This is a genomic window from Curtobacterium sp. MMLR14_010 (assembly GCF_001865015.1).
Lineage (GTDB): Bacteria > Actinomycetota > Actinomycetes > Actinomycetales > Microbacteriaceae > Curtobacterium.
This window is the reverse complement of sequence record NZ_MJGV01000018.1, coordinates 63170-111748: the sequence shown is the minus strand read 5'-3', so window position 1 is coordinate 111748 and position 48579 is coordinate 63170. Positions and strand designations below refer to the sequence as shown.

The 48579-nt window shown below is 71.2% G+C and carries 42 protein-coding genes, 1 other RNA gene and 1 pseudogene; 37 read left to right on the top strand and 7 right to left on the bottom strand.

Annotated features, from left to right (window positions below; all coding sequences use genetic code 11):
* Nucleotides 1-25: 25 nt before the first annotated feature.
* Complete coding sequence (locus BIU98_RS03085; protein WP_071271317.1) at nucleotides 26-1156, bottom strand: glutamate--cysteine ligase; 1131 nt, start codon at nucleotides 1154-1156, stop codon at nucleotides 26-28.
* Between the two features lie 127 nt (nucleotides 1157-1283).
* On the opposite strand from BIU98_RS03085, the gene aroA reads away from it, so the two are divergent.
* From aroA to trmD, 8 genes are all read left to right on the top strand, one after another.
* Complete coding sequence (gene aroA, locus BIU98_RS03080; protein WP_071271263.1) at nucleotides 1284-4442, top strand: 3-phosphoshikimate 1-carboxyvinyltransferase; 3159 nt, start codon at nucleotides 1284-1286, stop codon at nucleotides 4440-4442.
* 4 nt (nucleotides 4443-4446) lie between these two features.
* Nucleotides 4447-5616 (top strand): acyl-CoA dehydrogenase family protein, encoded by a 1170-nt coding sequence (locus BIU98_RS03075; RefSeq protein ID WP_217635659.1) that lies wholly within the window; start codon nucleotides 4447-4449, stop codon nucleotides 5614-5616.
* An 88-nt stretch (nucleotides 5617-5704) separates the two neighbouring features.
* Nucleotides 5705-6583 carry an SDR family oxidoreductase gene (locus BIU98_RS03070; RefSeq protein WP_071271254.1) on the top strand — a complete coding sequence of 293 codons (879 nt, stop codon included), beginning with the start codon at nucleotides 5705-5707 and terminating at the stop codon, nucleotides 6581-6583.
* Between the two features lie 2 nt (nucleotides 6584-6585).
* Complete coding sequence (locus BIU98_RS03065) at nucleotides 6586-8718, top strand: FAD-dependent oxidoreductase (RefSeq protein WP_254787778.1); 2133 nt, start codon at nucleotides 6586-6588, stop codon at nucleotides 8716-8718.
* A gap of 168 nt (nucleotides 8719-8886) precedes the next feature.
* Complete coding sequence (gene rpsP, locus BIU98_RS03060) at nucleotides 8887-9297, top strand: 30S ribosomal protein S16 (protein ID WP_071271251.1); 411 nt, start codon at nucleotides 8887-8889, stop codon at nucleotides 9295-9297.
* A gap of 5 nt (nucleotides 9298-9302) precedes the next feature.
* A complete protein-coding gene (locus BIU98_RS03055; protein WP_071271248.1) occupies nucleotides 9303-9539 on the top strand; it encodes an RNA-binding protein in 237 nt (78 codons plus the stop codon).
* A 19-nt stretch (nucleotides 9540-9558) separates the two neighbouring features.
* Nucleotides 9559-10140: a ribosome maturation factor RimM gene (rimM, locus tag BIU98_RS03050; protein WP_071271245.1), complete on the top strand. Its 582-nt coding sequence runs from the start codon at nucleotides 9559-9561 to the stop codon at nucleotides 10138-10140.
* 4 nt (nucleotides 10141-10144) lie between these two features.
* Nucleotides 10145-10834: a tRNA (guanosine(37)-N1)-methyltransferase TrmD gene (trmD, locus tag BIU98_RS03045; RefSeq protein WP_071271242.1), complete on the top strand. Its 690-nt coding sequence runs from the start codon at nucleotides 10145-10147 to the stop codon at nucleotides 10832-10834.
* Between the two features lie 209 nt (nucleotides 10835-11043).
* Here the strand turns inward: trmD and map are convergent, their stop codons facing one another.
* Nucleotides 11044-11823 (bottom strand): type I methionyl aminopeptidase, encoded by a 780-nt coding sequence (map, locus tag BIU98_RS03040; protein WP_071271240.1) that lies wholly within the window; start codon nucleotides 11821-11823, stop codon nucleotides 11044-11046.
* A gap of 173 nt (nucleotides 11824-11996) precedes the next feature.
* On the opposite strand from map, the gene rplS reads away from it, so the two are divergent.
* The 9 genes from rplS (at nucleotide 11997) to BIU98_RS02995 (ending at nucleotide 18997) form a co-directional block, all read left to right on the top strand.
* Nucleotides 11997-12353 (top strand): 50S ribosomal protein L19, encoded by a 357-nt coding sequence (rplS, locus tag BIU98_RS03035; RefSeq protein ID WP_071271237.1) that lies wholly within the window; start codon nucleotides 11997-11999, stop codon nucleotides 12351-12353.
* 143 nt (nucleotides 12354-12496) lie between these two features.
* Nucleotides 12497-13243 carry a signal peptidase I gene (gene lepB / locus BIU98_RS03030; RefSeq protein WP_071271234.1) on the top strand — a complete coding sequence of 249 codons (747 nt, stop codon included), beginning with the start codon at nucleotides 12497-12499 and terminating at the stop codon, nucleotides 13241-13243.
* Entirely contained in the window at nucleotides 13240-13944 is a 705-nt protein-coding gene (locus tag BIU98_RS03025; RefSeq protein WP_071271231.1) for a ribonuclease HII, read from the top strand. The genes lepB and BIU98_RS03025 overlap by 4 nt, the downstream gene beginning before the upstream one ends.
* Before the next feature lie 53 nt (nucleotides 13945-13997).
* On the top strand, nucleotides 13998-14321 hold the full coding sequence (locus BIU98_RS03020; RefSeq protein ID WP_071271228.1) for a DUF2469 family protein: 324 nt from the start codon (nucleotides 13998-14000) through the stop codon (nucleotides 14319-14321).
* Between the two features lie 107 nt (nucleotides 14322-14428).
* Nucleotides 14429-14782 carry an Lsr2 family protein gene (locus tag BIU98_RS03015; protein ID WP_071271225.1) on the top strand — a complete coding sequence of 118 codons (354 nt, stop codon included), beginning with the start codon at nucleotides 14429-14431 and terminating at the stop codon, nucleotides 14780-14782.
* Between the two features lie 140 nt (nucleotides 14783-14922).
* Complete coding sequence (locus tag BIU98_RS03010) at nucleotides 14923-15276, top strand: YraN family protein (RefSeq protein ID WP_071271222.1); 354 nt, start codon at nucleotides 14923-14925, stop codon at nucleotides 15274-15276.
* The gene (locus tag BIU98_RS03005) at nucleotides 15273-16805 is read left to right on the top strand and encodes a YifB family Mg chelatase-like AAA ATPase (protein ID WP_071271219.1); all 1533 of its coding nucleotides are present in this window, start codon (nucleotides 15273-15275) and stop codon (nucleotides 16803-16805) included. The genes BIU98_RS03010 and BIU98_RS03005 overlap by 4 nt, the downstream gene beginning before the upstream one ends.
* Nucleotides 16802-18043: a DNA-processing protein DprA gene (gene dprA / locus BIU98_RS03000; protein WP_071271216.1), complete on the top strand. Its 1242-nt coding sequence runs from the start codon at nucleotides 16802-16804 to the stop codon at nucleotides 18041-18043. Before BIU98_RS03005 ends, dprA begins: the two co-directional genes overlap by 4 nt.
* A gap of 24 nt (nucleotides 18044-18067) precedes the next feature.
* Nucleotides 18068-18997, top strand: a complete 930-nt coding sequence (locus BIU98_RS02995) for a tyrosine recombinase XerC (protein ID WP_083392915.1) — start codon at nucleotides 18068-18070, stop codon at nucleotides 18995-18997.
* A 21-nt stretch (nucleotides 18998-19018) separates the two neighbouring features.
* Here the strand turns inward: BIU98_RS02995 and BIU98_RS02990 are convergent, their stop codons facing one another.
* Complete coding sequence (locus BIU98_RS02990) at nucleotides 19019-19582, bottom strand: murein hydrolase activator EnvC (RefSeq protein WP_083392914.1); 564 nt, start codon at nucleotides 19580-19582, stop codon at nucleotides 19019-19021.
* 332 nt (nucleotides 19583-19914) lie between these two features.
* Between BIU98_RS02990 and BIU98_RS02985 the strand changes: the two genes are divergently transcribed.
* The 10 genes from BIU98_RS02985 to BIU98_RS02940 all read left to right on the top strand — a co-directional run bounded on the left by BIU98_RS02985 (nucleotide 19915) and on the right by BIU98_RS02940 (nucleotide 28750).
* A complete protein-coding gene (locus tag BIU98_RS02985; RefSeq protein WP_071271213.1) occupies nucleotides 19915-21357 on the top strand; it encodes a sugar porter family MFS transporter in 1443 nt (480 codons plus the stop codon).
* A gap of 273 nt (nucleotides 21358-21630) precedes the next feature.
* Nucleotides 21631-22557 carry a 30S ribosomal protein S2 gene (gene rpsB / locus BIU98_RS02980; protein WP_071271210.1) on the top strand — a complete coding sequence of 309 codons (927 nt, stop codon included), beginning with the start codon at nucleotides 21631-21633 and terminating at the stop codon, nucleotides 22555-22557.
* A gap of 87 nt (nucleotides 22558-22644) precedes the next feature.
* The gene (gene tsf, locus BIU98_RS02975) at nucleotides 22645-23472 is read left to right on the top strand and encodes a translation elongation factor Ts (RefSeq protein ID WP_071271207.1); all 828 of its coding nucleotides are present in this window, start codon (nucleotides 22645-22647) and stop codon (nucleotides 23470-23472) included.
* 152 nt (nucleotides 23473-23624) lie between these two features.
* A complete protein-coding gene (gene pyrH, locus BIU98_RS02970) occupies nucleotides 23625-24344 on the top strand; it encodes a UMP kinase (RefSeq protein ID WP_071271204.1) in 720 nt (239 codons plus the stop codon).
* Between the two features lie 46 nt (nucleotides 24345-24390).
* Nucleotides 24391-24945, top strand: coding sequence for a ribosome recycling factor (gene frr, locus BIU98_RS02965; RefSeq protein WP_071271201.1), 555 nt, complete (start codon nucleotides 24391-24393; stop codon nucleotides 24943-24945).
* Nucleotides 24945-25964 carry a phosphatidate cytidylyltransferase gene (locus tag BIU98_RS02960; protein ID WP_083392913.1) on the top strand — a complete coding sequence of 340 codons (1020 nt, stop codon included), beginning with the start codon at nucleotides 24945-24947 and terminating at the stop codon, nucleotides 25962-25964. Before frr ends, BIU98_RS02960 begins: the two co-directional genes overlap by 1 nt.
* A gap of 66 nt (nucleotides 25965-26030) precedes the next feature.
* A complete protein-coding gene (locus BIU98_RS02955; protein WP_071271198.1) occupies nucleotides 26031-26579 on the top strand; it encodes a DivIVA domain-containing protein in 549 nt (182 codons plus the stop codon).
* A gap of 80 nt (nucleotides 26580-26659) precedes the next feature.
* Entirely contained in the window at nucleotides 26660-27664 is a 1005-nt protein-coding gene (locus tag BIU98_RS19760) for a lytic transglycosylase domain-containing protein (RefSeq protein WP_254787777.1), read from the top strand.
* Nucleotides 27665-27680: 16 nt separating this feature from the next.
* Nucleotides 27681-27998 carry a hypothetical protein gene (locus tag BIU98_RS02945; RefSeq protein ID WP_071271195.1) on the top strand — a complete coding sequence of 106 codons (318 nt, stop codon included), beginning with the start codon at nucleotides 27681-27683 and terminating at the stop codon, nucleotides 27996-27998.
* Nucleotides 27995-28750, top strand: coding sequence for an alpha/beta hydrolase (locus BIU98_RS02940; protein ID WP_071271192.1), 756 nt, complete (start codon nucleotides 27995-27997; stop codon nucleotides 28748-28750). The genes BIU98_RS02945 and BIU98_RS02940 overlap by 4 nt, the downstream gene beginning before the upstream one ends.
* A gap of 67 nt (nucleotides 28751-28817) precedes the next feature.
* On the opposite strand, the gene BIU98_RS02935 is transcribed toward BIU98_RS02940, so the two are convergent.
* Entirely contained in the window at nucleotides 28818-30632 is a 1815-nt protein-coding gene (locus BIU98_RS02935; RefSeq protein ID WP_071271189.1) for a hypothetical protein, read from the bottom strand.
* 185 nt (nucleotides 30633-30817) lie between these two features.
* On the opposite strand from BIU98_RS02935, the gene BIU98_RS02930 reads away from it, so the two are divergent.
* A complete protein-coding gene (locus tag BIU98_RS02930) occupies nucleotides 30818-32554 on the top strand; it encodes a hypothetical protein (RefSeq protein ID WP_071271186.1) in 1737 nt (578 codons plus the stop codon).
* Nucleotides 32551-33585: a tetratricopeptide repeat protein gene (locus BIU98_RS02925; protein ID WP_071271183.1), complete on the top strand. Its 1035-nt coding sequence runs from the start codon at nucleotides 32551-32553 to the stop codon at nucleotides 33583-33585. The genes BIU98_RS02930 and BIU98_RS02925 overlap by 4 nt, the downstream gene beginning before the upstream one ends.
* A gap of 383 nt (nucleotides 33586-33968) precedes the next feature.
* On the opposite strand, the gene glgB is transcribed toward BIU98_RS02925, so the two are convergent.
* The 3 genes from glgB to BIU98_RS02910 form a co-directional block, all read right to left on the bottom strand.
* Nucleotides 33969-36629, bottom strand: coding sequence for a 1,4-alpha-glucan branching protein GlgB (gene glgB / locus BIU98_RS02920; RefSeq protein ID WP_254787776.1), 2661 nt, complete (start codon nucleotides 36627-36629; stop codon nucleotides 33969-33971).
* Nucleotides 36626-38626: a maltotransferase domain-containing protein gene (locus BIU98_RS02915; RefSeq protein ID WP_175481278.1), complete on the bottom strand. Its 2001-nt coding sequence runs from the start codon at nucleotides 38624-38626 to the stop codon at nucleotides 36626-36628. Before BIU98_RS02915 ends, glgB begins: the two co-directional genes overlap by 4 nt.
* A gap of 95 nt (nucleotides 38627-38721) precedes the next feature.
* Nucleotides 38722-40773, bottom strand: a complete 2052-nt coding sequence (locus BIU98_RS02910; protein ID WP_071271180.1) for a glycogen-debranching protein — start codon at nucleotides 40771-40773, stop codon at nucleotides 38722-38724.
* Between the two features lie 57 nt (nucleotides 40774-40830).
* On the opposite strand from BIU98_RS02910, the gene BIU98_RS02905 reads away from it, so the two are divergent.
* The 8 genes and pseudogenes from BIU98_RS02905 to BIU98_RS19240 form a co-directional block, all read left to right on the top strand.
* Nucleotides 40831-41994, top strand: a complete 1164-nt coding sequence (locus BIU98_RS02905) for a cysteine desulfurase family protein (RefSeq protein ID WP_071271177.1) — start codon at nucleotides 40831-40833, stop codon at nucleotides 41992-41994.
* Nucleotides 41995-42172: 178 nt separating this feature from the next.
* Nucleotides 42173-43723: a glycoside hydrolase family 16 protein gene (locus BIU98_RS02900; protein WP_071271174.1), complete on the top strand. Its 1551-nt coding sequence runs from the start codon at nucleotides 42173-42175 to the stop codon at nucleotides 43721-43723.
* A gap of 112 nt (nucleotides 43724-43835) precedes the next feature.
* Nucleotides 43836-44945, top strand: a complete 1110-nt coding sequence (prfB, locus tag BIU98_RS02895; protein WP_071271171.1) for a peptide chain release factor 2 — start codon at nucleotides 43836-43838, stop codon at nucleotides 44943-44945.
* A 51-nt stretch (nucleotides 44946-44996) separates the two neighbouring features.
* Complete coding sequence (ftsE, locus tag BIU98_RS02890; protein ID WP_071271168.1) at nucleotides 44997-45755, top strand: cell division ATP-binding protein FtsE; 759 nt, start codon at nucleotides 44997-44999, stop codon at nucleotides 45753-45755.
* A complete protein-coding gene (gene ftsX / locus BIU98_RS02885; RefSeq protein WP_071271165.1) occupies nucleotides 45752-46666 on the top strand; it encodes a permease-like cell division protein FtsX in 915 nt (304 codons plus the stop codon). The genes ftsE and ftsX overlap by 4 nt, the downstream gene beginning before the upstream one ends.
* Nucleotides 46667-46723: 57 nt before the next feature.
* Nucleotides 46724-47200: an SsrA-binding protein SmpB gene (gene smpB / locus BIU98_RS02880; protein ID WP_071271162.1), complete on the top strand. Its 477-nt coding sequence runs from the start codon at nucleotides 46724-46726 to the stop codon at nucleotides 47198-47200.
* Nucleotides 47201-47295: 95 nt separating this feature from the next.
* Nucleotides 47296-47673: a transfer-messenger RNA gene (gene ssrA, locus BIU98_RS02875) on the top strand.
* A gap of 172 nt (nucleotides 47674-47845) precedes the next feature.
* Nucleotides 47846-48579 (top strand): annotated as a pseudogene (locus BIU98_RS19240) (hypothetical protein); the annotation flags it as partial.

Genomic DNA, 48579 nt, shown 5'->3' with positions numbered 1-48579 from the left:
GGCCTCCCGTCTGTCTGTGGTGCGTTCAGAGCGAGTCGCTCAGCTCGGCGACCAGGTGCCGGACGACCGCGCGCAGGTCGCCACCGTGCTGCTGCGCCACCGCGAGCTGCCGCTGGTACGACGCGCCGCGCTCGATCATCGTGTCGAGGTGGTGCAGCTCCTGCTGGCAGCCGAGGCGCTCAGCGATCGGGTCGAGCCGCGTCACCAGGTCGTGGACCTCGTCGGTGACCAGCCGCTCGTCGCCGGCGACGTTCGTGATGATCTCCGCGTCCATGCCGTAGCGGGCGGCGCGCCACTTGTTCTCGCGGACGAACCAGGGCTGCATGGTCGGCAGGGTCTCGCCGGCGTCGAGCCGGTCCGAGGACGCGGTCACCAGGCACTGGACGAGCGCGGTGACGGCGCCGACCTCCTGCAGTGTCGAGATGCCGTCGGAGACGCGGTTCTCGAGCGTGCCCCACCCCGGCGAGGGGCGGATGTCCCAGCGGAGGTCCTTGACGCCCTCGATCACACCGGTGTGGGTGAGGTCACCGACGACCTCCTCGAAGTTCGCCCACGCGCCGAGCTGCGGCGGGAGCCCGCCGGTGGGGAGCTGCTGGAACATCAGGGCGCGGTTCGACGCGTACCCGGTGTCGGTGCCGGCCCAGAACGGACTCGACGCGGTGAAGGCCTGCAGGTGCGGCACGTAGGCGAGCATCGCGTTCATGATCGGGACCGCCTTGTCGCGGTCGTCGATGCCGACGTGCACGTGGACGCCCCAGATGAGCATCTGGCGGCCCCACCACCGCGTCCGGTCGATGAGCTCCGTGTAGTGCTCGCTGTCCGGTGTGATCTCCTGCTGGTCCCACACCGCGAACGGATGCGTGCCGGAGCACATGACCTGCGCGCCGAGCGGGTCGGCGGCGTCGATGACCTCACCGATCGTGGCGGAGAGCTCAGAGGTGGCACCGCGGACGGTGTCGTGCACGCCGGTGACGACCTCGACCGTGTTGGTCAGCAGCTCCTCGGTGACCTTGTCGTGGTCACCGAGGCGCTCGTGCACGGCGGCGATGACGGCTGGCGCGCGGGGAGTCAGGTCGCCGGTGTCGCGGTCGACCAGCGGGAGCTCCCACTCGACGCCGAGGGTCGACGGGCGGGACTCGGTGAAGCGGATGTCCATGCTGTACATCCTGCCGGGCAGGTTGTCGGACACGCACAACGAACCGCTGTCCCGATCGTGCGGATCGGGTTCTCAGGACCTTCACACCGGGACTACCGTAGAAGCGCCGCACAGGGAAGAGGTACGCATGCAGCTGGTCGTCCGCGGTTCGTCCGCACCGCTCGTCGGAGAACTCGACATCCCGGTCTCGAAGTACCACGCGCACCGCGCGCTGGTGCTCGCGTCCCTGGCGAAGGGGACGAGCATCGTCTCCGGGATCAGTGCCACGCGACAGGTCGAGTGGACCGTCGGCACGCTCCGTGCCCTCGGCGTCGACGTCAAGCGCCGCGGTGACGAGTACCACGTCACCGGGCTCGGCGGCCGGTACGAGGCCACCGACGTCGTCGACCACGGCTCCCGCGGCGCCGACGGCCTGCTCAACATGGGGTCGTCCGGCACCACGCTGTACTTCATGACCGGCCTGGCGTCCCTGGCCGACAAGCCGATGACGCTCTCGGGGATGAAGTACTTCCAGCGTCGCCCGATCAAGGCCCTGCTGACCTCGCTGACGCAGATGGGCATCGAGCTCGACGCCCCGAACGACTGCCCGCCCGTCACCGTCCAGCCGAAGCGCCCCCGCGGCGGCGACGTCTCGATCGCCGGCACCCTGTCGCAGTGGGTGTCCGGACTGCTGCTCGTCGCGCCCTTCGCCGAGCAGGAGACCCGCATCCACATCACCGGCGGGCGGCTCAACGAGCAGCCCTACGTCGAGCTGACGGTCCGGATGATGCGGCAGTTCGGCCTGCGGGTCGAGGTCTCCGACGACTGGCTCGAGTACCGGATCCCCGCGGGCCAGCAGGCCACCCCGCACGACTACGTCATCCCGCCGGACATCGGCTCCGCCGCGTTCGGCATCGCCGCCGCCGGCATCCGCGAGTCGAACGTGCTCCTGCGCGGCCTGCGGTCCTTCACCACGGCGGAGACCGACCACCCGGAGAGCGAGTTCCTCGACCTCGCCACCGCGATGGGCGTGCCGATGCGCATCGACGAGGAGACCGGCTTCGTGCGGATCGAGCACGACGGCTCCCCACTGCGCCCGCTCGACATCGACTGCCGGCCGATCCCCGACCTGCTGCCCGTCCTGTCCACGATGGCGACCTTCGCCGAGGGCACGACCCGGCTCTGGAACGTGGCGCACATCCGCCTGAAGGAGTCCGACCGCGTCGCCGCGATGCTCCAGCTCAACCGGATGGGCGGCCGCGCCGAGCAGGGCGCCGACGAGCTCCGGGTCACGGGTGTGGGCGCCGGGGCGCTGCAGGGCGCGTCGATGTCGTCGTTCAACGACCACCGCGTGCTGATGTCCCTGGCCGTCGCCGCGACCCGGGCCGAGGGCGTCTCCGCGCTCACCTACCCCAGGGCCTACCGGATCTCGTACCCGACCTTCCTCGAGGCGATGAACTCCGTCGGCCTCGACATGGAGGTCGGCGACGCCGAAGCCGCGACCGCCGAGGCCGAGGTCCGCGCCGACCGTGCCGAGGTCGTCGACCAGCGCACCGACCTCGGCGAGGACCCCACCGCGGCCGCCCGCGCCGAGGACCTGCCGGCGCTCGCCGGGGTCGACGCCGAACCGCTCGTCCTCAGCGAGAAGGTGCGCTCGCTCGCCGAGACCGACCCCGACGGCCTCGCCGTGATCGAGGTCGGCGGTCCGGAGCCGGTCAACACGACGTGGCGCGAGCTGCAGGACGAGGCCGACCGGGTGTCTGCCCTGCTCCTCGAGCTCGGGGTGCGCCGCGGCGAGTCCGTCGCGATGCAGCTCCCGAACTGGCGCGAGTTCGTCTCGATCACCCTCGGGGCGATCCAGATCGGCGCCGTCGCCACGCCGATCATGCCGGTGTTCGGTCCACGCGAGACCACCATGACGCTCGCACGGTCCCGTGCCCGCGTGGTCTTCCTGCCGAACGTCTTCCGCAAGCGCCGCCCGGCCCTGGAGCTCCTCGACGTCATCGACGAGGCCGCCGCCCAGAAGCGCCGGCTCGCGGTCGAGCACGTGATCGTGCTGCGCTCCGAGGCCCGTGGCCCGGGGGAGACCCCGACGAACCAGCCGCCCGTGCCCGCCGACGCCTTCGAGCGGGTCGCCGCGAGCGAGTGGAACTGGCGCTACTGGGACACCGCGCTCGGCTCGGTGCAGGTCGACGTCGAGCAGATCCGCTCGCACGCCCCGACCCCGGACGACATCTGCCAGCTGCTCTTCACCTCCGGCACCACCGGCGAGCCGAAGGGCGTCCAGCACCCGCACCGCACGCTCGGCCTGGCCACCGCGATGCACGTGGCGCAGTCCGGGCTGACGAGCGAGGACCGGATCTACATCCCGTCGCCGCTCGCACACCAGACCGGGTTCCTCTACGGCATGCTGCTGGCGTTCCGGCTCGGCGCACCGCAGGTGATCCAGCCCGTGTGGGACGGCCGCGGGGCCCTCGAGCAGGCCTTCGGCGCGGCGGGAGCGACGTTCGTGCAGTGCGCGACGCCGTTCCTCACCGACCTGGTCGACCTGGTCGAGGCCGGCGCCCCGGCACCGGAGAGCCTGCGCATCTTCGTGCCGACCGGCGCCGCGGTGCCCCGTGCCCTCGCGCAGCGGGCCGCCACGGTGCTCGGCACGGCGATCCTCGGCGCGTTCGGCACCAGCGAGACCTGCCTCGGTGCGCTCTCCAGCCCGAGCGACGACCCCGCCGCGGCGTACGGCCACGACGGCCGGGCGCTCCCGGGCATCAGCATCCGCATCGTCGACGACGAGGGCACCGAGCTGCCGGCGGACACCGAGGGCAACTTCGAGCTGTCCTCGCCGACGATGTTCGACGGCTACCTCGACCGCCCCGACCTGACCGACGACGTCTTCACCCCCGACGGCTGGTACCGCACCGGCGACCTGGCGAAGGTGGACGCCAACGGCTTCCTCTCGATCACCGGTCGCGTCAAGGACGTCATCAACCGCGGCGGTGAGAAGATCCCCGTCGTGGAGATCGAGAACCTGCTCTACCAGCACCCGCTCGTGACGGACGTCGCGATCGTGGCGATGCCCGACGCGCGCCTCGGTGAGCGGGCCTGCGCCTACGTGGTGTCGGCACGGGCCGACGAGCCGCTCGACTTCGCCGGCATGCAGCAGTACCTGGAGAACGCCGGCGTCAGCAGGTACTACTGGCCCGAGCGGCTCGAGTACATCGACGAGCTGCCGCGCAACGCGGTCGGCAAGGTCCAGAAGAACGTCCTGCGCGAGCAGGTCGCCGCGCTCGTGAGCACGAAGGAGAACTGAGACGATGACGATGGTCATGGAACCCGCGACCGAGCAGGACCTCCAGGAGCTCAAGGCCGAGGTCACCGAGTGGGTCCGCACCCGCGGCGAGGACTGGGCGAACGAGATCGAGCGCACCGGCCAGGTCGCGCCCGAGCTGTTCCAGGAGCTCAAGGAACGCGGATGGCTGAGCCTCGCGGCACCCGTCGAGCTCGGCGGCCGGGACATCCCGTTCTCCCGCTACCTCGAGGTGATGGAGATCATCTCGCGCTCGCACGCGTCGATCCGGATGCTCGTGCACGTCATCAACGGCACCTGGCGGGCGATGGCCCCGTACGCCTCCCCGGAGCAGATCGAGCAGGTCGTCAAGCCCTCGGTCGCCGGTGACAAGCTCGTCGCCTTCACCCTGACCGAGGCGACGGCCGGCACCGGCGCCGACATCCGCACGACGGTCCGCCGCGAGGGCGACACGTACGTGATGAACGGCGAGAAGCACCTCATCACGTTCGGTGTGAAGTGCGACTACTGGCTCATCGCGGCCCGGCTCGAGGGCACCACGGGCCAGGACGGCACCGTCGCGTTCCTCATGCCGAACACGGGGCTGCCCGGCGCCGAGGTGATCGACGACTCCGACACCATGGGCATCCGCGGCACCGACCACGCGATCCTCCGCTTCACCGACACCCCGATCCCGGCCAGCGCCCGGCTCGGCGACGAGGGCCAGGGGCTCGAGGTCGCGCTCGGCGGCTTCCTGCTCCCGAGCCGCATCTCGGTCGCGATGAGCGCCGTCGGCCTGGCCGAGCGGGCCAACGAGCTCGCCGTCGAGTACGCGAACGAGCGCGAGACCTTCGGCAAGAAGCTCGCCACGCGCCAGGCGATCCAGTTCTACCTCGCCGAGAACTACGCCGACATCGCCGCCGCCCGGGCCCTCGTGCTCGAGGCCGCCCGCGCCTACGAGGAGGGCCGCCCGGACGCCGGCACGCTCTCCAGCGCCTCGAAGATGATCGCGGTCGACATGCTCGCCCGCGTGACCGACAAGGCGCTGCAGGTGCACGGTGGGCAGGGCTACTGGAAGCGCAACGCGATCGAGCGGGTCTACCGCGACGCCCGCGCACAGCGCTTCGAAGAGGGCACCAACGAGATCCAGAAGCTCATCGTCGGCCGCGCCGTCGTGACCGGCCAGGCCGGCTTCTAGGACGCAACCGACAACCGGGCAGGAGGCCCGTGGCGGGGCCCGCCACGAGCCTCCCGTCCGCCCCTGCACACGCACGAAGAGGACTCACGTGACCGACCCCAGCACCGCACCCATCGCCCTGATCACCGGCGCGTCGCGCGGCATCGGCCGCCTGCTCGCGCAGAAGCTCGGCGCGCGCGGCGTGACCGTCGTGATCAACTACAAGAAGAACGCGGACCTGGCCGAGGAGTCCCTCGCCGACGTCCGCGCCGCGGGCGGCGACGGCATCACGGTGCAGGCCGACATCGAGGACCCGGCGTCGCTCGACGCCATGTTCGACCTGGTGCGGGACACCTACGGCCGGCTCGACATGTTCGTCGCGAACGCCGCCGCCAGCGCGTTCAAGCCCGTCGCGGACCTGAAGCTGCACCACCTCGACCGCAGCTACGCCACGAACGCCCGGTCCTTCGTGCTCGGCGCCCAGCGTGCCGCCGAGCTGATGGACCGCGGCGGGCGGATCGTCGTCGTGACCTCGTACGGGTCGCTGCGCGCCTTCCCGACCTACGCAGCACTCGGTGCCGCCAAGGCCATGACCGAGTCGTACATGCAGTACATGGCGGTGGAGTTCGGCCCGCGCCAGATCACGGTGAACGCGGTCAACGGCGGGCTCATCGACACCGACTCGCTCGACTACTTCTACAACGCGGTGCCGGGCATGGCGCCGATGGAGTCCGTCCTGTCGAAGGTGCCGCTGCAGCGCCCGGGCACCGCGGACGACATGGCCGACGCGGTGGACTTCCTGCTCTCCGACAAGGCGTCCTACATCACGGGGCAGATCCTCTCCGTCGACGGCGGCATCACCGTCGTCGCGCCGCCGTTCTGGTCGGACACCACCTCGCCGCTGCGGGACGCCGTCCTGCCGGGTGACGGCGCCGAGGGCGCTGGCGGTCCCAAGGGGCCGTCCGTCATGGGCGACGTCGGGGAGTAGTCGTGACCCTCGCCGCTCCTGACACCGCCGTCACCGCCGTCACCGCCGTCGCGTCCGCGTGGACGCTCGGCCCGCTGCACCTGGGCAACCGGGTGGTCATGGGGTCGATGCACACCGGGCTCGAGGTCCACGACGACGGCGGAGCCGGCATGGCGGCGTTCTACCGTGAACGTGCCGCCGGGGGAGCGGCCTGCATCATCACCGGCGGCATCGCGGTCAGCGACGAGGCCCGCGGCGGTCCCGACTTCGCCGTGTTCGGCGCGGACGGCGCCGACGAGCGCTTCCGGGTCGCGGTCGACGCCGTGCACCAGGAGGGCGGCACGATCCTCGCGCAGCTCTTCCACGCCGGGCGGTACGCACTCGTGGGCGGCATGGTCGACCGGCACGGCGACCCCCAACGAGCGGTCGCACCGTCGGCGCTGCCCTGGGCGGCTGCACGGGGCGTGGTGCCGACCGAGCTCACGGCGGACGAGGTCGAGCGGACCATCGAGGACTTCGCCGCCGCGGCACGCTCGGCCCGTGCCATCGGCTTCGACGGCGTCGAGATCATGGCGTCCGAGGGCTACCTCATCAACCAGTTCCACTCGCCGCTGACGAACCTGCGCGACGACGCCTGGGGCGGCTCGCCCGAGCGCCGTCGACGGTTCCCGGTGGCCGTCGTCCGGGCCGTGCGGGACGCCGTGCCCGACCTCGCCGTGACGATCCGACTGTCCGGCGCCGACCTGATGCCCGGGTCCTCGACCCCGGACGACGTCGACGCCCTGGTGCACGACCTGCTGCCGCTCGGCCTCGACGGCATCTCGGTCGGCATCGGCTGGCACGAGTCCCGGACGCCCACCGTCCAGGCCGCCGTGCCGCACGGCGCGTGGCTGTCCTACGCGCGGCGCATCGCCCGGGTCGTCCGCGAGTCGCCGTACCCGGACGTGCGGGTCATCGCCTCGAACCGGATGACGGACCTGCGCGACGGTGAGGCCGTGCTCGCCGACGGGCTCATCGACGCCGTGGCCCTGGCGCGCCCGTTCCTCGCCGACCCCGCCATCGTGGCCCGTTCGCTCGAGGGCCGCTTCGCCCTGGTGAACACGTGCATCGGCTGCAACCAGGCCTGCCTGGACCGCTCGATCGTCGGCGCGCCCGTGTCGTGCCTCGTCAACCCCCGCGCCGGACGCGAGCTCGCCTTCCCGCTCCGCCCGACGACCGAACCGAAGCGCGTCGACGTCGTCGGCGGGGGACCGGCGGGGCTCGCTGCCGCGGTCGACGCCGCCCGTCGTGGCCACCGCGTGACCCTGTGGGAGGCCTCCGACCGGCTCGGCGGCCAGTTCGGGCTCGCCGCCGTCGTCCCGGGCAAGGAGGACTACGCCGCCACCGTCCGCGCGGCCCGTGCCGAGCTCGACGAGCGCGGTGCGACCGTGCAGCTCGGGCGCCCGGCGACCGCCGCGGACCTGCTCGACAGCGACGCCGTGGTGCTCGCCCCCGGGGTCCTGCCCCGCGTGGTCGACGTCCCCGGCGCTGACCTGCCGCACGTCGTGTCGTACGAGCGGGCGCTGACCGAGGGCGTCCCCGAGGGCACCGTCGCGGTCATCGGTGGCGGCGGCATCGGCGTCGACACCGCGGCCTTCCTCACCGAGTCGCCGGACGAGGCCGTGCGTGCGGGGGAGTTCGCCGCCCGCTGGGACCTCTCGGTGGCGCGGGACGTCGTCGGCGACCTGCCCCAGCGCGAGCCGGCAGCCACGCGGACGATCCGCCCCGGTGACCAGGTCACCGTGCTCCGACGCACGGGCAAGTTCGGCCAGGGCGTCGGCCTGACGTCCCGGTGGGTCGCACTCGGTCGGCTCCGTGACGCGGGTGTGAGCATGGTCGGCGGCGTGCAGGAGTACCTGCGCATCGAGCCGGGCACGCTCTGGATCCGTGACGAGGACGGCGAGGATCGGGCCGTCCCAGCGGACCACGTGGTGATCTGCGCCGGCCAGGAGAGCGCTCTCGGCGCGGACGGTGACGACCCCACCGGACTGGTGTCGAGCCTCCAGGACGCCGGCGTGCCGTTCGCCGTCGTGGGCGGCGCACGCGACGCCCGGAGCGTCGACGCCGTCCGCGCGACGAGCGAGGCGCTGGAGGCGGTGCGGACACTCGCACCGTGACGGCGCGTCCTGGCTCGCTTCTCGCTCGGAAACCTGCAAGAATGAACGGTCGAAACGTGTCCGCTCGACCCTCTATCCAGCGGATCACGTATCTCTCGAGCTTCCACCGTGTGTGCCCCCACGCCCGCGGTTCCGGTTCAACCACAACAACACGCAACAGGAGCATTTGTGGCTGTCAAGATCCGTCTCAAGCGTCTCGGTAAGATCCGGGCGCCGTACTACCGTGTCGTCGTCGCCGACTCGCGCACCAAGCGCGACGGTCGCGTCATCGAGGAGATCGGTCAGTACCACCCGACCGAGGAGCCCTCGGTCATCAAGATCGAGTCGGAGCGCGCACTGTACTGGCTCGGCGTCGGCGCACAGCCGACCGAGCAGGTCGCCGCACTCCTCAAGCTCACCGGTGACTGGGCCAAGTTCAAGGGCGAGGCCGACACCACCTCCAAGGTGAAGGTCGCCGAGCCGAAGCAGCCCTTCACGGTCGACTCGACCAAGAAGGCCGTCCTCAAGCCGAAGACGGAGAAGAAGGCCCCGGCCGCTCCCGCCGAGTCGGCCGACGACGCCGAGACGACCGAGGCGTAACGACCTTGCTCGAATCTGCGCTGACGCACCTCGTCAAGGGGATCGTCGATCACCCTGACGACGTGCGCGTCGCCAGTTCCACCTCCGCGCGGGGCGAGGTCCTCGAGGTGCACGTGCACCCCGAGGACCTCGGCCGCGTGATCGGACGCGCCGGTCGGACCGCCAAGGCGCTCCGCACCCTCGTCACGGCTCTGGCCGATGGCAAGCGGGTGCGGGTCGACGTGGTCGACTCCGATTCCTGACGAGGCGACCCAGGTCCGGGTGGGTCGCATCACCAAGGCGCACGGGCTCAAGGGCGGTCTCAAGCTCGAGCTCTACACCGACGACCCGGATCGTCGGTTCACGCACGGAGCGGTCTTCACGCTCCAGGTCCCCGAGGACTCTCCCTGGTCGGGCAAGACGCTCGCCATCGACGAGCTCCGCTGGTACAACGGCCACGCGGTCGCCTTCTTCGAGGGCATCACGGACCGTTCCGGCGCCGAGACCCTCGCACGGGCCATCCTCTGGGTCGACCAGGACCCCGACGAGGAGACGGGCGAGGACGACGCCTGGTACGACCACCAGCTGGTCGGCCTCCGCGTCCTCCGCGACGGCGTCCAGGTCGGCACGGTCGCCCGCGTCGACCACATGCCGGCGCAGGACCTGCTCGCCGTCGACACCGACGACCGTGGCGAGGTCCTGGTGCCCTTCGTCTCCGCGATCGTCCCGGCGGTCGACATCGCCGCCGGCACCGTCACGGTGACCCCGCCGACCGGCCTGTTCGAGGACCCGATCGCCGAGATGGCGACGCCCGAGCCGCCGTCCGCCGTCGCGTCGAGTCCCGCCCCCGACGACGAGTCCTAGCGCCGTGCGCATCGACATCGTCACGATCTTCCCGGAGTTCTTCGGCGTCCTCGACGTCTCGCTCCTCGGGAAGGCGCGGCAGGGCGGGCTCCTCGACCTGCACGTGCACGACCTGCGCAGCTGGACGACCGACCGGCACCGCACCGTCGACGACACCCCGTACGGCGGCGGTGCCGGCATGGTGATGAAGCCCGAGCCGTGGGCCCAGGCGCTGGACGCGATCCTGCGTCCCGACGGGTCGTCGACGCTCGTCGTCCCGACCCCGGCCGGCACGCCGTTCCGGCAGTCGATCGCCCGGTCGCTCGCGGACCACGACCACCTCGTCTTCGCCTGCGGGCGGTACGAGGGCATCGACGCCCGCGTCTTCGCGTGGGCGGCGTCGCGGTGCTCGGTCGTCGAGCTGTCCCTCGGCGACTACGTGCTCAACGGCGGCGAGGTCGCAGCCATGGCCATGATCGAGGCCGTCGGTCGCCTGGTGCCCGGCGTGGTCGGCAACCCCGAGTCACTCGTCGAGGAGTCCCACGAGGACGGCCTGCTCGAGTACCCCTCGTACACGAAGCCCGCCGCCTGGCGTGACCACGACGTGCCCGAGGTCCTGCTCTCCGGCCACCACGGGCGCATCGCCGCGTGGCGGCACGAGCAGCAGGTGGAGCGGACGCGGCGCGTCCGCCCGGACCTGCTGCCCGACGCGTAGCCAGCGCCCTTCCCTGTCGCGTTCCCCGCGGCAGGTCGAATCGCGCGTGGCAGGTCGAATCGCGCGTGGGTGGTCGGATCTTCCGACCACCCACGCGCGTTCTCGCTTGCCATCGCACGCGGTGTGGGTGGGACCGTGTGCCGGACTGGAGGCTCGGTGCCAGGTCGCGCCGAGCCTCCAGTCCGTCAGTCCGGCAGCCCGTCAGCCCGTCAGGTGCGCGCGTTCGCGCGCAGGGTGAGGATCTCGGGTCCGGTCTCGGTGACCGCGACGGTGTGCTCGACGTGCGCGGCGTGAGAGCCGTCGACGCTCCGGAGCGTCCAGCCGTCCGCGTCCTGCACGAGTTCGTCGGTCCCCTGCATGAGCCAGGGCTCGATCGCGACGACCAGGCCGGGGCGGAGCTTGAGGCCGCGACCGGGCCGACCGTCGTTCGGGACGTGCGGTTCGCCGTGCATCGTGCGCCCGACCCCGTGACCGCCGAACTGCAGGTTGACGTCGTAGCCGGCCCGGCGCTCGACCGCCCCGATCGCGGCCGAGACGTCACCGAGCCGGTTGCCGGGACGCGCCTGCGCGATGCCGGCAGCCAGGGCCCGCTCCACCGTGTCGATGAGGCGCTGGTCCTCCTCCCGAGGCGTGCCGACCTGCACGGTGACGGCGGAGTCGGCCACCCAGCCGTCGACGCTCGCGGCGAAGTCGAGGCTGACGAGGTCACCGTCGACGAGCACGCGGTGGTGGGGGAGTCCGTGGAGTGCGGCGTCGTTCACACTCGTGCAGAGGTTGTGCCCGAACGGCGAGTTGCCGAACGACGGGTGGTAGTCGACGTAGCAGCTGACGGCGCCGCGGTCGGCGATCATCTGTGCGGCCACCCGGTCGAGGTCGAGGAGGTCGACGCCCACGTCGACCGTGCGGAGCAGCTCGTCGAGGACGTCGGCCACGAACCGGCCGGCGACGCGGAGTCCGTCGAGTTCGGTCGGGGTGCGGAGTTCGATCATGGGACCATCCTCCCCGGTCCGGCGTTGTGCGGCGTACGGGAGCTGTGGCAGTATGGACAGCTGTGCCCTGGCTGGACTCTGCCACGGGGGAGTCGCCGACACCGGGCACACCACTTCGTTCCCACCACCGATCCGCGGCGACCCGTGTGCGTCCGCAGAGAGTGAACTGACTCATGAGCCAACTCCTCGACAACGTCGACGCAGCATCGCTGCGCACCGACGTCCCGGACTTCCGCGCGGGTGACACCGTCAAGGTCCACGTCAACATCATCGAAGGCACGCGCTCGCGTGTCCAGGTGTTCCAGGGCGTCGTCATCGGCCGCCAGGGCCACGGCATCGGTGAGACCTTCAAGGTCCGCAAGGTCAGCTTCCAGGTCGGCGTCGAGCGCTGGTTCCCGGTGCACTCGCCGATCATCGACCACATCGAGATCGTGACCCGCGGTGACGTCCGTCGCGCCAAGCTGTACTACCTCCGCGAACTGCGCGGCAAGGCGGCTCGTCGCAAGATCAAGGAGAAGCGCGACAACTGATCGCCTTCACAGTGAGCGTCGCGAGCCGACGCCACTGACGGCCCCTCGTCCATGTACGGTTGTGCATCGGACGGGGGGCTCTCCCGTTCCCCGGTCCCGCTCGAGCGCGGCGCCGGACGCTGGTTCCTGACGACGAGGATGGCATGACCGACACGACCGAGAACGACGGGCGTCGGCCTCGTGCCACCAAGCAGCGGAACGGTGTGCTCACCTTCCTGCGGGACCTGCTCATCATCTTCGTCGCGGCACTCCTGGTCTCGTTCCTGGTCAAGACCTTCCTGATCCGCTCGTTCTACATCCCGTCCGCGTCGATGCAGAACACGCTGCAGATCGACGACCGGGTCATCGTGAACGAGCTCGTCCCGGACACCGTCTCGCTCAAGCACGGCGACATCGTCGTGTTCAAGGACCCGGGCGGGTGGCTGACCGGCGCCGAGGTGCCGAGCGTCACGCCGACCTCGCAGCCGGCCCGCGCGATCGACTGGCTGCTGACCCAGGTCGGCCTCGGCACCGGCGACAGCGACGACCACCTGATCAAGCGCGTGATCGGTCTGCCGGGCGACAAGGTCGCGTGCTGCAACGACCTCGGGCAGATGACGGTCAACGGCGTGCCGCTCAAGGAGCCGTACCTCAAGCTCCCCGCCGGCGAGACCCGGGCCTCCGGCACCGACTTCTCGGTCACCGTCCCCAAGGGCACCATCTGGGTGATGGGCGACAACCGCTACGACTCCAAGGACTCCCGCTACAACGGCGACACCCCGTCGAAGGGCTTCGTGCCGCTGTCCGACGTGACCGGTCGGGCCTTCGTGATCTCCTGGCCGACCAGCCGGTGGACGTGGCTCGACGACTACCCGAACGTCTTCGCCGGCGTGGAGGAGAAGCACCAGTGACCCCGGTCCGTCCGTCCCTGCGCGTGGAGAAGTCGCTCTTCGCCGCCGGGAGCGTGACGGTCATCGGCGTCGACGAGGTCGGCCGTGGCGCCATCGCCGGGCCGGTCGCGGTCGGTGCGGCAGCGGTCACGATCGACGTCCGTCGTGTACCGCAGGGCCTGGCGGACTCGAAGCTGCTCTCGGCCGCCCGCCGCACCGAACTCGTGCCGGTGGTGACCAGGTGGGCCCGCACGGCCGTCGGCATGGCGTCCGCCGAGTACGTCGACGAGCAGGGGATCGTGCCGGCGCTCGGACTGGCCGGGGCGCGGGCGCTCTCGGCACTGGCGGACTCCGGTGTGTCCTTCGCGGGCGCCGTGGTCGTGCTCGACGGCTCCTTCGACTGGCTGTCCCGCGCCCTGCCGCCGACCCTGGTGGAGACCTCGCCGCTCGAGGTCACCGTGCGGGTCAAGGCGGACCGGGACTGCGCCTCGGTGGCAGCGGCCTCCGTGGTGGCGAAGGTCGAGCGGGACACGCTGATGGTCGCGGCGCACGACGACGCGCCGCACTACGCCTGGGCGTCGAACAAGGGCTACGGGTCGACGGCGCACTACGACGCCATCCGCGCGGTCGGACCGCACGCGCTGCACCGGAAGAGCTGGCTGCACGCGGCATCGAGCGTGGCGCTGGACGGCTTCGACGAGCTGGCGGCCCCCGTTGTGTGATCGGTCGATGGCGCGTCGTCTCGGTGCCATCTGCGCCGTAGACTGGTGCCGCAATGGATGATGACGAATTCGACGACTACGACCGCGAGGTCGAGCTCGCTCTCTACCGTGAGTACCGCGACGTCGTGGCGCAGTTCCGCTACGTGGTCGAGACCGAGCGCCGGTTCTACCTCGCCAACGAGGTGGAGCTCGCGCGCCGGGACACCGAGCACGACTTCTACTTCGAACTGACGATGACCGACGTGTGGGTCTGGGATGTCTACCGTTCCGACCGCTTCGTGAAGTCCGTCCGCGTGCTGACGTTCAAGGACGTCAATGTCGAGGAACTCACCACGCGTGAACTCGAACTGCCGAAGGAACTCGCACTCGACGAGTAGACGCAATTCCGACGTCGTCATCGTGAACCGCCGGGAGAATTGTGCGCATTTCCGGTCCGCCGGATACTGTGGAGGGGATTTCCACCCCCACGCGCAAGGAGCACGCAATGGCACAGAAGGTCACCGTCCAGCTCGTCGACGATCTCGATGACTCGCCCATCACCGCCGGAGATGGCCGTACCGTCGAATTCGCATTCGATGGCTCCACGTACGAGATCGACCTGTCGAACGACAATGTCGACAAGTTCCGCGACGCGATCTCCGACTACATCGCCGCTGCCCGGAAGGTGAGCGGTCGTCGTACCACTGGCGGGACCGCCGCTCCGAAGTCGGCCCCCAAGCGCGGCAACTCGGAAGAACTCGCGAAGGTCCGTGAATGGGCCAAGGAGAACGGCTACGAGGTCTCCAGCCGTGGGCGCATCTCCACGCAGGTGCAGGAAGCGTACGCCGCAGCGCACTGATCCTCACGTTCTTCGAGAACCCGGTCGACCGAATGGTCGGCCGGGTTCTTTCGTTCCACCACAGGTGCGAAATCGTTGTCGTTCTCCACAGATGACGGCGCATTGCAGATCCCCGATCGACGTTTCCCGACGATTACCGCATGGGAACAGTCACTTTGGGAGCCCGCGGCGAAGCGATCGCCGCCGATTGGCTCGAACGGCACGGGTACGTGATCGTCGATCGGAACTGGCGCTGCGCGCGGGGAGAGCTGGACATCGTCGCCCGCTCGGCCGAGGACCTGGTCTTCGTCGAGGTCAAGACCCGGGCTGGGGCGTCGACCGGTCATCCGCTCGAGGCCGTCACGCCGCAGAAGCTCCTGCGCCTCCGACGGCTCGTGCCCGCGTGGTTCGCCGCGCACCCGGACCACTCGGCGCGGGCGATCCGCATCGACGCCATCGCCGTGCACGTCATGGGTGACCGAACGGTGGTCGAGCACGTCGAGGCCGTCGCATGACCGACATCGGCCGGGCGTCCGCCGTCGCGCTCCTCGGCGTCAGCGGTCGGCTGGTGGAGGTCGAGGCCCACCTCACCAGCCAGCTGCCCGCCTTCAGCATCATCGGACTGCCCGACACGTCCCTCGGCGAAGCCCGCGAGCGGGTGCGGTCGGCAGCGGCGAACGCGGGGTGCCCACTGCCCGCCCGGCGGATCACGGTCAACCTGACGCCAGCCGCCATCCCGAAGCGCGGGTCGGGCTTCGACCTCGCGATCGCGATGGCGGTCCTCGCCGCTGCTGGCGGTGCACCTCGCGCCTCGGCGCGTGTCGCCTACGTCGGTGAGCTCGGTCTCGACGGACGGGTCCGTCCGGTGCCGGGGGTGATCCCGATGACGCTCGCGGCGCGTGACGCCGGCATCGAGCGGGTGGTCGTCCCCGTCGGCAACGTGGAGGAGGCACGGGTGGTGCCCGGCGTCACGGTGCACGGCGTCGACTCGCTCCGCGGCGCGGCCATCGACGCGGGCGCCCTCCTGCCACCGGTCGACGTCGAGCCCGTGCTCACGGACCTGCCACCGGAGCGGCCCCAGCGCGCCGTGGACCTCGCCGAGGTCGTGGGGAACGAGGTCGGGGTGCACGCGATGATCGTCGCCGCCGCCGGTGGACACCACGCGCTGCTGCTCGGGCCGCCCGGCGCCGGCAAGACGATGCTCGCCGAACGGCTGCCAGGACTGCTGCCCGACCTCGACTCCGACGCCGCGCTCGAGGTCGCTGCGGTCCGGTCGGTCGCCGGGCTCGGTGCCCGGTCGTGGACACCGAGGCCGCCATGGGAAGCCCCACACCACTCGGCGTCGGCGGTCGCGCTCATCGGCGGCGGCTCCGGGACGATCCGGCCGGGTGCCGTGTCCCGCGCCACCCGCGGGGTGCTGTTCCTCGACGAGGCACCGGAGTTCCCCCGGGTCGTGCTCGACGCGCTGCGGCAGCCGCTCGAGTCCGGACGGATCACGGTCCACCGTGCCGCTGGTGCTGCCGAGTTCCCGGCGCGGTGCCAGGTCGTCCTCGCCGCGAACCCGTGCCCGTGCGGGAACGCCGGTTCCCTGCCCGGATCCGGTGCACCGCCCTGCGACTGCACGGCGATGACGCTGCGTCGGTACATGGGACGGCTGTCCGGGCCGCTGCTCGACCGGATCGACATCCGGGTGCAGGTCCAACGCGTCACCACGGGCGCGATCCGACGAGCGGCGGGCACCACGCCGACGAGCGCCGAGGCCCGGGCGCTCGTGGTGGCCGCGCGTTCCCGGATGCGCTCCCGGCTCGAGGGCACGGGCTGGACCACGAACACCGAGGTCGCGGGGAGCTGGCTCCGAGGCGCTGGCCGCGCGGAACCCGGGTCGACGAAGGACCTGGACCGGGCGCTCGACCTCGGCACGCTCACCATGCGCGGGTGGGACCGGGTGATGCGACTCGCGTGGACGCTGGCCGACCTCGACGGGGTCGATCTCCCCGGTGAGCCGCAGGTCCGCGCCGCGATCGGGCTCCGGAGCGCGCTGTGAGCGGGTTCGGAGGCGAGGGACGACCGGTGGACCTCGGCGAGGTGCACGAGGGGACGGTCGACACCGAGGATGCCTTTGCCCGGGTCGCCTGGAGCTCGCTCGTGGAGCCGGGCGACTCGACCGCGGGGGTCCTCGTCGAGGCCCTCGGGGCAGCCCGTGCGCTCGCCCTCGTGCTCGAGTCCGTGCACCGCGACGTGGCCGTGCTCGTCCGTGCGTGTCTGGACGCGGGCGTCGTCGGCCCCGGTGAGGGCGCGGCGTTCGAGACGGCGCTCGTGGCGGCAGTCGCCCGGTGGCGTCCGCGGACCCACGCGCTCGACGTCGCGGCGGTGGTGGCGTCCGCACGCCGGGTGGGCAGCGCGTTGCTGCTGCCCGGGGACGCGGACTGGCCCGAGCGCCTGACCGACCTCGGTGCCCACGCCCCGCTCGTGCTCTGGGGGCGCGGTCGGCTCCGTGGTCCGGCGGGAGCACTGCGGCGCCCGTGCCTGTCGGTCGTCGGCAGTCGCGCGAACACGCTCGCCGGGGCCGAGGCCACGGCGGAGATCACCTCCGCGGCTGCCGATGCCGGCTGCTCGGTGATCAGCGGCGGGGCGTACGGCATCGACGCCGTGGCACACCGGGTGGCGATCGCCGCCGGCACGCCCACGGTGGCGGTGCTCGCCGGTGGGATCGACCAGCTCTACCCCGCCGGACACGTCGAGCTCCTCCGGACCGTCGGCCACCAGGGACTCATCCTCGCCGAGTCACCACCGGGGACCCGTCCCACGCGGTGGCGGTTCCTCGCACGCAACCGGTTGATCGCGGCGCTCGGGCACGCGACCGTGGTGGTCGAGGCCGGCGCGCGGTCCGGGGCGCTCAACACTGCCCACCACGCGGCGCAGCTCGGGCGACCGGTGCTGGCCGTACCGGGCGCGTTCTCGTCCCCGGCGTCCTTCGGGTGCCACCGGCTCGTCGCGCAGGGTCGGGCGCAGCTCGCGGTCCAGCCGGACGACCCGGTGCGCGCGGCACTCGAGGCTGCCGGGGGGCCATCAGCGCAGCCGGAGGACGCCGTGCCGCTGCGTTCGGCATCGGAGGACCCGGAGGTGGTCCGGGCCGTCGACGCCCTCGGACGACGTCCTACACCCGTGACCGAGGTCGCTCGGCGGTCCGGGCTCTCGGTCGCGGCTGCCACGGACGCGCTGGCGCTGGCGGAACTGCAGGGACTTGTCGTCCGACGCCCGGACGGGTGGGCAGCGCGATGACGGGCGGGTGCCTAGTCTTGGCGCATGGACGGTCGTGGCGGGTCACTCGGTGGCGCGGTCTCGGCGTTCCTCGCCGACGCGTTGCACGTGCGGGGGCTCAGCGAGCAGACGGTGCGGGCCTACCGGGGCGACCTCGAGGACCTCCTCTGCTTCACCGAGGCCCGCGGGCTCGACGCCGTGCAGGACCTGTCGCTCGAGGTGCTCCGCGACTGGCTCTGGGCGTCGAACGAGCGTGGTCTCGCCCGGTCGAGCATCGCGCGGCGGTCGTCCTCCGTCCGGGCCTTCACCCGGTGGGGGAGCGAGAACGGCGTCCTGCCGAACGACCCCGGTGTCCGCCTGCGGGCGCCGAAGGGCGCGTCGCACCTGCCGAGGGTCGTCTCCGTTGACCAGGTGCGGGAGCTGCTCGACGGGCTCGCCGGGCGTGCGAGCGGGGACGACCCCGTGGCCCTGCGCGACCTGGCGCTCGTCGAGCTCCTCTACGCCGCGGCGATCCGCGTCAGTGAGCTCGTGGGCATCGACGTCACGGCGGTGGACCGCGGACGCCTGACGGTGCGGGTGCTCGGGAAGGGCGGCAAGGAGCGCGTCGTGCCGTTCGGCGTGCCGGCGCAGGACGCGATCGAGGCCTGGCTCGCGCGAGGGCGTCCCGTGCTGGCTGCCCGGGCAGCGGGGACGGCGTTGCCGGCGCTGTTCCTCGGTGACCGCGGTGGGCGCCTCGGGGTCCGGAGTGCCTACCGCGTGGTCGCGCGGCTGCTGCAGGACCTGCCGGGCGAGGGGCCGAGCGGCCCGCACACCTTCCGGCACACCGCGGCGACGCACCTGTTGGACGGGGGAGCGGACCTCCGCGCCGTGCAGGACCTCCTCGGCCACGCGAGCCTCGGCACGACGCAGATCTACACGCACGTGTCCTCGGCACGGCTCCGCGAGGTCTACCGAACGGCGCACCCCCGCGCCTGAGCCGCCGTGCCCGGCGTACCGTCACCGCGGCCAGGCGGATTCGGGGAGCAACACCGGCCACGCGGCGGCGGACAGGTAGGGCGTCGGGTCGACGTACTGGCCGTCGAGCCTCGCGCCGAGGTGGAGGCACGGGTCCTCGGCAGGGCAGTGTCCGACGGCCACGAGCCCCACGGCCTCACCCTGCCCGACGGTGTCACCCCGCGCGACCGAGGGCTGCACCGAGTCGAGCGTGCTCACGAGCCCTCCGCCGTGGTCGATCGTCACGACGGGCCGGCCGCCGACGGCACCGGCGAACGTCACGACGCCGTCGTCGACCGCGACCGCCGTGGTGCCGAGCGCCGCAGCGACGTCGATGCCGCGATGCCCGGCCGCGTAGTCGTCCGCGGGCGGTTCCCACGGGCGCTCGACCACGCGCGACCCGGTCGGCCACACCCACGGGGGAGCCGCTCCACCGGGACCCGCACCACCGGGACTCGCACCACCGAGATCGGTCCCGGCGGCGCCAGGAGCGCGGGGCGGAGTCGGAGCGAGTGCCGTCGTGCAGACGAGCCCGAGCAGCGCGAGCACCAGGGTGAGGCGGTCCATGGGACCAGCGTGGCGATCGGGCGGCGACCGGTGGCGGGCGCAGGCGGATCTGTGGAGGGTGGGGCGAGCCTCCCGGCTGTGGTGGGACGGCGGAGGCGAGCCGAGCCATCGCGCGACACCGTCGACGTCGTACGACAGCGACGTTGTCGTTCCGAGTCGGCAACGGAGACAACGGGGATCAAGAAGGCCCCGCGAACCTGGTTATGACCACCAGCCGCTCGGGGAGTATCGTCGAGGCCGCTCCGGACCACGCAACGCCGCCCGGCCGGCGAACCAGTCGACCGCCGGGGCACCGTGCACGATCCCGCACGGCGGCAGAACCCAGGAGCATCGTGTCGAACACAGCAACCGGGCACGGAGAAGACCGTGCGTTCAAGGGGAAGGTGACCCTCTTCGCCATCGCGGCGGCCGTGGGTGGCTTCCTCTTCGGATTCGACTCGTCGGTCATCAACGGCGCCGTCGAGGCCATCAAGGGCGAGTTCGACCTGTCCGAGGGCGCCAGCGGCTTCGCGGTCGCCTCGGCCCTCATCGGGTGTGCGTTCGGCGCCTACTTCGCCGGCCGTCTCGCTGACCGCTGGGGCCGCACCCGGGTGATGTTCTGGGCAGCCGTGCTGTTCTTCGTCTCCTCGATCGGGTCGGGCTTCGCGTTCGCCACGTGGGACTTCGTCCTGTGGCGCCTCATCGGCGGTCTCGGCATCGGCACCGCGTCGGTCATCGCCCCCGCGTACATCTCCGAGGTCTCCCCGAAGGCGATCCGTGGGCGGCTGGCCTCGTTCCAGCAGCTCGCGATCACGCTCGGCATCTTCGCCGCCCTGCTCTCCGACCAGTTCTTCGCGGTCACGGCTGGCAGCGCCTCGGCCGAGGTCGCCGGTCTGCCGGCCTGGCGCTGGATGTTCCTGGTCGGCGTGATCCCGTCGATCGTCTACGGCATCCTGGCGATCACGCTGCCGGAGTCGCCGCGCTACCTGCTCACGAAGGGCCGGAAGGACGACGCCCGCGAGGTCATGACGAAGATCGTGCCCCGCGACACGGTGAACACGAGCCTGGAGGAGATCCAGGACGGCATCGAGAAGGAAGCCAACGAGAAGAAGGGCTCCATCCGCGGCAACCGCTTCGGCCTGCAGCCCATCGTCTGGGTCGGCATCATCCTGGCCGTGCTGCAGCAGTTCGTCGGCATCAACGTGATCTTCTACTACTCGACCACCCTCTGGCAGGCCGTCGGGTTCAAGGAGAGCGACTCGTTCCTCATCTCGACGATCACCTCGGTGGTGAATGTCGCGGTGACCTTCATCGCGATCTTCCTGGTGGACAAGGTCGGTCGCAAGCCGCTCCTGGTCGCCGGATCCGCGGGCATGTTCGTCTCGCTCGCCATGGTCGCCATCGCCTTCTCGCAGTCCGTGATGGTCGACGGCGAGCCGAGCCTGCCGGGTGCCTGGGGCATCATCGCGCTCATCTTCGCGAACCTCTTCGTCGTCTCGTTCGGCGCCACCTGGGGTCCGCTCATGTGGGTGCTCCTCGGCGAGATGTTCCCGAACCGGATCCGTGCGACCGCGCTCGGCATCGGGTCGGCCGCCAACTGGGTCGCGAACTTCATCGTCACGATCTCGTTCCCGGTCCTGTCGGGCTTCAACCTCACCGTCACGTACGGCATCTACGCGCTGTTCGCCCTCATCTCGTTCTTCTTCGTGATCGCGAAGATCCCCGAGACGAAGGGCCGCTCGCTCGAGGAGATGGGCATCTCCGCCGAGGGGGAGACGAGCGCCGCCAAGGCCTAGTCACCACCGCAGTGCCGGACGGGAGGCCCGGATCACCATCGCCGATCGGCGCACGTGATCCGGGCCTCCCTTCTGCTAACATCGACCCCAGCAGCGCGCCGTGGCGCGCTGACTTCGCGTGTCCACGCAACGCACCCGATCATCGGTCCCGCTCTCACGAGCGGGCGGTCGCGTGTCAGGGCACCAGGGACCACGACCTCCGGTCGTGGTCGACACAACCGCACCAGGTGCACGGTCATGCCGTGCGCCGAGAACACAGAAGGAGGACGGCACATGGCCGTCGTCACCATCCGCCAGCTGCTCGACAGCGGCGTCCACTTCGGACACCAGACCCGTCGGTGGAACCCGAAGGTGAAGCGCTTCATCCTCGCCGAGCGCTCGGGCATCCACATCATCGACCTCCAGCAGTCGCTGGCGTTCATCGACCGCGCGTACGACTTCGTCAAGGAGACGGTCTCGCACGGTGGCACGATCCTCTTCGTGGGCACCAAGAAGCAGGCGCAGGGCTCCATCGCCGAGCAGGCGACCCGCGTCGGCCAGCCGTACGTCAACCAGCGTTGGCTCGGCGGTCTGCTCACGAACTTCCAGACGGTGTCCAAGCGCCTCGCGCGCATGAAGGAGCTCGAGGAGCTCGACTTCGACGACACGACGAAGGGCTTCACCAAGAAGGAGCTCCTCATCAAGAAGCGCGAGCTGGACAAGCTCCACAAGACCCTCGGCGGCATCCGCAACCTCACGCGGACCCCGAGCGCGCTCTGGATCGTCGACACCAAGAAGGAGCACCTCGCCGTCGACGAGGCGCAGAAGCTCGGGATCCCGGTCATCGGCATCCTCGACACCAACTGCGACCCCGACGAGATCACGTACCCGATCCCGGGCAACGACGACGCGATCCGCTCCGTCGGCCTGCTGACCCGCATCATCGCGGACGCCGCAGCCGAGGGCCTCAAGACCCGCCACAACGGTGGCGACGACGACGAGGCCACCGAGCCGCTCGCCGAGTGGGAGCAGGAGCTCCTCGGTGGCGACAGCGCGACGCCGGCCGCCGACGCCGCCCCCGAGGGCAGCACGGTCGAGGAGAACAACGCGGACGCGCAGGTCGCGGACAAGGAGATCGGCGAGCCGATCCCCGACGCCGCGAAGAACGCCGAGCCGACCGCCGAGGCCGCTGCCGCTGCGGAGACCACCCCCGCCGAGTGAGTGTCCGAGGGCGCCGGGCCACACGGCTCGGCGCCCTCGACTCCGCTCGATCCCCACACACGCACAGTCCAGAAAGGACGCCAGCCAATGGCAAACTTCACCGCACAGGACGTGAAGAAGCTCCGCGAGGACCTCGGGGCCGGCATGATGGACGCGAAGAACGCGCTCGTCGAGGCCGACGGCGACTACGACAAGGCCGTCGAGCTGCTCCGCATCAAGGGTGCCAAGGCCGTCGCCAAGCGCGATGACCGCGCCACCTCCGAGGGCGTCGTCGTCGCGACCGCCGACAACGGTGCCGCCACCGTCGTCGAGCTGGCCAGCGAGACCGACTTCGTCGCGAAGAACGAGAAGTTCACCACCCTCGCCGACAAGGTCCTCGCCGCGGTCGCCGCTGCGGGCGCCACCGACGTCGCGTCGGCCAACCAGGCCCCGCTCGACGGCAAGACCGTCCTCGACGTCGTCAACGAGAACGCCGCAGCGCTCGGCGAGAAGCTCGAGGTCCGCACGGTCCGCCGTGTCGAGGGCTCCTCCTTCGAGATCTACCTGCACAAGACGAGCCAGGACCTGCCCCCGCAGATCGCCGTCGTCGTCGCCTACGAGGGCGACAACGCGGCCGAGGCCCGTTCGATCGCGCAGCACGTCGCGTTCGCGAACCCGACGTACCTGACGCGCGACGAGGTCCCGGCCGACGAGATCGCCAAGGAGCGCGCCACCGTCGAGGCGATCACGCGTGAGGAGGGCAAGCCCGAGGCCGCCCTCCCGAAGATCGTCGAGGGTCGGGTGAACGCCTACATCAAGCAGGTGTCGCTCCTCGACCAGGACTACGCGAAGGACAACAAGATCTCCGTCGCGAAGGCCGCCGCCAACGCCGGCATCACGATCCAGGGCTTCGCCCGCGTCAAGGTCGGCGCGTAACGAACCCGTGACGGGGCCAGGAACCACATCGGTTCCTGGCCCCGTTTCTGCGCGCTGCGGCGCGTGCGACGGTCTGGAGGCTCCACCTGCCTCCGCCGCACCGGCTCCGGCCGGGTAGATTCCCACGAGACATTCGACGAAGGGTGCGACACATGACCGACGAGACGACCGGACGCCGACGGGTCCTGCTGAAGCTCTCCGGAGAGGCGTTCGGCGCCGGCTCCCTGGGGGTCAACCCCGACGTCATCGCCACCATCGCCAAGCAGATCGCCGAGGCCGCGCGCGAGGTCGAGGTCGCGATCGTCGTCGGTGGTGGCAACTTCTTCCGCGGCGCCGAGCTCTCGCAGCGCGGCATGGACCGCGGGCGTGCCGACTACATGGGCATGCTCGGCACGGTCATGAACGCCCTGGCGCTCCAGGACTTCCTCGAGCAGGCCGGTGCGGCCACCCGGGTGCAGTCCGCGATCAGCATGACCCAGGTCGCCGAGCCGTACATCCCGCGGCGCGCCGAGCGGCACCTCGAGAAGGGCCGGGTCGTCATCTTCGGTGCCGGCGCCGGGCTGCCCTACTTCTCCACCGACACGGTCGCCGCGCAGCGTGCGCTCGAGATCGGCGCGACCGAGGTCCTCGTCGCCAAGAACGGCGTCGACGGCGTGTACTCCGCGGACCCGAAGAAGGACCCGACCGCCGAGAAGCTGCGCCACGTGACGTACCAGGACGCCCTGCTGCAGGGACTCAAGGTCGTGGACGCCACCGCGTTCTCGCTCTGCATGGACAACGGCATGCCGATGCACGTCTTCGGCATGGAGGGCGAGGGCAACGTCGCTGCCGCCATCCGGGGCGAGCGCATCGGCACCGTGGTCAGCAACTGACCCGAGCGCCTGACTAGACTCGACGACGTACCGAAGGAGACCCACCGTGATCAGTGATGTCATGACCGACGCGACCGCGAAGATGGCGAAGGCCGTCGAGGTCGCCAAGGACGACTTCGCCACCGTCCGAACCGGGCGCATCAACGCCGCGCTCTTCCAGAAGATCCCGGTCGACTACTACGGCTCGCCGACGCCGCTGGCGCAGCTGGCGTCCCTGCAGACGCCAGAGGCACGGACGCTCATCGTGACGCCGTACGACAAGACGGCGCTGAAGGAGATCGAGCGGTCCATCGCGACCTTCCCGAACCTCGGCGCCAGCCCGACGAACGACGGCGAGATCGTCCGCGTGACGATCCCGGAGCTCACCCAGGACCGCCGCAAGGAGTTCGTGAAGCTCGTGCGTGGCAAGGGCGAGGACCACAAGGTCGTCATCCGCAACATCCGTCGCAAGGCCAAGGACGACCTCGAGGCCCTGAAGGGCGAGGTCTCCGACGACGACATCGCTCGTGGCGACAAGGACCTCGACGCCCTGACGAAGAAGCACGTCGACCTGATCGACGAGTCGCTGAAGAAGAAGGAAGCCGAACTCCTCGAGGTCTGATGCGGCGTCACGACGAGGGCGCCGACCGCCCGACAGCAGATGACCCCCGCCCGTCGGCGAAGGGCCTCCGGCAGGACTTCGATGCCAGGGCCCGCGCCGCACGGACGGACTTCGAGGCCCAGCTCCGCCAGCGCCGGGCGTCGTTCGACGCGCGCCGTGCGTCCTTCGACGCCCGCAACGAGGCCCTGACCGCGCGCACCGGGCGCAACCTGCCCGCAGCGATCGCGATCGCGCTGGCGTTCGCCGTCGTGATGCTCGGGTCACTGCTGCTCTGGACCCCGTCGTTCATGGTCGTCGCCGCGTTCCTGCTCGGCTTCGGCGTGTGGGAGCTCGCGGGCGCGATGCGCTTCGCCGGCCGTGACGTCCCGCGCATCCCGAGCGTCGCCACGGCGGTCGCGATGGTGCCGGCGGCGTTCCTCGGCGGACAGGTCCAGGCGCTCTTCACGATCCTCGGCGGGATCGTCCTCATCTCGGTCTGGCGGCTGGTCGAGGTCGCCGTCGCACGGCCGCGCCCGTCCAGGGGCAACGTGGTCCGCGACCTGACGAACGGGCTGTTCGTGCAGGCCTACGTCACGCTCCTCGGCGCGTGCGTGGTGCTCCTGTCGGCACTCGACCGCGGCAACTTCTGGGTGGTCGGCTTCATCCTCGTCGTCGTCGCGGTCGACACCGGGGCGTACGCCACCGGGCTCAACCTCGGCAAGCACCCGATGGCGCCGCGGATCAGCCCGAAGAAGACGTGGGAGGGCTTCGCCGGCTCCGTCGCGGCCAGCATCGTCATGGGCATCCTGGTGTCGTGGCTCATGCTCGAGATGCCGTGGTGGTTCGGCATCATCCTCGGCGTGCTCATCTCCGGCTCGGCGACGCTCGGTGACCTGACCGAGTCGATGATCAAGCGCGACCTCGGCATCAAGGACATCTCGTCGTTCCTGCCGGGCCACGGCGGCCTGCTCGACCGGATCGACAGCATCCTGCCGTCGGCGGCCGTCGGCTACGTGCTCTACCTGATCGTCAACCACTGACCCGAGCGGTTCGGTGGCCCCGCGCGTCCAGCGGGTCCCAGGGTGGTGTGCTGGCAGAATGACGCCGTGCCCACGACGTTCCCGACAACTCCCCGCTCGGTCCTCGGCTACGACGTCGACGAGGTCGACCGTTTCCTCGAGGACGCCCGCCGCGCCTACACCGCGAACGACAGCGCCCCGGGACTCGAGGCCGCGAAGATCCGCGCGACCGCCTTCTCGATGAAGAAGGGCGGGTACTCGACCCAGCACGTCGACGCCGCGCTCGAGCGCCTCGAGGACGCCTTCGCCGCTCGGGAGCGCGAGCGCGAGATCGCCGACGTCGGGCAGAAGACCTGGTACGCCGACGCCCGCACGAAGGCGTCCGACGTGGTCGAGCGCCTGGACCGCCCCGACGGTCAGCGCTTCCACCGCGTGAACGTCCTGGCGACCGGGTACCACCCGAAGGACGTCGACGCCTTCGCGCAGCGGCTGGGTGGCTACTTCCGCGAGGGCAAGCCGCTGAGCCTGACCGAGGTCCGCTCCATCGTGTTCCGCCCCAAGCACGGCGGGTACCGCGAGGCCCAGGTCGACGCACTCCTCGACGCCGTCGTCGAGGTCATGCTCGCCGTCCGCTGACCCGTCGACGGACCCCGGCGCGACGCGCTGGTGCCAGGTGCTTCGCTTTCCGTGATCGTTCCGTTATCCTGGTCAGACTCATGGGCAGGCACACGGCAGACCTCAGCTCCGACCGCGCATCCCGGCAGCAGCTCGACCACCAGGTCAGCGAGCGCCGCGCGGCACTGAACCGAACCCGCACGGCGGAGACCCCGGTGCAGTCGGTGGACCCGACCGCACCGACTTCCACGCAGCAGGGCCTGGCTCCCGCGCCGGTCGCGCCGAAGTCGGTGGCGGCCAACCGCGTCAGCCCGGCCACGCCGTCGGACCCCCGCGTCGTCAAGCAGCGCCGCGGCGCCGTGTCCCGCACCAGCCCGAAGAACCGCATCGCCCCGCAGGCACGTCGTCCCTCGTCGGACGCCACGCTCAACGGCTTCATGCGCCGCCGCTCGAACGTGCCGGCGCTCTCCTTCTTCGCGGTCGCCCTGCTGGCCTGTGGCTCGCTGTTCAACCCGCTGCAGGCCGACGTCGCCCAGGCCGCCGTCGACACCCCGGTGCTCACGAAGGCCCCCGCGGCGCCGCAGCAGTTCAGCGCGCACGGCACCTACGCCGCCTTCGACGTGACCCGCGACAGCTACGACATCACCAAGCCGGTGCCGAAGAAGGTCGTCAAGCCCGCTCCGGCCGTGACGGCGACGGACGACACGACGACCGACGACGCAGCGACCCCGACCGCATCTGCGTCCCCGACCGCCGCCGCAGTCACCCCGTCCAACAGCATCGCCGCCGTCGCCGCGACGCCCGACCCGGGCAGCGCACAGGCGATCGCACTCGAGCTCGTCACCGCCCGTGGCTGGGGCAACGACCAGTACAGCTGCCTCGTCTCCCTGTGGAACAAGGAGTCCGGCTGGCGCGTCAACGCCTACAACCCGAGTGGCGCCTACGGCATCCCGCAGGCCCTGCCCGGCAGCAAGATGGCGACCGCCGGTGCCGACTGGCAGACGAACCCCGCCACGCAGATCACCTGGGGCCTGAACTACATCTCCGGCGTCTACGGCACCCCGTGTGGCGCCTGGGGCCACAGCCAGTCCTTCAACTGGTACTGATCGGCAGCCCCCACCAGTGCCGCGCAGCAACCGGCCGCGGCGACCACGGGGTCGAGCCGACGGCGCTCGGGTCGAGGACGTCGAGGAGCCCTTCGGCCTCGACCGACTCATGAGCGGTTGGAAGCGGACCGAGGTCCGTCGCGGCCGTGAGTACGCCGTCCAGCCGATCTCGACGGCGTCCGCGCAGAAGGAGTACCTCTGCCCGGGCTGCGGTCTGACGATCGAGCCGGGCGTCGCGCACGTGGTGGTCTGGCGTGCCGACGGCGTCCTCGGCGACGCAGCCGACCTCGCGTCCCGCCGGCACTGGCACAACCACTGCTGGAGGACGGCATGACGGATGCGCACAGCCAGGTCGGTGCGGACACCGAGATCCGCTCGGCCACGGTGCTGCCCGCCGTCCGCACCGAGGTGGAGCTCGTGACCGACGACCACTTCACCCTGGTGGGGGAGCTCGCCGAGCCGCAGGGACGCCCCGCCCGCGGCACGATCGTCACGCTGCACCCGTTGCCCACCGCGCAGGGCTTCATGGACTCGCACGTCCTGAAGAAGGCGGCAGCCCGGCTGCCGGAGCTCGCCGACATCGCGGTGCTCCGCTTCAACTTCCGCTCGGTGACCTCCCCGCGCGGCACGTCCGAGGGCACCTTCGGCGACGGCGTCTCCGAGGGCTTCGACCTGCGCGCGGCCGTCGCCGACGTCACTGCCCGCGGGCTGCCGACACCGTGGCTCGTCGGGTGGTCCTTCGGGACCGAGGTGATCCTCAAGCACGCGCTCGAACACGTCGAGGCCGGCGCCGTCGCCGGGGTCGTCCTGCTCTCGCCGCCGTTGCACCGCACGAGCGACGAGGAACTCGCCCGCTGGGCCGCCGTCGACGTGCCGGTGGTCGCACTCGTGCCGGAGCACGACGACTTCCTGCAGCCCGACGCCGCCGCCCGGCGGTTCGCAGTCGCGCCGAACGTCCGCGTCGTGCCGGTGCCGGGTGCGAAGCACCTCTGGGTGGGGGAGCGGTACGTCCGCGTCGTCCTCGACGCCGTCGCGGACCTCGTCGTGCCGGGGTCGGCACCACTGCCGACCCACTGGCCGCGCTGAGGACCGCACCACGCCACCAGGGTGAGCCGACCTGGAGGACCGGGTCGGGCCTCCAGGTCGGGTCGCCTCAGGAGTCGGTCGCGTCCACCCGCGTCGGTGCGCCCTCGACGACGCCGGCGGCGTGCGTCAGGACGCCGCGGAGGTTCTCCAGGTAGCCGGCGACCGCTTCGCGCTCGGTCCGGATGGCGGCGAGCCGGTCCTCGGCCTCGGCGACCTGGGCGGCGGTGCGTTCCTCGGCCTCGGCGACGATCGCGTGCGCGCGTTCCTGCGCCTCGGACAGGAGCCGGCGGGCGTGTTCCTCGGCGTCGGAGGTGCTGGTGCGCTCGAGGTCGTTGGCCTCTTGCCGGAGTCGCTCGGCACGCTCGCGGGCCTCGGTCGCCCGGCGGGTGGCCTCGGCGAGCTGGAGGTTCGCCTCGTCGAGGTAGCGCTGGGTCTCGGTGACGGTCTCGTGGTGCTTCTGCAGGTAGTCCTGCTCGGCGTCGTCCCGCCGCGCGGCGAGCTCGGACTCGAGCGTGGTGCGGGCCTCGTCGCGCTCGCGGGCGATCTCGGCGAGGACCTCGTCGCGCTCCTTTGCCAGACCGGCCCGGGCGGTGTCGATCTCCTGTCGGAGCGCGGTCCGCTCGGCTTCGAGCGTGCCGAGTTCAGCGCTGCGACGTTCGGCGATCTCGGAGTCGACCTCGGCGTGCTCGCGCTCGCGTCGGGCGGCCAGCTCGGCGTCGTGGTCCTGGGCGGCACGTTCGGCGACGGCGAGGGCCTCGGCGCGCTCGCGGTCGATGCGCTCGCGGTGCTCCTCGGTCTCGCGGGCGATGCGGGCGGCGGTCTCCTGCAGCAGGCGGTCGTTCTCGGCGGCGGTCTGCTCCTGGTCGACCTGCAGCTGTGCGCGGACGGCGTCGGCTTCCTGCGCCAGCGCTGCGCGGGCCGAGGCGAGCTCGCGGTCCCAACCGGCGCGGGCGGCGGCGAGGTCCTCGTCGTGCTCCCGGCGGCGGTCGGCGAGTTCGGCGGTGAGTTCAGCGCGGCGCGACTCGACCTCGGACGCCAGGTCGGCCCGGCCGGTCTCCAGCTCGAGCTCGAAGGCGCGGCGGCGCTCGGTGTGCTCGTGCTCCCAGGCGGCGCGGCCGTCGGTGACCTCGCGCTCGAGGGCCTCCCGGCGGGTGCGCTCGTCGCGGTCGAGGTCCTCCACGCGGCGGGCCTGGTCGGCCTCGAACACGCTGCGGCGGTGCTCGGTCTCGCGGTCGAGGTCCGTGGCGGCGCCCCGGGCGGCGGCGGCCTCGCGCTGGGCGAGTTCGCGCAGTTCGGCGACCTCGTGCTCGGCGCGGGCGCGGAGGGCGTTCGTCTCGCGGATGGCGACGGACCGGGTCTCGGCGGCCTCGGTGACGGCGGCTCCACGCATCGCGGCGGCCTCGTTGCGGGCGTCCTGCGTGAGCATGCCGGCTTCGGCGCGGGCACGTTCGACGGTGTCGCCGGACTCGGCACGGGCACGGGCGAGCTCGTTCGTGGCCCGGGTCCTGGCGTCCTCGAGGGTCTCGCGGGCTTCTTCCTGGGCTTCGCGGACGGTGCGGTCGGCTTCGGCGCGGCTCGAGGCGCGGAGGCGCTGGGCGTCGATGTCGGCCTGGGCGATGAGCCGCGTGGACTGTTCCTCGGCGACGCGGAGGGTCGACTCGAGGCGGGTGCCGAGCCCGCTGTAGGTGGGGGTGCCGGCCTCGTCGAGCTCGCTCTGCATGTCCGAGACGCGGGACTGCAGGAGACGGATCTCCTTGGCGGCTTCGGCGCGGTCGGTGTTCGACTTGATGAGTCCACGACGGAGGTCGTTCAGCGCCCGGTCGACCTCGTCCTTGCGGTAGCCCCGCAGCTCGGTCCCGAACTCTGCCTCGTCGTTCGCCACGTGTCGCTCCCACTGGTCCACTCGGGCGGCCCGGTGCCGCCCGCGCCCCGATTGTAGTGGTGCCCCGATGACCAGGGCTGAGCCTGGGGACAGGGTGACGGGATGCGCCTCCCAGTGGTTCTCGCGTAACCTGGGCCGTTGATTCGCGCCGATCCCCCCACCCCGGCGCGGAGGGAGAGAGTTCCGTGCGATTCGTCCTGGCGATCGTCAGTTTCGTGATCGGGCTGCTGCTCGTCGGCCTGGGGGTCGCCGAGCGGACGGTCTTCGCTCCGCCGTCCTCGATCGTCGCGCAGACGTCCACCTCCACCGAGGCCCCTGTGACCGTGATCCCCGGCTCCGTGCTCAACGCGAACCCCGGGTACCAGCGGATCAACGTCTCCGGACCCGGCAAGGTCTTCGCGGCCTACGGCAAGACCTCCGACGTCGACGCCTGGGTGGGTGACGCCCGCCACCGCACGCTCCGTTACGACGCCGACCGGTCCCGACTGGTCGCGAGGACCGCCGGCAGCGAGACCACCGTGCCGGACCCGAAGGGCAGCGACCTCTGGTACCAGGAGTACGACGGGGCCGGGCAGTTCACCGTCCGTCTGCCCGACGACGTCTCCGTGCTCATCGTCGGCGAGGGCTCGTCGGCAGCGCCGGCAGACGTCTCGGTCACCTGGCCGCGTGACACCGCCACCCCCTCCGTCGGACCGCTCATGACCGCCGGCGGCGTCTTCGTCATCGGCGGCATCGTCCTGTTGGTCTGGGCGTTCCTGCACCAGCGTCGTTCCCGCGGCCCGCGTCGTCGCAGTGGCGGGACCCGGCCGCCCCGCGTCCGGGCCTCGCGCCGCGCCGCTGCCGCCGGCGCCCAGGTCCCCGCGCGGTCACGTCGCGGCCGTCGGTCGCTCGTCGCGGTGCCGGTCGTCCTGCTCGGCGCACTGTCGCTCGCCGGGTGTTCGTCCGAGTACTGGCCCCAGGGCGGTGTCGCAGCGACGCCGACCCCGAGCGCGTCCGCGACGGGAGCCGCCGAGCAGGCCGAGCCGACCGCCGCCACCCGGCAGCAGATCACCCGGGTCGTCCAGCGCGTCGCGGACGTCGCGACGAAGGCGGACACGGACAAGGACGCCGACCTCGCGGCCACCCGCTTCGTCGGGCCCGCGCTCGATCTCCGCAAGGCCAACTACACGATCCGCGACGCCGACCAGGACGTGCAGGCACCGCCGACGATCTCGGCTGCCGACGTCTCGGTCGCGCTCCCGCAGCAGACCGACAGCTGGCCGCGCACAGTGTTCGTCGTGACCTCGGACCCCTCCGACCAGAAGACGGCACCGCAGGCGCTCACCCTCGTGCAGGAGTCGGCCCGCGACGACTACAAGGTGATGTACGACGTCTCGCTCGAGGCCGACGCCACCCTGCCCTCCGTCGCACCCGCGTCGATCGGCACCGCGCAGCTCGCCTCGGACTCCCCGCTCCTGGCGATCGCCCCGGACGAAGTCGGCACGGCCTACGGCGACGTCCTGTCGAAGGACGCAGAGAGCGAGTACGCCGACCTCTTCCATAGCGACGGCGACGACCTCCGGCCGAAGATCGGCAAGGACTACAAGGACAAGAAGTCCGAGGCCCTGCCCGACACCGCCAAGATCGAGTACTCGTCCCAGTCGCCGGAGGGCACCGCCATCGCCCTGGCGACGAACGGCGCCGGCGCACTGGTGTCGGTCAGCCTCGACGAGATCGAGAAGGTCACGCCCACGGCTTCCGGGGCGTCCGTCAACACCGAGGGTGCCGTGAAGGCCCTGTCCGGTGTCGACTCCAGCAAGAAGGGCGTGAGCGCCACCTACGGCGTCCAACTGCTCTTCTCCGTGCCGGCCGTCGGGTCGGACGACAAGATGGTCCTGCTCGGGTTCACCCAGGGCCTGATCGCAGCGAGTGAGGTGCAATGACGAACGTCCCCCCGACCCCGTCCGGACTCCGCGGAGCCGTCGACCTGTCATCCCTGGTCGAACGAGCGCAGCGACCGGCAGGACAGCAGCCGACCGGTCCCGGTGCCGCGGGCCCCGGTGCCGCTGGCGCCGGAGCTCCCGGTGCTGGTGCGCCCGGCGTCCCGGGCGGTGCCGGCGCCGGTGACCTGACCGTCCCGTCGCTCGTCCTCGACGTCACCGACGAGACCTTCCAGGACGTCCTGCAGCTCTCGACCATCGTCCCCGTCATCGTGGACATCTGGGCCGAGTGGTGCGGGCCGTGCAAGCAGCTCTCGCCGATCCTCGAACGGCTGACCGCGGAGTACGACGGCCGGGTGCTGCTCGCCAAGGTCGACGCCGACACGAACCCGCAGCTCGTGCAGGCCTTCCAGGCGCAGTCGATCCCGACCGTGGCCGCCGTCATCGCCGGACGCCCGCTGGGGCTGTTCGTCGGGGCGCTGCCCGAGGCCGAGGTCCGCGACGTCTTCGAGCAGGTGCTCCAGGCGGCCGAGCAGAACGGTGTCTCGGGACGCGTGACCGTCGACGGCGCCGGGGTCGAACCCGAGGCCGTCGAGCAGGGCGAACCCGAACCCGAGCCGCTGCCGCCGCACCACCAGGCCGCGTACGACGCGATCGAGCAGGGCGACTACGCCACCGCGATCCAGGAGTACAAGACCGCGATCCTGCAGGACCCGCACGACCAGATGGCCGTCGCGGGACTGGCCCAGGTGTCGCTCCTCGACCGGCTCGCCGGGCACACCGCGGACGACATCCGTGCCGCCGCGGGTGCCGGCCCGCACGACGTCGAGGCACAGCTCGCCGTGGCCGACCTCGACATCAGCGGTGGCCACGTCGAGGACGCCTTCGGGCGCCTGCTCGACCTGGTGCCGACGGTGTTCGGCGACGAGCGTGAGGCACTCCGCGTCCGGCTCGTCGAGTACTTCGAGCTGATCGGTGCGGAGGACCCGCGCGTCGTGGCGGCACGCCGCCGCCTGGCGAACGCGCTGTACTGACCCCGCGGGGGCGTCGCGAGACGCCCCCGTCTGCACGAGACGCCCCCGAGCGCTCGAGACACCGCCGGATCTGGCGGCGTCTCGAGTCGCCGGGGGCGTCTCGCGTTGTTCGCCGGGGACTGACGGACAGGAGGCTCGGTGCCAGCCGGCACCGAGCCTCCCGTCCGTCGTGGTGGACGGTTGGACCCATGACGGGTGCGATGGGATGTCGGATCGCGCGGAGGAGGTCGGGTGTCCGAACTGGCCACGCGCGATTCGACGTGCCGCGCGCGACGCAACCTGCTGCGCGTGACCTCTGCAGGGCGTACTGCGCCACACAGACGGAAGCGCGGAGGGGGTCGGGGTGGCCGACCTCCTCCGCGCGTTCGCGTCGCGCCCGTGGGCTACGGGGCGAGCTTCAGCCAGACCGCACCGAGCGGGGGAACCACGAGGTTCGCCGAGGCCGGGCGACCGGCCCACGGTGTGTCCTCAGCCGTGACGACGCCGAGGTTCCCCACGCCGGACCCGCCGTACTCGGCCGCGTCGGTGTTGAGGACCTCGTGCCACTCGCCGGCCGTCGGCAGGCCGAAGCGCCGCTCGACGGGCACGCCGGAGAAGTTCACGAACACCGCGAGGCGCTCGTCGCCGGCCTTCCGCAGGAACCCGATGGTGGCGTGGGGTGCGTCGCCGCCCTCGAGCCACTCGAAGCCCTCGGCGGTGCTGTCGTGCGTCCACAGCGCCGGGGTGTCCTTGTACACGCTGTTGAGCTCGGCGACGAGGTCCTGCACGCCCCGGTGACCCGGGTCGTCGAGGTGCCACCAGTCGAGCCCGCGGGCCTCGGACCACTCGCCGATCTGGGCGAACTCCTGGCCCATGAACAGCAGCTGCTTACCGGGGTGCGACCACATGAACGCGAGGTAGGCGCGCACGTTCGCGAGCTTCTGCCACTCGTCGCCGGGCATCTTGCCGTAGAGCGAGCCCTTGCCGTGCACGACCTCGTCATGGCTGATCGGCAGCGTGAACTGCTCGCTGAACGCGTACACGAACGAGAAGGTCAGCTCGTCGTGGTGGTAGGAGCGGTACGCCGGGTCGCGCTGCACGTACTCGAGCGAGTCGTGCATCCAGCCCATGTTCCACTTCTGCCCGAAGCCGAGGCCCCCGACACTGGTGGGCTGCGTGACGCCGGGCCACGAGGTGCTCTCCTCGGCGATCATCACGATGCCCGGGTAGCGCTTGTACGCGGTGGCGTTCGTCTCCTGCAGGAACGAGATCGCCTCGAGGTTCTCGCGTCCGCCGTGGATGTTCGGCAGCCACTCGGTGCGGGAGTAGTCGAGGTAGAGGATCGAGGCGACGGCGTCCACCCGGAGGCCGTCGATGTGGAACTCCTCCATCCAGTACAGCGCGTTCGCGACGAGGAAGTTCTTCACCTGCGGCTGCCCGAAGTCGAACACCAGGGTGCCCCAGTCGAGCTGCTCACCACGGCGGGGGTCCGGGTGCTCGAACAACGCGTGGCCGTCGAACTTCGCCAGGGCCCACTCGTCCTTCGGGAAGTGCCCGGGGACCCAGTCCATGATCACGCCGATGCCGGCCGAGTGCAGCCGGTCGATCAGGTAGCGGAGGTCGTCAGGGGTGCCGTACCGGGAGGTCGGGGCGTAGTAGCCGGTGACCTGGTAGCCCCACGACCCGCCGAACGGGTGCTCGGACAGCGGGAGGAACTCGATGTGGGTGAACCCGAGGTGCTGCACGTGCCCGATGAGCTCGTCGGCGACGTCGCGGTACGACAGGCCGGGACGCCACGAGCCGAGGTGGACCTCGTAGACGCTCATGGGCCGGTCGTGCGTGGTGGCGGTCGCCCGGTCCTCCATCCACTGGCGGTCCCCGTCGGACCACGTGTAGGAGGAGCTCGTGATGATCGACGCCGTCAGCGGCGGGACCTCGGCGCGGCGCGCGAACGGGTCAGCGCGCTCGACCCAGCCGCCGTCGGTGAGAATCTGGAACTTGTACCGCTGCCCGTCGAGGGCTCCCGGCCAGAACAGCTCCCAGACGCCGAGGTCGTTCAGGCGGCGCATCGCGGTGGTGCGGCCCTCCCAGCCCTCGAAGTCGCCGATGACGCGGACAGCGGTGGCTCGGGGAGCCCAGACGGCGAACGCGACACCGTCGACGCCGTCGACGGTCGTGACGTGGGCGCCGAGGTGGTTCCAGAGCTGCTCGTCGCGGCCCTCACCGAACAGGTGCAGGTCGAGCTCGCCGAGCGTGGGCGGGAACCGGTAGGCGTCGTCGCTGGTCCAGGTGGTGTCGTCCTCGACGTACTCGGACTCGACCCGGTAGCGGCCGAGCTCGCCGGTCGTGGCGCCGGACCAGAGGCCGTCGCCCTCGTGTGCGAGCTCGATGTCGTTGCCGTCGGGTCGGACGATGCGGACGGACTCGGCGAGGTGGCGGACGACGCGCACGCTCGTGCCGCCGTCGACCGGGTGCGGGCCGAGCACGTCGTGCGGCTGGGACCACCGGCCCTCGGCGACCTGCTGGCGCAGCCACTCCTCGAGTGGAGCGGGCCGCGGCTCGACGGTCGCAGCGGCGGTGTCCGTCGTGGCGTCAGACGCACGGGGTTCTCTGGACGCAGCCGACTCGGCCACGTCCTGCGCGGTGGTGGCCGGGGTCGTGTCGACGGCCTCGGCGTGACGGGGGTGCGTGGCGTCCAGGCCACCGGCGAGCGTCGCCGACTCCGGCACGTCGCGGTCGGGGGCCTCGCGGCGCGGCAGACGAGCACCGGGGAGGTCCTCGCCGGGAGCCGACGTCCGCGGCTCGGTGCGCGGCGCTGCCTGCGGAGCGCGGGACGGCAGCGGCGCGGGGACCGGACGGCTCGGGACCGGGGCGCCGGCGCTCAGGCCAGCGGCGTCCGCTGCGTCGACCGGGTCGAGGTCGTCAGCGGGGTCCGCCGCGGGGTCGACGTGCTTCGCCGGGTGCTGTGAGCGCGCGGGCGGGGGCGGCGGCTGGACCGGCGGGACGCTCGGCCCCTGGCCGCGGTCGCGGGGTTCGATCCGCTCGGGGTTGTGGGGGTCGGTCATCGGTGGGGTCCTTCCACGACGAGCAGGTGCACGGGCTCCTGGAATGCGTCCAGGCGGACGTAGTTCGACGATCCCCAGACCCAGCGCGCGCCCGTGACGACGTCACGGACGTCGAACGACTGCTCGGGGTCGAGTCCGAGTGCGGCGAGGTCGAGGTGCACCGTGGTCTCACGGGCGGAGTGGGGGTCGACGTTCGCGACGACGATCACGGTGTCGGCGCGGCCCGAGCGGATGAACTGCCCGGGGAGGTGCTTGGAGTACACGACGATGGCGTCGTCCTCGCTGTCGTGCACGTGCAGGTTCCGGAGCTGGCGGAGCGCGGGGTGCGCCTGCCGGAAGCGGTTCAGCATCGTGACGTACGGCGCCAGGCTCGCGCCCTCGGCCTCGGCGAGGGCGAAGTCGCGCGGCTTGTACTCGTACTTCTCGTTGTCGATGTTCTCCTCGGAGCCCGGGCGTGCGACGTCCTCGAAGAGCTCGTAGCCGGCGTACATGCCCCACGTCGGCGCGCCCGTCGCGGCGAGGGCCGCGCGGATCTTGTACCCGGCGCGGCCGCCGAACTGCAGGAACTCGGTGAGGATGTCCGGCGTGTTCACGAACAGGTTCGGGCGGAGGTAGTCCGAGGTCTCGTGGGAGAGCTCGTCGAAGTAGTCCGCGATCTCGTCCTTCGTGTTGCGCCACGTGAAGTACGAGTACGACTGCTGGAAGCCGGCCTCGGCCAGGGCCCGCATCATCGCCGGGCGGGTGAAGGCCTCGGCGAGGAACACCGTGTCCGGGTGCTCGTCGCGGATCTCGCGGATGACGCGCTCCCAGAACCAGAGCGGCTTGGTGTGCGGGTTGTCGACGCGGAAGATCCGGATGCCGAACGCGATCCAGTGCCGCAACACCCGCTCGACCTCGACGACCAGGCCCTCGGGGTCGGAGTCGAACTGGATCGGGTAGATGTCCTGGTACCGCTTCGGCGGGTTCTCCGCGGTCGCGATGGAGCCGTCGGCGCGGGTGGTGAACCACTCCGGGTGCTCCGTGACCCACGGGTGGTCGGGGGAGCACTGCAGCGCGAAGTCGAGCGCCACCTCCATCCCCGTGTTCTTCGCCGTCTCGACGAAGTCGCGGAAGTCGTCCTCGGTGCCGAGGTCCGGGTGGATGGCGTCGTGGCCGCCCTCGGCCGAACCGATCGCCCAGGGGCTGCCGGGGTCGTCCGGACCGGCGTCGAGCGTGTTGTTCGGGCCCTTGCGTGCGGTGACACCGATCGGGTGGATCGGCGGGAGGTAGATGACGTCGAAGCCCATGCGGGCGACGGCGGGCAGACGGCGGGCGGCGGTGCGGAAGTCGCCGCTCTTCCAGGATCCGTCGGCGTTGCGCTTGGCGCCTTCGCTGCGGGGGAAGAACTCGTACCAGGCCCCGACACCGGCGCGGGTGCGCTCGACGTCGAGCAGCTGCACGGGCGAGTGGGTGCGGAGCGAGGTGACGGGCGACTCCTCGACCTCGGAGAGGATCCGCGGGTCGTCGGCCGCGGCGAGGCGGTCGGCGGGGTCGAGCTCCTCGTCGCGCATGCGGGCGGCGGCGCGGGTCGCGGCGGGGGAGTCGGTCTCCTCCGCCAGGCGGTCGAGCAGCACGGCGCCGTCGAGCAGCGTGGCCTCGGTGTCGACACCGGCGGCGATCTTCAGCCGGGCACCGTGGAGCCAGGAGGCCCAGTCGTCGGAGTAGGCCTCGACGTGCCAGGTCCAGACGCCGACGTGGTCGACCTGAACGGAGGCCTCGTAGCGGTCGGTGCCGGCAGCGGCGAGCCGCAACGGGACGGTCCTCGTCCCGCCGTCGGGTCGTTCGAGGACGACGTCGGCGCCGATCACGCCGTGGCCCTCCCGGAAGACGGTCGCGCCGAACGTGATCACCTCGCCGTCGAAGGCCTTGCCGGGGAAGCCGTTGGGCGTCCTCGGGGTGAGTTCGGTGATCGGGATGCGCCCGATCTTCGGACGCCGGGGTCGGTCTGCGGTGGCCACGGAGCAGACGCTACCCGGCGCGGCCCTCCGTGTTCCCCGGAACGCGTGTCCTGTGGACGGATCGGCGCGTCGCGCGACCGGTGGAGGAGCGTCCCTCAGACGACCTCGAACACGTGGATGCCCGGCCCGTACGCCGTGAACACCGTGCCGGCGGGGCGGTGCCGGTCGTGGTCGCGGTGCTTCTCGCTCGACCAGGCCAGCCGGTAGGCCAGCACGTCCTCCCGCACGGGGAGCGTCAGGTCACGGGTCCGCCCGCTGCCGTGCACCACGACGAGCACCCGGTCGTACGGCTCGTGCTCCGGCGTGGACTCGATGAACGACTGCAGCGCCCGGTGGATCGGCTGGTCCCACCACTCGCCGGTCATCGGACCGCCGTCCGGCCCGTACCAGGTCATCCGCGACGCCGAGGGCGTCACCTGCCCCTCGACGCCGAAGCGCGACGGGCGGAGCGCCGGGTGCGCGGCACGCAGCCGCGTCAGCGTGGCCACGGCCTCGGTCATGGACTCGGCGTCCTCGTCGTCCGACCAGTCCACCGGCGTGAGGTCCCCGGAGACGACGTACGCGTTGTTGTTGCCGTGCTGGGTGCGGCTGCGCTCGTCCCCGGCGGTGAGCAGCGGGACCCCGGCGGACAGGAACAACGTGCCGAGCAGGTTGCGCATCGACCGGCCCCGGGCCGCCCGGACACCGCGGTCCTCGGTCGCGCCCTCGTGCCCGTGGTTGAACGACCGGTTGTCGTCCGAGCCGTCGCGGTTCTCCTCGCCGTTGGCCTCGTTGTGCTTGCCGTCGTACGACACCAGGTCGTGCACCGTGAAGCCGTCGTGGGCCGTGACGAAGTTGACGCCGGCGAGCGGCCCACGCGTGACGTCGAAGACGCTCCGCGACCCCGTCAGCGAGTTCGCCAGCGCGCCGATGCCAGCCCCCGGCACGCCGCTGCGACGCTCCTGGCCGACGTCGGCCAGCCAGAACTGCCGGACGGTGTTGCGGAAGCCGTCGTTCCACTCGAGCGTCCCCGCGCCGAAGGCCCCGGTGCGCCAGCCGTCCGGGCCGACGTCCCACGGTTCGGCGATGACCAGGACGTCCTGCAGGTCCGGGTGCTGCCGGATGCGCTCGAGCAGCGGGTGCGCCGGGTCGAAGACGTGGTCGGCGTCGCGGGCGAGCGCGGCCATCAGGTCGAAGCGGAAGCCGTCGACCTGCATCTCGCGCGCCCAGTACCGCAGGCTGTCCACGACCAGGTCCGCGGTGGCCTCCACCGAGGTGTCGAGCGTGTTCCCACAGCCCGTCGTGTCGTAGTAGGAGTCGTCCTCGGCGAAGCGGTACCGGTTCGCCCCGTCGATCCCGCGGAGCGACGAGGTCGGGCCCCCGAGCCCCTCCTCGGCCGTGTGGTTGTAGACGACGTCGAGCACGACCTGGATGCCGGCCTCGTGGAGCAGCCGCACCATGCCCTTGAACTCGCGGAGCACCCCGTCCGCACCCGCTTCCCGCGCCGACGCCGAGGCGTACCCGGCGTGCGGGGCGAAGAACCCGAGCGTGTTGTAGCCCCAGGCGTTCTCCCGCTCGGCCTGCTGCAGCCAGTGCTCGGAGTCGAACGCCTGCACGGGCAGCAGCTCGAGCGTCGTCACACCGATCCGCTGCAGGTGCGCGATGGTGCTCTCGTGCGCGACCCCGGCGAAGGTGCCGCGGAGGTGCTCCGGCACGGCGGGGTTCGCGCTCGTGAGCGTCCGGACGTTGGCCTCGTACAGGACGACCCGGTCGAGCGGCACCGTCGGCTTGGGCACGTCCCCCCAGTCGAAGACGTCGTCCACCACCACGCTCGTCCACCGGGCCGCTGCACCCTCGGGAGCGCGGACGACCCCGCGGGCGTACGGGTCGAGCAAGGGGCGCTCGCCGTCGAAGTCGTGCCGACCGCCGGTCGGGCCGTCGACGAGCAGGTGGTACGTGTCCCCGACGCGGACGTCCGGGACCTCAGCGTGCCACCGGTCGGAGTCCGGCTCGTGCGTCAGCGCGACCCGTCGCTCCGGCGCCGAGTCGTCCGGCCGAGCGTCGAGCACCAGGGTGGCGGCGGTCGCCGTCGCGGAGCGCATCGCGAAACGCGCGACGTCCTGACCCAGGTGGAGCCCCTGGACGGTGTCGATCGCGATCTGCTGCACCCGACAAGGGTACGAGGACACGCGCGTATCCTGAAAACGCTCGAACAGGGGGTTCCCATGCAGGTCTACCTCGACCACGCAGCGACGACGCCGATCCTGCCCGAGGCGCTCGCCGCCTTCACCGACGCCCTCGCCACGGTCGGCAACCCGTCGTCGATCCACAGCGCCGGCCAGCGCGCCAAGATGCTGCTCGAGGACGGTCGCGCCCGCGTCGCCGCCTCCCTCGACGCCGAACCCGTCGAGGTCGTCTTCACCTCCGGAGGCACCGAGAGCGTCAACCTCGCCGTCAAGGGCCTCTTCTGGGCACGACAGGTCGACCACCCGCGGCCCCGCATCGTCGTCGCGGCGGGGGAGCACCACGCCACCGTCGACACGGTCGACTGGCTCGAGCGCCACGACGGCGCGGTCGTCGACGTGGTCCCGCTGGACGCGCAGGGTCACCTCGACCTCGTCGGCCTGGAGGCCCGGCTCGCCTCCGCCACGGACGTCGCCCTGGTCACGTTCCTGTGGGCGAACAACGAGGTCGGCACGATGCAGCCGGTCGAGCGGATCGTCGAGCTCGCGCACGCAGTCGGCGTCCCGGTGCACGCCGATGCGGTGGCCGCCTACGGCCAGGTGCCGGTGTCGTTCCATGACTCGGGCCTCGACGCCATGAGCGTGTCCGCGCATAAGATCGGGGGACCGGTCGGCATCGGCGCGCTCGTGCTCGGCCGCCGCGCCACGGTCGAACCGCTCATCCACGGTGGCGGCCAGCAGCGGCAGGTGCGCAGCGGTACGCAGGACGCCCCTGCCGCGATCGCGTTCGGCGTCGCGGCCTCCACGCCGCACGCCGACGTCCGGGCCCTGCGCGACCGACTGGTCGCCGGTGTCCTCGAGGCCGTCCCCACCGCCGTGCTCCGCGGCGACCCGGTGGACCGCCTGCCGGGCAACGCGCACTTCACCTTCCCCGGGTGCGAGGGCGACTCGCTCCTGTTCCTCCTCGACGCCGCCGGGGTCGCCGTGTCGACGGGCTCCGCGTGCCAGGCCGGCGTGCCCGAGGCCTCCCACGTGCTGCTCGCCATGGGCCTGTCCGAGGACGAGGCCCGCGGCGCTCTCCGGGTGACGCTCGGGCACACCTCGACCGACGCCGACGTCGACGCCTTCCTGGCGGCCCTGCCCGACGCCGTGGCGCGGGCGAGCGCGGCGGGGATGGCCTCCCGGGAGCCGCTGCTCGGCCGCTAGGCGCTTGTCCCCAGTTCGGGGCTGACCAGGGCTTCTCTGCTGTCCTGCCGGTCGCCCGGCCGTGTGTCGGACACCTGTCCCCAGTCCGGGGCTGACCTGCTCGAAACGCTGTCGGAGCGCGTTCGAGCGCCCGTACAGTACCGATCGTTCTGGTCGGTCAGGGGCAGGGAATCACCACATGGACATGCAGACGAACGCGGGTGCGGTGCGGACACGAGCGGGTGTCGTGACGGCCACGGTCCGTGGGCACGCACGCCGACGCCTCGCCGTCGTCGCCATCGTGACGACGATCGTCGCCGTCGTGTTCAGCGCGTCCCCGGTGCTCGCTGCGACCGCGACGCCGACGGGCGCGATCGACACCGTCCGCGCCGGGCTGGGAACGGTCACCGTCCGCGGGTGGGCGGTCGACCGGGCGAAGTCCGCCGTGTCGACGAGCGTCCGCGTCACCATCGGCGGCAGGGTCGCCGGCACCGTCCCCGCCACGACGGCCCGCGCGGACGTGAACCGTCACCTCGGAGTGCGCGGGAAGCACGGGTACAGCGGCTCCGTCACCTCGGCGAAGTACGGCAAGCAGTCGGTCTGCATCACGGCGCTCAGCCTGACCCGCGGGAAGGACGTCGCGCTGGGGTGCCGGACCGTCAGCATCAGGAACCCGTCCCCGATCGGGGCGCTCGACCGCGTCGCCGCCACCCCCGGCACGCTGACGGTCCGAGGGTGGGCGCTCGACCCGGACACCTCGTCGGCCTCCACCGACGTCACCGTCACCGTCGGCGGCACCGCGATCGCGACCGTGCACACCGATGCGCTCCGGGGCGACGTGAACCGTGGCCACCACGTCACCGGCAGGCACGGCTTCGACACCTCGCTCGCGACGACCGCGAGCGGCACGCAGTCGGTGTGCGCCGTCGCGGAGAACGTGGGCACCGGGACCGACACGCGTCTCGGGTGCCGGACGGTGACCGTGCCGGCAGTGGCGCCGTCGCCCGTGCCCTCCCCGCCGACGGCACCGTCGACCACCGCTCCGACGGACGACCAGGACGGCGGCGCGATGCCGGCGGCAGCCTCCGGCTGGACGCGGGTCTTCGGCGAGGACTTCACGACACCGGCGGCCCCCGGGGGCTTCATGGCGGCCTACGGTGACCGCTTCGTCACCTACGACGGGTTCAACGACACGAGCGGCGCCGGGAAGTACCGCCAGTCAGCGCTGTCCGTGGCCGACGGGACGCTCGACATGCACATGCACACCGATGCCTCCGGGCAGCCCACCGGCGCCGCGTTCATCCCGCTCGTCGACGGCCGGTGGGGCGGGCAGACCAGCGGCCGCTACGACCTCCGGCTCCGAGCGGACCCGGTCGAGGGGTACGGGCTCGCCGGACTGCTGTGGTCGGACACGAACACCTGGGAGGACGGCGAGGTCGACTTCCCCGAGGGTGCCCTCGACGGCACCGTCACGCTCTCGAACCACTGCCCGGGCAACCCGGCCGCCAACTGCCTGCACCGGGACACCGGCACGACGTTCGCCGCCTGGCACACCTACACGATCGAGTGGTCGCCGGCGAAGCTCAGCTTCCTCATCGACGGCGTGACCGTGGCCTCGACCACGAAGCAGATCCCGACGAAGTCGCTGCACCTCGTCCTCCAGGCAGCGACGATGTCCGAGCAGAAGCCGCCGAAGGACGCGGCCGGGGACGTGCAGGTCGCGTGGGTGAGCATCTCCCGAGCCGGATGACGGACCGCCAGCGCGCGTGTGCCGGCCACCGTGCCGACGCGACGGGCGTGACGGAGCCGCGCCGGGCCTCCCGGTCGGCCGTGTCCTGGCTGCGCCGGTAGGATCGGTGACCATGGTCGAACTGGACTACACCGAGCAGCTCTCCGCCCTCCGAGAGACCTTTGGCAACATCCGCTCGGTGGTCGACGTCGACCGCCTGCAGCGCGAGATCGCCGACCTCAGCGAGCAGGCCGGGGCCCAGGACCTCTGGGACGACGTCGACCACGCGCAGCAGGTGACGAGCGCGCTCTCCCACCGTCAGACGGCACTGAAGAAGATCACCGACACCGAACGGCGCATCGACGACCTCGAGGTCCTGGTCGAGATGGCGAACGAGGGCGACGACCAGGAGTCCGCCGACGAGGCCGCCTCCGAGCTGAAGGCGATCACGAAGACGATGGGCGAGCTCGAGGTGCAGACGCTCCTCGACGGCGAGTACGACGACCGCCCCGCGGTCATCACCATCCGCGCCGGGGCCGGTGGCGTCGACGCCGCCGACTTCGCCGAGATGCTCATGCGCATGTACCTGCGGTACGCCGAGCAGCACGGCTACAAGACCACCGTGATGGACACCTCCTACGCGGAAGAGGCCGGCATCAAGTCCGCCACGTTCGAGGTCGACTCCCCGCACGCCTTCGGCACCCTGTCGGTCGAGGCCGGCACACACCGCCTGGTCCGCATGTCGCCCTTCGGTGCCGCCGGCAAGCGCCAGACGTCGTTCGCCGCGGTCGAGGTCATCCCGCTGATGCCGGAGACCGCCGTCATCGACATCCCCGAGAACGACATCCGCGTCGACGTCTTCCGCTCGTCGGGCCCCGGCGGCCAGTCCGTCAACACCACGGACTCCGCGGTGCGCCTGACCCACATCCCGACCGGCACCGTGGTGTCGATGCAGAACGAGAAGTCGCAGATCCAGAACCGTGCCGCCGCCATGCGCGTGCTCCAGTCGCGACTCCTGCTCCTGAAGAAGGAAGAGGAGAACGCGAAGAAGAAGGAGCTCGCCGGGAACATCACGGCGAGCTGGGGCGACCAGATCCGCTCCTACGTCCTGGCGCCGTACCAGATGGTCAAGGACCTCCGGACGGAGCACGAGGTGAACAACCCCTCAGCCGTGTTCGACGGCGACCTGGACGGCTTCATCAACGCCGGGATCCGCTGGCGCAAGCAGTCCGTCGAGTCCTGAGCCGCGCGCCTGGCGGTCTTTCCGAGGCGAGCAACCTACCCTGATCCGGTCATGATCAAATTCGACCAGGTCACCAAGCTGTACTCGGGCAACCCGAGTCCCGCGCTCGACAACGTCACCCTCGAGATCCTCAAGGGCGAGTTCGTCTTCCTCGTCGGTGCGTCCGGCTCCGGGAAGTCGAGCTTCCTGCGCCTCGTGCTCAAGGAGGAGAAGCCGTCGCGCGGTCAGATCCACGTGCTCGGACAACGCCTCGGCGCGCTGTCCTCGAGGAAGGTCCCGTACTTCCGCCGGAACCTCGGCGTGGTCTTCCAGGACTTCCGCCTGCTGCCGAACAAGAACGTGTTCGACAACGTCGCGTTCTCGCTGCAGGTGATCGGCAAGAGCAAGGGCTTCATCAGCGAGGCCGTGACCGACGTGCTCAAGCTCGTCGGTCTGAACGGCAAGGCGAACCGCATGCCGCACGAGCTCTCCGGTGGTGAGCAGCAGCGCGTCGCGATCGCCCGTGCCGTGGTGAACAAGCCGTCGGTGCTCCTGGCCGACGAGCCCACCGGCAACCTCGACCCGACGACCTCGGCCGGCATCATGGCGCTCCTCGAACGCATCAACCAGGGAGGCACCACCGTGCTGATGGCGACCCACGACGCGAGCATCGTGAACCAGATGCAGCGACGCGTGATCGAGCTGTCCGGGGGTGTGGTCCTCCGCGACGAGCAGTCCGGCGGGTACCAGACCCAGGCGCTCCCGATCCAGCACCCGGCCGGCGTCTCGACGACCACCGGCATCCAGACCATCCCGGGGCTCATCCGATGAGGCTCGGACTCGTCATGGGCGAGGTCGGTTCCGGCCTCCGTCGCAACGCCTCGATGGTCGTCTCGGTCGTCCTGGTGACCTTCATCTCACTGACCTTCGTCGGCACCGCGATCCTGATGCAGATGCAGATCAACCAGATGAAGGGGTACTGGTACGACCGCGCCCAGGTCGCCGTCTACCTCTGCACCGAGACCGACAACACCGGCAACTGCACCGGAGCGAAGGCCACCGAGGACCAGCGCGACCAGGTCGAGGAACTCCTCAAGGGCCCGACGCTGGCGCCGTACATCGAGAAGACCTACTTCCAGGACCAGCAGCAGGCCTTCGTCCGCTTCAAGCAGCAGTTCAAGGACGCTCCGACGACGGAGTTCGTCAAGCCCGAGTACCTCAATGAGACCTTCTGGGTGAACCTGAAGAACCCGTCGCAGGCGGACGTGCTGCAGGAGAGCCTGTCGAAGGTCGCCGGCGTGCAGAGCGTCATGGACCAGCGCGGGTACCTCCAACCGATCTTCAACCTGCTGAACGCCTCGTCGTACACGGCGATCGGCATCGCGGCCCTGATGCTCATCGCCGCCGTGCTGCTCATCGCCACGACGATCCGCCTGTCCGCGTTCTCGCGGAGACGGGAGCTCGGGATCATGCGCCTGGTGGGGGCGTCGAACCGGTTCATCCAGACGCCGTTCGTGCTCGAGGGCGTGATCGCCGCGGCGATCGGGGCCGTGCTGGCCGGTGGCGCGATCACCGCCGTCGTCTGGTTCTTCGTCCGCAACTACCTGACCAAGCGGTTCAGTGGTGTCGCGTTCATCGGCATGAGTGACGCGGCCGTGGTCGTCCCGGCGGTGATCGTCATCGGGGTGGTCCTGGCGGCGGTGTCGGCGTCGATCGCCATCCGTCGCTACCTCAAGGTCTGATCGTCCGATAGACTGTGGGGCTGCGCACCCGCAGCGATGGTTCGAGAGGAGACGCGCATGGCGAAGGAACGCGGCGAGAAGATCGTGGCGACGAACCGCCGCGCGCGCCACGACTACCTGATCGAGTCCACGTACGAGGCCGGCATGGTGCTCTCGGGTACCGAGGTCAAGTCCCTGCGTGAGGGCCGCGCGTCGCTCGTCGACGGCTACGCCTTCGTGGACGGGGGAGAAGCCTGGCTCGACGCCGTGCACATCCCCGAGTACACCGAGGGCACGTGGAACAACCACGCCCCGCGGCGCAAGCGCAAGCTGCTCCTGCACAAGCAGGAGATCGTGAAGATCTCGCACAAGACGGCGCAGGGTGGCTACACCCTCGTGCCGCTGCAGATCTACTTCCACGACGGCCGCGCCAAGGTCGAGATCGCGGTGGCCAAGGGCAAGCGCGAGTTCGACAAGCGCCAGGCCATGCGCGAGAAGACCGACAAGCGCGAGGCCGAGCGGGCCATGCGCACGCGGAACCGCGTCGGCGAGTAGCGGTCGGCGCCGATCCTCGGTAGACTGAACAGCTGCCTGCGGAAACAGGCGCAACAACTCCACAGTGTGACAGCGGCTCGCTGCTCGGCCCGTACGGGGATGATCGGTTTCGACATTGCCTGTGTGCCGACGGGAAGCGGGCCGAGGATCCACGGTCATCTCGTCAACGATCCGTGGAAAACAACAAGTGCCAATTCCAAGCGCACTGACTTCGCTCTCGCTGCGTAAGCAGCCCAGCACATGAAGTCCGTCGGCCAGGTGATCGTCTTCTAACCTGAGTTCCGGCGTCATCCAGAGGACTTGCTGCACGGTTGCGCCTCAGGGCCGTGCGGGACTTGCACTGAGACTGGGCCCGTCGTCCTAAAAGCCGGTAGCAAAGGACGGGGCCGAGCAGAACGAATCATCCGGATACGCCCGTAGAAGACGTCGAATTGCAGCGATGGACGGGGGTTCGATTCCCCCCATCTCCACCATCGCCGAGCGGCGCAGCTGCTGTCACACGTGGCCTGAGCGATCAGGACCGAACGCCCCGTCGGTGTCGAAGGACACCGACGGGGCGTTCGCTGTTCGTGCACGCGGCAGGACTACGCTCCGGGGCAGGCGCGGGAAGACACCCGTGCCCGAACCCGAGTGGAAGGTCCCGCTGTGCAGGAGATCGCGATCCGAGTCCGGCTGCGAGAGCAGGAACGAGTCGGCCTGGCCGAGTACGAGCGCATCGTCGCGTCGGTCGCCACCGTCGCCGCGCTGACGGCCTGGCTCCCCACCCCCGATGCCCGACTGGTCATCCGCGGCCGTGGTGCTGAGCCCGTCCGCCTCGAGACCGTGTCGTACGGCTCCACGTTCGAGATGCTCGTCGTGCTCGACCAGCGCAGCGCCGCCGTCGAACGCGCCGCCGCCACCGTGGCCGCACTCATCGAGTCCGTCCGCCACGAGCACGTCGAGGACGACGTCGCCGGGGTCGCGGGCGAGATCGACCGGCTGGACCGCTCCGCACCCCGAGGCCGTTCGGCCGTGGAACGGTCGCTGCGGACGTTCCTCGAGGGCGCCCGGGCCGACGTGCTGGCCCGGAAGAGCACCACGCGTCTCCGTGCCGCGCAGGCCCTCGTCCGGCTCGCCGAGGACGCCGCCGAGCTCACCGTGGAGCGGGTCGAGGACGCGCTCGCCTCCGAGCTGACCGAGCAGCCGGTGGACGTGCTCGAGGACACCGGGTCCGCCGTGGTGGTCGAGCCGGTCGACGGACTCGAGCCGAGCGAGCCCGCCGTGCCGACCGTCCCCGCCGTGCCGCCCGTCCCCGCCGTGCCGCCCGTCCCCGAGGCACCCGAGGCGCACGAGGACCAGGACGGCGAGAAGACGAAGAAGTCGAAGAAGAAGTCGTCCAA

Coding starts and splice junctions, on each gene's coding strand:
- BIU98_RS03075 (WP_217635659.1), top strand. CDS start 4,447: ATGACGATGGTCATGGAACCCGCGACCGAGCAGGACCTCCAGGAGCTC.
- ftsX (WP_071271165.1), top strand. CDS start 45,752: ATGAGGCTCGGACTCGTCATGGGCGAGGTCGGTTCCGGCCTCCGTCGC.
- lepB (WP_071271234.1), top strand. CDS start 12,497: ATGACCGACACGACCGAGAACGACGGGCGTCGGCCTCGTGCCACCAAG.
- BIU98_RS19760 (WP_254787777.1), top strand. CDS start 26,660: ATGGGCAGGCACACGGCAGACCTCAGCTCCGACCGCGCATCCCGGCAG.
- tsf (WP_071271207.1), top strand. CDS start 22,645: ATGGCAAACTTCACCGCACAGGACGTGAAGAAGCTCCGCGAGGACCTC.
- BIU98_RS02900 (WP_071271174.1), top strand. CDS start 42,173: ATGGACATGCAGACGAACGCGGGTGCGGTGCGGACACGAGCGGGTGTC.
- BIU98_RS02925 (WP_071271183.1), top strand. CDS start 32,551: ATGACGAACGTCCCCCCGACCCCGTCCGGACTCCGCGGAGCCGTCGAC.
- prfB (WP_071271171.1), top strand. CDS start 43,836: ATGGTCGAACTGGACTACACCGAGCAGCTCTCCGCCCTCCGAGAGACC.
- BIU98_RS02990 (WP_083392914.1), bottom strand. CDS start 19,582: ATGGACCGCCTCACCCTGGTGCTCGCGCTGCTCGGGCTCGTCTGCACG.
- BIU98_RS03015 (WP_071271225.1), top strand. CDS start 14,429: ATGGCACAGAAGGTCACCGTCCAGCTCGTCGACGATCTCGATGACTCG.
- BIU98_RS03005 (WP_071271219.1), top strand. CDS start 15,273: ATGACCGACATCGGCCGGGCGTCCGCCGTCGCGCTCCTCGGCGTCAGC.
- map (WP_071271240.1), bottom strand. CDS start 11,823: ATGATCGAACTCCGCACCCCGACCGAACTCGACGGACTCCGCGTCGCC.
- aroA (WP_071271263.1), top strand. CDS start 1,284: ATGCAGCTGGTCGTCCGCGGTTCGTCCGCACCGCTCGTCGGAGAACTC.
- smpB (WP_071271162.1), top strand. CDS start 46,724: ATGGCGAAGGAACGCGGCGAGAAGATCGTGGCGACGAACCGCCGCGCG.
- BIU98_RS03085 (WP_071271317.1), bottom strand. CDS start 1,156: ATGGACATCCGCTTCACCGAGTCCCGCCCGTCGACCCTCGGCGTCGAG.
- BIU98_RS03020 (WP_071271228.1), top strand. CDS start 13,998: ATGGATGATGACGAATTCGACGACTACGACCGCGAGGTCGAGCTCGCT.
- rplS (WP_071271237.1), top strand. CDS start 11,997: ATGAGCCAACTCCTCGACAACGTCGACGCAGCATCGCTGCGCACCGAC.
- BIU98_RS03010 (WP_071271222.1), top strand. CDS start 14,923: ATGGGAACAGTCACTTTGGGAGCCCGCGGCGAAGCGATCGCCGCCGAT.
- pyrH (WP_071271204.1), top strand. CDS start 23,625: ATGACCGACGAGACGACCGGACGCCGACGGGTCCTGCTGAAGCTCTCC.
- BIU98_RS02905 (WP_071271177.1), top strand. CDS start 40,831: ATGCAGGTCTACCTCGACCACGCAGCGACGACGCCGATCCTGCCCGAG.
- BIU98_RS02960 (WP_083392913.1), top strand. CDS start 24,945: ATGCGGCGTCACGACGAGGGCGCCGACCGCCCGACAGCAGATGACCCC.
- rpsB (WP_071271210.1), top strand. CDS start 21,631: ATGGCCGTCGTCACCATCCGCCAGCTGCTCGACAGCGGCGTCCACTTC.
- glgB (WP_254787776.1), bottom strand. CDS start 36,629: ATGACCGACCCCCACAACCCCGAGCGGATCGAACCCCGCGACCGCGGC.
- BIU98_RS02940 (WP_071271192.1), top strand. CDS start 27,995: ATGACGGATGCGCACAGCCAGGTCGGTGCGGACACCGAGATCCGCTCG.
- BIU98_RS02995 (WP_083392915.1), top strand. CDS start 18,068: ATGGACGGTCGTGGCGGGTCACTCGGTGGCGCGGTCTCGGCGTTCCTC.
- ftsE (WP_071271168.1), top strand. CDS start 44,997: ATGATCAAATTCGACCAGGTCACCAAGCTGTACTCGGGCAACCCGAGT.